Raw genomic sequence first — 57671 nt, 5'->3', positions numbered from 1 at the left:
TCTTTCTATTCCATGGCTTTTTATTTCCGTTTCATAATTCTTTTCTTCTATTTGTTTCATTCCTTTTTCTGCGCTACTTTTTAAATCTCCATCTTTTTTATAGTATTTTTTAAATTCAAATATTATCCCTGGATTGCTTCTCTTTTTTGGAATTAATATTAAATCCGCTCTTCCATATCCTGATTCTCTATTGCTTTTTATTATATATTCCTTTTGTAATCCCACACTCAGTCCCAATATAAGTCCATGATAAAACCTTTCTGGTTCTTTTCCACTTACATCAAAATAACTTATTGTATTTTCTACTAATTCTTTAAAATTTTCTTTGAATTCTTCATAATTTTCCTCTATTAAATCTTTTAACAGTGTTTTGTATTTAAAACCTGAATCCTCTAATATGTTAACCACTGTTTTTTTAAAGAAATCAAGAGCTTCTTTGTTTGTTATTTTTAGTCTGTATTCTGCACTGTTTCCTTCCCCTATTTTGTCTATCCAGGTTAAGTATCCTGTAAATAAAAAGAGTGTCCATACGCTTTCTTCTACATTGACATTTAAATCTCCATATACCAAATTTTCATTTATTGTTGTTGTTACTGTTTCACCTTCTATTAAATCATAAATCTTTGATTTTATTTCTGCACTTCCTTTGGCTATTAAATCTTTTATTAACTTATTCCCGCTGGTGTTTATCCAGTAATTCTTTATTTCCTTTTCAAAGATTAAATTCATTATTGAATATGGATTGTATATTTCAAATCCTCCAAAATTAAATCCATTATACCATTCTATTATCTTTTCTTCTTCGTATTCCATTCCATAATATTTCAAAGCTTCATGTAATTCTTCTTTTGTCATTCCGAATTTGTCATTAAATAATCTGCTTAATACAGTTGAAATTTGGAGGTTATTTACTCCTGTAAATATACTCTCTTTTGCCACTCTTGTTATTCCTGTTAATACAGCTTTTTCTAAATACTCATTATCTTTTAATGCATTTCCAAGTATATTTCCTATAAAATCTATTAGCTCATCATAATATCCATTTAGATATGATTGTTGTATCGGTGTATCGTATTCGTCTATTAATAATATTACCTTTTTACCATGATATATATATAAATATTCTGTTAGATTTTTTATTCCATCTTCGAAAACAGCGTCTTCTGCAGTTTTATCTAATATACCTATAATTCTTTTTTTATCCCATTGTGTTATTTTATCAGTATTAAGGAGATATACGTACTTTGTATATAATTTTGATATTAACTCTCTTATTCCGTTTTTCATATCTTCATATTTTTTCTTCTTTAAGCCTTTAAAACTAATAAATATAACAGGATAATTATTTAAATACTTTTCTATTATTTTCTTTTCATTCCAGATTTTTAAATCTTTAAATAAATTCTCACTGTTTTCTTTCATTGAAAAGAAATGTTCTAACATGCTCATATTTAATGTTTTTCCAAATCTCCTTGGTCGAGTGATTAATATTACTCTTCCAGCTGATAATATATCCTTTATGAGCATACTTTTATCTATGAAATACATATTGTTTTCCATTATGGTTTTAAAGTTGCTTTCTCCCAGAGGAAGACTTTTTAATTCCTTCATTTTTTCACCCCCATGGTGTTATTATACCATACACAAAAACTCCTGCATTGAAAAATGCAGGAGTTTTTTGTCTCTTTTAGAGAGTGGTGATATTCGGATAATAAAAAATTACAGAATACAATTAGAAAAGATTTATCGGAGTTTCTATCTCTTTCAGAGAGTAGTGATATTCGGATTGAACCTGGAATGATAAGAAAAGAGGTTATGATCGCTGAAAGTTTCTATCTCTTTCAGAGAGTAGTGATATTCGGATTGAGAGCTATAGATGAAGATGTGTGGGCTAATCAGGTCAAAGGTTTCTATCTCTTTCAGAGAGTAGTTATATTCGGATAATATTACAGCACAAGAAGCAGTGATGTTTATGAACCTTTGGTTTCTATCTCTTTCAGAGAGTAGTGATATTCGGATATTGATTTACCTTATATCTACAAAGAAGGAGACAAACAAAGGTTTCTATCTCTTTCAGAGAGTAGTTATATTCGGATAGAGAAGCCTTCGTTGAAGGCTTCGAAAAAGGTTCAACAAGTTTCTATCTCTTTCAGAGAGTAGTTATATTCGGATAGAGAAGCCTTCGTTGAAGGCTTCGAAAAAGGTTCAACAAGTTTCTATCTCTTTCAGAGAGTAGTTATATTCGGATAAGAATATCACAAAATGAGAGAATATATTGAAGATGATGAAGTTTCTATCTCTTTCAGAGAGTAGTTATATTCGGATTACGAGGGAAATTTGACAGTATGGTTCACCAAACCTGTCAAGTTTCTATCTCTTTCAGAGAGTAGTTATATTCGGATTGAAAAAGACATGACTGAATACACAAAACAATTGATGAAAAAATAGTTTCTATCTCTTTCAGAGAGTAGTTATATTCGGATTTGGAAAAGTGGCAAGCAAAGGCCACCTCCTAATAAGTAGGGTTTCTATCTCTTTCAGAGAGTAGTTATATTCGGATGAAATAATAGATGCAATTGAAAATGGAGAAGATGAATTTTAGTTTCTATCTCTTTCAGAGAGTAGTTATATTCGGATTTAAAATACGAAAGAGATTTTTTAGTATTCAATCAAATGGATGTTTCTATCTCTTTCAGAGAGTAGTTATATTCGGATAATATCCTTGAAAATTTTAGAAGCAGGTTAGAAATATCAGCAGTTTCTATCTCTTTCAGAGAGTAGTTATATTCGGATATGTTAAGCGAAGAATTAAAAGATGAAAGGGTTATGAAAGGGTTTCTATCTCTTTCAGAGAGTAGTTATATTCGGATTTATCATAAATATCGATTTTAAAGTAGTAGTAGATAGTTTCTATCTCTTTCAGAGAGTAGTTATATTCGGATAAAGCCGAAGGACGTTCCCAAACCTCAGCTTTCCTCAAGCTGTTTCTATCTCTTTCAGAGAGTAGTTATATTCGGATACAGGCATAGCGATATAAGCTCTTGTAGAGGTGAGAGAAAAGTTTCTATCTCTTTCAGAGAGTAGTTATATTCGGATATAAGGGAGCGCTTTGATTTTGTTACGTTCTATGCTTATGTGTTTCTATCTCTTTCAGAGAGTAGTTATATTCGGATGAATTAACAATCACAACATTTAGTGGGATAGAAAAAGGGACGTTTCTATCTCTTTCAGAGAGTAGTTATATTCGGATATGTTAGAAGATACATTTGAAAATCTGAGGACTACAGCAATAGTTTCTATCTCTTTCAGAGAGTAGTTATATTCGGATGGTGTAAATAATACATCTTTGATAAATAAATTAAAGTTTTAGTTTCTATCTCTTTCAGAGAGTAGTTATATTCGGATAAAAGAAGAAACTGGTCACGCACCAGAAAAATGAATAAGAGTTTCTATCTCTTTCAGAGAGTAGTTATATTCGGATCCTGTTGAAAGAGGCTTTAAATTTCGAGTATGGTATAAATAGTTTCTATCTCTTTCAGAGAGTAGTTATATTCGGATAGTATAGTTAATATCTTTTTTGTATTGACATCTTTTATATGTTTCTATCTCTTTCAGAGAGTAGTTATATTCGGATCTTGGATATTATATTTATAATGTTTATGAAAATTTCAAGTAGTTTCTATCTCTTTCAGAGAGTAGTTATATTCGGATAGCTGGTTTCTAGAGTGGTTATTATTAGCGTTTTTTAGAAGGTGATTTTTCGAACCTGTTTTTTAATTTTGAAATTTTCAGCATTTTTTCGAATAAAATCTCTATAATCGGCTTTTTATCTATATTCGTACCTGTTTTTCAGTTTTCCTTTGTTTAAGCTGCTTTCAGAGATTTTGTGTTTTTTGATTTAGGTCCGTATACGAACTATTTTTATTATAACATTCTAAAATCCTTTTGTCAAGTGGTTTTTGAAAAGTGTTACAAAATTATAAACCTCTGCGAACCTCATAGATATGTTTTAGTTTATTTATGCACATTTCATAATTTTGACTATTTTGCGGATATCTTTCTTTTGTTTTTCTTTTATATTTAGTTTATTTATAAATTTCTTATTTCCGAGTATTGCTGTTTTTTTTATCCATTCTTTATTATTGCTTATATTTCCTTGTGCATTGTAATAATCTCATATGCTTCCATTATTATTTTCATCCCCCATTCTCCTTTCGACGAGTTATATTTCTATTTTACTACTCATCATAAGCTTTTTCTTCCTTAGAGGGGTCAATTTGTTTTACCATATACACACTTTTTATTCTTTTCTACTTTAACCTTTACAATTAATTTCAGGGGTCTTATATTTTCTTGAAATTAATTTTGTGATGTGTTAAAATAGAAATGTATAATTTAATTCAAGATTAATTAGAATATATTTATATTATTAATATATCATTGATTGGTTGAAGATGTTAATTTTTAATAAATAGGAGGGAAAAAATGAACATTCTAGAATTTGAGTTACTTACAACATCGCCCATGTTTGCAAGTAGAGACGGAAAAACATTTTCTTTAACTCCGCAAAGCGTAAGAGGAGTAATGAGATTCTGGTTTAGAGCTGTTGTTCCAAGAGTAATAGATATTCATTATTATAACGGTGAAAGAAAACCATATATAGGATTAAAAAAAGCAGAAGAATTAATATTTGGTTCAACAGAAAGAAAATCAAGTTTTGATGTGATAGTTGATTTAATATCGCCTACTAATATTACAAACAATCACGATTATTTTACTTTTGCAAGAATAAATAAAAGAAACAGAAAAATAAATTACATTTATGGAATTTATGGTGTAGAAGAGAGAGAATTTTTAAAAGAAAAATCAAAATTAAATATAACTTTTATCATAAAAAAGCAACCAGATAAATTATTAAATATCATAATAAATTTAATGAACTTAATTTCTTTAGTAAGCGGGTTTGGTGCAAAAACAAGAAAAGGTTTTGGAAGCTTTAAAATAGAGTTAATAAAAACGAATAAAGAAAATTCATCAGAAATTAAAAACAGTGTAAAAAATATTTTAAATGAATTAGATGAAAATTTGAAACGATATTTTAGCTCTATATCCGATACTCATTTCAAGTATTCTCAAACAGAATTTTTAGATATACCTGAATTTCCTGTATTATTATCAGATCCCAAAACTTATAGAGTCGTTTCGACAAAAAAATCTCCAATCAAGAATTTTTCTGATATCTATAAAAAACTCTATGCAACTGAAATGCAAGAATCTAAAAAAGGAGTTTATATAAAAGTTAAAAAGAAACTAAGAACTTTGAATAACACTGAGTCTTTTACAAATGCTTTAAGAGAAGTTGAAGCATCTTCAAAAAATACAATTGAAAGTAATATTATTTTTTATCAGGCATTAATGGGATTACCTATAAATTATAAATATAATATTACCTCTAAAAAATTGCGTAATTATAAAGGTAATGAATACACTTTAACAAACGGTGAAAGAAAAGCTTCACCATTTTTCTTCTCGTTTCATTTAAATGAAAAAAATGAATATTATGTAAGAATATTAATGATAACAAGTAAAATTTCTTTAAATAACAAAATATATTTCGAAGGAAGAAGAAATAAATTAATAACTGAGAGTCCAGAAAGTTTTGAAATATATAATCAAGCAATGGATATATTTAAAAAGGAAGTTGAAAAAAAATTAACGAATAAGGGGGAGAAAAAGTGAATTGGGAGAAAAAAATTATAGCGCTTTTGCATGATCCGATAGAAAAAGCGTTAAATCTTGAAAAACATGAAAATATTGCAAATAGAAGATTAAATAAATTGGGAACATATTTAAAAGATGATTATAAAAATCCCGATTATCTTTCAAGCGCTGCAGATAGAATATTATTTCCAAAAGAAAAAGAACATTTCAGTAAAAGAATCAGCATAAATATATACCATTATCCAGAATATTTACATCCATTAAATGGTGAAAAATTAGAAGATTATTTTAAAAATGATTTTAAACAAAAAATTGATAAACTTAATTCGGAAAAAATAACTGATAAATTAGAAAAATTAGAAGATTTCAAAAAAACATATTATAAAACATGGTGGGAACTTCCAGAACAAACTGAATTATCATTTATGTTACCTGGAGATACAAGAATCCCAAGTCATTCGATAATTGATCATCTTGATAGTGCTTCTGCAATGAGTGTTAGCAATAAAATGTCTTTATTATTAGTATCTATAGGACCTGTTCAAGAGTTCATAGCGGCTGCAAGAAAAACTATAGATTTAAAAGTTGGAAGTTATATGTTATCCTATTTAACCTTCCAAGGAATAAAAGTAATAGGTGAAGAGTATGGATATGACAATGTAATATTCCCATACATGAGAGGCAATTATTTTGTGAAAAAAGAATTCGAAAAAATCGGTATATTCGTTGAAACATCTGCTGATCCTGGCGTTGCTTCACTTCCTAATATTTTCACTGCCATTGTTCCAACAAAAGATCTAGAAAAAATAAAGAGCAAAATCAAAAAAGCAATAAAAGATGAAATGTCAAATATAAGTCAATTTATAAAAATATATATTGAAGATTTAATTCAATCAGAAAAAAAATATAAAGAAACAATTTTTCAAAAACTTGAAGCATTCAAAAACTGGGATAAACAAATTTCTCAATTCCCAATAATAATTACAGTTGATCAAGAAATTAATAACATTGAAAAATATATTGAAAAACATTATATTTATACAGAAGATGAAAATATTAAAAAATTATATCAAAAAATGAAACAACTTGAATCAACATATCAAATGAAAGATATAGCTTTTTATGGAATGTATAGTGAATTATTGGGTATAAAAAGTTCTCTAAGAAAAACTACACGTGATTTTATTCAACTATTTGAAGATGATGTTGTAAATGGTGACGATTTAAGCGGAGCAAATAAAGCAGTAATCGAAATCATAGACAAAGATGAAAAAAAGGAAAGATTATCGGCACTTTCAGCAATAAAGAGATTATTTGTTGAATATCTAAATGAAATTGGATACAAAGAAGCTTATGAAAAATTAAAATATGTAAAATCAACTGAAGAAATAGCAGGAAAATATAAACTTGCAGTATTATTGATGGATGGAGATAATATGGGAAAATGGATATCGGGAACATTAGCTCCATCATTTAAAAAAAGACTACATTCAAAAGTTATAAAAGAATTAGAAAGAGAAGACAAAGAATACACAAAACTATTGGAAAATATAAATCTTGTAACTCCATCATATCAGAGGATGATTAGTAGAACTTTAAATAATTTTTCAAATTTTGTACCAAAAGTGGTGGAAGAATTTGATGGATTATTAATATATGCTGGCGGAGATGATGTGCTAGCTCTTTTCCCTTCTAATAAAGTTTTTGATGCTGCTAATAAATTGAGAAAAGTTTATTCTGGAATTGGTGAAGAAAAAGTTGGAGAATATGTATTCAAAAATGGCTGGTGCTATAAAAAAGAAAAAAATCTGGAATATCCTGTATTTAATATGATGGGAAAACAGGCAACAATGAGTGCTGGAATTGTTATATCGAAACATAATTTTAATTTAAAACTTGCACTTAACAAGGCTCGAGAAATGGAAAAACTTGCTAAATCTAATGAAGAAAAAAGTGGTAGAAAAAAAGATAGTTTTGCAATAGCTACAATAAGAAGAAGCGGACAAATAAATATATCAAAAAGTTTTTGGGAATTGAATAGATTTGATATTCTTTTAAAAGGTTTAGAATTTATAAAAGATTTTGAAAAAGAAAAATCCATTAAAAATATAATTTTACGTTTAAAATCTGAATATATAAATTATTGTTTTGATGAATTTGGAAACGAAATTTTAACCATTGAAGATTTTAAAAATAATATTATACCATTTCTTGAAAAAAGAATGGAAATAAAAAAAGATAAATTAAAAAATTCATTTGTAAAATTAATTACACTTAATGAAAGATTCCTTACTGGAAATAAATTAATGGAATATTTCAATACCCTTGAAAATATAGAATATGCAAGAAGGGAGAATATATATGAAAAAAATTAAAACATTGTTTATTAAACCAGTGGATTGGGTTGGTTTTAGAAAATCAAAAACTTTTTCTCACGCTGAGGAAACAATATTTCCTAATCCAAAAACATTTTATGGTGCAATAATGACAGCATATATGAGAAAGAAAAATTTAACCCAGGAAGAAATAGAACAAATAATAAAAGATAAAAAACTGAAAATTATAGGTCCATTTTTAACCGATAGTGAAAGTAACATATACTTTAGAATGCCTGCAATAATAAAACAAAATGATATCACAAAAGAATTTTATAAAGGCGAAATAGATGAAACATTTACTTTTAATTTAAACGGTAAAGAATTATATGGGATAAAATATAAGAGTATGAGAAATTTAAAAGAGCCTGAAAAAACGTATATTTCATTAAATGAATTAGAAGAACTAAAAAAAGGAAATTTAAAAATTTCCAATGATAATTCTGAGATATATTTTAAAGAAGAAAAAATAGGAATTGCTCTTGAAAATAGAAAAGCAATGGAGGGTATGCTATATTCATATTCATATTTTAGATTTATAGACGATGCAGGATTTGCTTTTTTTATAGAGCGAGATGAATTAAATATATTAAATGAAATTGAAATAATTACTCTTGGTACAAAAGGAAAAATGGCAAAAATTGAAATAAAAGAGATAGAAACTTCTATCTTTGACCCAATAATTGATACTCAAAAAGGTTTATTGTTACTAACTCCAGCATACTTTGAAGATGGAGTAAAACCTATATTTGATAGTAATATTATAGCTATTGCCAATTATAAACCTGAAACAATTGGATACTGGGATCTTAAAAATAATCATCCTGGTGAACAATTTAAAGTGGTTCCTTCGGGAAGTGTTTATGTAATAAAAGGTGATTTTGAAAAAGAAAATTATAAAATAAATTTTACTGATAAATATGATGAATATAATTTTGGAAAATATATTGAAATAAAAATTTAAGGGGGTTATTAACTTGAGTGGAAAAGTTGGATTTTTATATGCAGTAACACAAATTCATGCAGGTAAAGGAATGGATGTTGGAGTTGTAGATCAACCAATACAAAGGGAGGTACATACTGGATTCCCAATAATAGCAGGAATAAAAGGAGCAATAAGAAATGAATTATCTTTCAATAAAGAAGAAGAAATATTTGGGTCTAAACCAGGTAATAACAATAAAGAATCAAAACCAGGTAATATAACTTTCTCAGAAGCCAAAATATTATTTTTCCCATTAAGAAGTATAAATAGAGGTTTAGTATGGATAACATGTCCAATGGTATTATCCAGATTAAAAACCGCTTTTGAAATTTCAGGGAATACTGAAATGGCGTCAAAAATAAATAAATTTCTCAAAACAATAAAAAATAAAAAAGAATATTCAACATTTAAAAGTACTGTTGTTAATGTGGAAGAATATGCTATAGAAACCGAAGAATCTAACGAATTAAAAGAACTAATGAAAGAATTAAAAAAAGTATCTCCTGATGAATATTTACAAAAAGTATTAGAAGAAAATGTTATTGTATTAAAAGATGAAGATTTCTCTTTTTTTGTTAGAAACGCTACAGAAGTATTACCAAGAATTAGAATAAATCCTGATACTGGTACAGTAGCAGAAGGTGCATTATGGTATGAAGAATATTTACCCCAAGACACTGTAATGTTCTTTTTAATAAAATCGCTAAAAAATAGCGAAGAATTGCTTAACGAAGTAGAAAAGAATTTAGATAAAGAATACATAAATATTGGTGGAAAGGCCTCTGTTGGAAAAGGTTTTTCATATATAAAATTAATGTGAGGTGAAAATGTGAAAAGAGAAAACAGCACAAAATTATTAGCAAAAAAATTTGTTATTCAGAAAATAAATAAAAAATATAAAGATGATTATAGATCTTTGATAAAAGGGCTTGGTTCAATGATAATACAAAACGGGTTATATGGAACCCTTGTATTTTTAAAAGCAAAAAACAAAGATCATCATAAAGCTGTATTTAATGATATTGAACAATATCTTAAAGAAAAAGGGTTGTTTAAGGGAGAGGATTTGCTTACATTTCTTGAAAATACAGAAGAACTTTCTACTATACAGGAAAAAGTGTTAGAATTTACAAATTGGTATAGGAGATATGTTGATATATTTATTCAAACAGGTGGTGAATAAACTTGAAGTATTATACCAATTATAAACCAGAAAATTTAAAAAACGCGAGTTTGTATTATGATAAATTTGTATACCATGAAGCAAATCCAGAAGATCTAAAAAAAATAAAAGATGATTATAAAGATATATTAATAAATTTGGATAAAAATATAATAAAAAAGAATATAGAGATTATAAAAAATATAAGAATTCAAATGATAAATAAAATAAAAAAACATTATAACGTTAAAACTTATATAGTAAAAAATAAAACACCATTTTTAATAGGAGCAGGAATTCCTTCAATAGATGAAATAGGATTTTATTGGAGTAGAAATTATGGACTTCCAATAATTCCAGGTACGTCAATAAAGGGAGCTTTTAGAAAATATATCGAATCAAATAATGATTTAAAAAGTATTATAGATGTAGTTTTTGGAAATGCTGAGAAAAAAGGATATATTGATTTTTTAGATGCAATACCTATTAATACTATAAAATTAAATATTGACTATCAAACACCACATTTTCAGGAATATTATATGAATAATCAACCTCCAAATGATGTATATAATCCCATTCCATTGAATTATTTAAATGTTTCTAATGGAACTTTTAGAATAGATTTATTAATTTCTGCAGATTCCAATGAAGTTATAAATATTATAAACATTCATTTTAAATACTTTTTAGAATATTTTGGAATTGGTGCAAAAACTTCTATGGGATATGGAAGATTTAAAATTCAAGAATTAAGTAATTTTGATAGAAGGTGATACTATTTTTTATAGTATAGTCATAGAATTAAAAGCATTAGAAAGTGGGGTTATCCCCACTTTTCCTGGTAAAAAGATACATGGCCTTTTTTTTAATATATTAAAAGATGTTGATAAAGAAATTTCTTATAAACTCCATGAAGACAAAAATTATAAACCTTTTACAGTTTCCTCTTTTCTTGGGAAAAAAATTGATGAGCCAGTAACTATTTTAAAAGGAAAAAGATATTATATAAGAATGACATTTTTAGAAGAAAAAATTTTTATCTTATTTACAACAAAAATATTTAAAAATAAAATTTTCAAAGAAAAAATAAATATTGAAGATATTTCATTTTCAATAATCAGGATAATTTTTGATAAGGAACACAGTAAATGGGCTAATTTATTAACTATTGATGATTTGCTAAAAGAAAATTATGACAATAAAATTTCTCTTACTTTTATTACTCCGACACTGTTTAAAACTGGAGACAAACATTTAAGATATCCGGATCCGGAAAAAATATTTAATAGCTTATTAATAAAATTCAATAAATATAGTCCTTATAAACTCAATGAAAAAGTAAAAGAAAAATTTAATACTATTAAAATAATTCAAAGAAAAACTCATTTAAAATACATATATTTTCCAAATTTTTATTTACAGGGATTTACAGGTAATGTAGTTTTTGAAATTCCTGAAGATAATTATGAATTAAAAAAGACAGCAAATATTTTATCTGATTTTGCATTTTATGCCGGAGTGGGGTATAAAACCACCATGGGATTAGGTCAAACACGAAGGGAGGAACCAGTTAATGTATAGTAATATTGTTCTTACAGGGGGAAAATCAATTTTAGGCAAATTTAATTTATTAGGAAAATTTATTGAAGATAATAATATCGAACACGTTAAAAATTTAAAAAGTGAAGATGTTGAAAAATGGATAGAAAAAGTAAAAGTCGCCTTTCAAAACTCAAAAAGTGATCCTAAAAAAGTTAGTGTTGAATATTCTTTAGTACATACTTTAAAAGAAATGAATAAATTAGCAAATAATCCTGATATATCCATTATTCATACAAACACTAAAGAAGGTATTATCTCTGCAAAATTAAATGAATATATATTTAGAAAAGATTTTAATGCAAATGTGATTTTAAAAGGTGTAGATTTTGATATAAATGATAGAATAAAATTAAATAAACAATATGGTGAATTTATGGATATTCTTGTAACTGAATTACAAAAAGGAAATATTTATAACACCTTTTTCTCGCCAACACCTGGATATAAAGTTATGTCTTATTTAGGATATGTAGCTGGTTCATTTTATGGTTATAAAATGGGATATTTATATGAAGAAGGTTCTGTATTTCAGGAAGTTCCTCCAATCCCTATAAAGTTTGATATTGAAGAATCTATAGATTATTTATACTTAATAAAAGAAATTCAGGAATCAGAAATTAAATATAATTCTTTATCAAAAATGGAACAAGAGTTTATTGATAATCATACATACTTTTTTGATACCATTGATGGAGTAGTTGTTTTAAATGCCTTTGGATTATTTTTATTTAAAAATATTCTTACAACTGAAATATTTATTTCAGATGAATTAAAAGAAATGTGGGATAAACTTGATAATGATAAAAGAAAATTTGTAAAAACTCAAATTTTTGAGCTTATACGAAAAATAAAATTATTTAAAAGTAATAACAATTCTTATAAAGGAGAATTAATGCATAACAAATCCTGGGAAGGAAAAAGATTTAATAAACCTTATTTATATAAATCAATTACCGGAAATATTTTTAGAGCTGTTTGGGATACAGATGAAAATAAATTAAATTTATACTATATATGGTTAGATCATGATAAATATGAAAGAGAATATGAGAAAATAATGCAAAAATATCAAGACTATAAATGCAAAAATCTATTAGAACTTATATAGGAGGCAATTTATGGAAAAAATATTATTATTATCTTTTCTTGGAAAAGGAAGATATAATGAATCATTATATTATAGATTAGAAGCTGAAAACAAAAAAGCTAAAAGTTATTTAAGCCCTTTAGCTAATGCATATTTAGAAAAAGAAAGAGGAAATGATGTTGAAATAAAATTCTTTATAACAAAAGAAGTTAAAGAAAATTTTCTGGAAAATCCTAATAGCGAACATGGTCAAAATATAAATAATGAAATAAATAATCTGCATCAAAAAGGAATAAGTGTAACCTTTGAAAATATTCCAGAAGGAAGGAATTATAATGAACTCGAAGAAATAATTTCAATTATAAAAAAGTCAATAAGTGAATTTTCGGAAAAAGAAATTATTTTTGATTTAACTCATGGTCTTAGGCATATATCAACCTTTACCACTGGAGTAATTTTTTATTTAAAAAATTTACAGCAGGATTTTGAAGAAAAAAATATTATATTATATTATGGTGCTTATGATATAAGAAAGGAATTTAAAAACAAACCTCCAGAAGTACCGATTCTTAATATTTCATCGACATTAGAACTTTCAAACTTAACCCTTGCTTTGGAGGAATTTAAAGAATATGGAATTACAAAAAGAATAGAAAAAGCTTTAAGAAATATCCAGAAATTAGTTGCAACAAATAAATTATGTAATGTGAATAAATTGAAATTTTCTTCTCTTTCTACTGAGTTATCTAATTTTAATAATATTATAAAAATTCCAGCATCACCTGAAAAAATTATAAATTCTATACTAAAAATAAAGGAAATTTTGGATAATAGCATTATAGAATTTAGAAATTGTTCAAAAAGCACAGAAAAGTTATTTTTCATAGAACCTATTAATTATTTTTTGGCCACTCTTAGAAAAATTATCGTGGAAGATTTATTTTATAATATCGATTCAATAAAAAATGATAATACATTAACCAGGGAAAAAATTATATTTATGGCAAATTTCATAAAATTATTATTAAAATGGGAAATGTATTCAGAAGCAATGATTCAGATTAGAGAACTTTTAATTGATTTACATCTATTAGCAAAAGGGCAAATATTATACTATGATGATAAAGAAAAAAGAGAAAGAATATTTTGGGAAGATTCTTTAAAAAGAAATGAAATTGCAGAAAGATTGGATAAACTAACTAAAAATATTATAGACACAAGAAATAAAATTGCACATGCCGGAAGAGGCACTGATGACTTCAAAAAAGAGAACTTAAAAAAATTATTGTTGTCGTATGTAAGAGAAATTGAAGAATTATCAAATAATATAGAGTTATTTGAGAAAAAAGAAGCTACCTTAAAGAGAAAAGTTTACTTACTAAATTCCATAATAATTCCACTTTCAAAAGATAGTGAAACAGGAAACTTTGATATAGAAAAAATTACAAAAGAAAAGTTTTATAATTTTTTAAAAAACGCTCTGAATGAACAGACTTTGGACTCTGCAATAGGTCACGATTCAATAAAACATTTTATAAAAGAACAGTTTGATTTGGATATTCCTCTGGAAAGAAAAGAAATTTATTTTGCTCCTGGGGAAGAGGCTATTGTAATAAAATTAGAAAAAAGGCCTGAAGAAGGAAAAATCTATACAAAGGAAGAAATGGACTATATGGAAGAAAACAATTTAATTGGATACTATTATATAAAAAGAAAATTTTAAAAATTAGAGAATTGTGTATGAAAATTACGATACGAATGGTTGGAAAGAAATATAAAATAAACTACAAAATTTATCAATAAATTTTATTATTCAAAATCCCTATATGTTCTGTGATTTAGAATGTATAGGGATTTATTTGATTAAACGACAAATTATAAATTTACAAAAAAGTTGCTTGATATTAGTTATCATATATGATAGCATAAAGAGTATGATAAAATGAGTATATGGTCTTTAAAGAAATCTATTAAGACAATAAAATGAAAAGTTATAAAGATTTAATGCAAGAACTTTTAGAAGACGAAAAATTCAGAGAAATTCACTTTAAAAAAGAAGCTCTTCATCATTTTTTAGATGAAATTGTAAAAGATGAAAAGAAAAAAGGCAAATTTATAGAAGCCCTGAATCTATTATAAAAATAAAGATAGTATAGAAGAAATACAGCAAAAGTCGGAATAAAACCAATTACGTTACCCTTATTAAAATAACCCCTGAAAATCAGGGGTTATTTTAATAAGGTATATATAATTTCCACTCATAATCAGTTAAAGCTACTTTATTTGCTATATGCAAAGGATATGGAAGCTTATAATTTGTATATGGTGTGGAATGAGCAACTCTCGTTAGTAAATATATTTGTTCAATTATCTCTTCAATTGTATAATCCGTATTATTTTCAAGAATTTTTACTTCAACTCCTTTTTGATTTAAAAAGGTTTTAGGATAATAGATATATGTATTTTCGTCAAGCTTTATAATCCATTCTTTCAGATCATCATATGAATTAATATTTGTATTTTTGTTAACTTCAACCAGAGTATATTTCGTATCATTATAAGAAATAAAATTCTTGATTATTTCAATATCTTCTATAAATCTTCCGTCCCTTAAAATAAATACATTTTCAGGCGAAACATTAAATTTTTCAATATATTTTTCAAATGCCTTAATATATTCTTTTTCTAAAATATCCAGATTCATTTTTTCATTTAATTCCAGATTTTTATGTTTTCCTATATACAATATATCTCCAGTATTATCAACTGCCGCAATACAAAGATTTGTTTTTCTTGCATAGGTATCGTGACTTAAATCTATTCCTATATATAAATTTTTCTCCTTATCTTCCATTTTCTTCAATATAAATGGTTTACATTCTGGAATAAAATTTCCCATTTTATAAACATAACTTTTTATGATAAACGGTTTTATATCTTCTAATTTTTCTTTTAATATAGGTTGAAGAATTAGATTATCTGGAAAATTTCTTACAAGTGGATCTATATTTCCTATATATTTATCAAGCAAAACTATAGCCATTACATTATCTTCTATTTGATTTATAAACTCTGTATTTTTTACTGTAAATTCTTCAGGATTATATAAAAATGCTGAGCTTTTAGTTTTAGAATCTCTTAAAAACTCAACCTTTGAAAATCCAAGTTCTGCTGCTGCACGATAAAAAACTGAATGTTTGTTATGGAATAATTCTTTTAAAGATTTTTGAACTTCAAAAAACTGTTTTTTTGAAGAAAAGAAGAATATTGCCTTAAGAGGTTGTTCGTTTTTATAGAAAGAATATTTGAAAACATCTTTAGCATAACGAGATTCGCCATTTTTAAATTTATATATAACATTTATAAATATTTTATATCCATCTTTCAATTGATAATTTTCATTAAGATTAGTAATTTTATTTAAGAATCCTAATGTTTTTGGTATTTTTTTAAATCCTTCAAATACTTTATTTTTATATATTTCGTGTACTTCTTTTGAAAAACCGTATTTTTCTGCATCACGAGTTGTAAAATTAAAAAGGTAATTCTCTGGATAAGCAACTTCTACTATTTGGTTATTTCCAATATCTATTTTTAAAATTCCATCCAAGCCTGAAATATATGGAAAACTTTTTCCAGATTTTATATTATATAAATATCCGCTTTTTATGGCTGATTCTAATGCAGGTTCTTTTGAAAGGAAAGTAAACTTAGGTAGTATTGATAAATAATACTCATTGGAAATATTATGTATTTTTATTTTATAAGTTAAGTGTGCATTTACATTTTCATTTGAATCTAAAGAAAACACTTCTGTGGTTGAAATGAAATTATTTCCTTTTTTAAAATAAAAATCATTGTCAAGAAAAAGTTTTTTTATGAATTTGTATAGTGTCTTTATAAATAATTTTTTATCTTCTTCTTCCTTGATTATCTCTTCTTTTTCAACTTTATATTGGAAAACATTTTTGGGGGTAATTTGAAAATCAATATCAGGTATCTCAATCCAGACAAGATCGTTTGAATCCTGGAATTTAAAATTATTCACTCTTGAAAGATTTCTGGCAAATAATTTAGGTTCCATGTCAGGATTGTAGAAGTAAAGTCGTTTAATTTTTTTAGGAATGTCAATCTTATACAAATTTAAATACATGCCCCTTCCCCCTCTCTCATATTATTAAAAAATCCTTGTCGTAATACTTTCCTTTATCAATGCCTATTGTGACAATATATCTTCTACTTTCTTTAGATATGGGATAAATTCTTATGGTGTCCTCATCTTTTTTTATTTGCTTTTTTAAACCTTTTATAAGTTTTTTCAATTGGTCCTGGTTTAATTCCGTTTCAAAAACACTGTATTGAACTCTAACTCCATAACTTTCAAGATATTTTACAACCTTTCGTCTTCTTTTATCATTTGTAATATCATAACTTACAACATAAAACATTTAATTCCCCACCCTATAAAATGGAATATATTCCTCTTCATCTCCAATAACAACTCTGGCATAATGTCTTGCCTGCTTTTGAAATATTGTTCTAATATAATTTGTTTCTTCGTCTAAATGATATCGCATTTTTTGAGATATCATCTCTTCGTATTTGGATATAAATTTCTTCATTCCCTCATCTGTAAAATATATAATATTTTCATCTTTTTTATTGAAATCATCTTTGCTTATTTCATTTCTATTAATTAATTTAAGTATAAAGTTGTCTATTATGATATTTCTAAATTCTTCAACCAGATCAAATAAAAGTGATTTTTTTGATATTTCTATGGTATGAAGATTACCAAAATATGGATCTAATCCAACGATATTAATAGCTGCCATAACTTCGTTATACAAAAGATAGTATCCAAATGATAGCATGGCATTTACAGGATCTCTTGGTGGGTGCATAATGCGTTTTTTAAATTTGAAATTTTCGTTTTTTATTAATTTTTTAAATCCTTCAAAATAATATTTAGAACCAATTCCTTCAAATCCTCTTACTTCATCAATATCTTTTCCTTTATCAACTTTTTCTATAATCTTTCTAATCGAAGCAATTTCCTTGCTTAAAGTTCCTTTAGGTAAATATCTACTTCTATTAATCAAAAAATCATATGAATTTTTCAGTTTTCCTTTAACTATTGCTTTTGAAATTTTCAGTTTGAATTTTTCATCATAAGAGCGTTCGTATTGTTTTAATCTTAATAACACATTTCTGTATTCATCGGTATATAATTTTCCTCTGTATTTTCCAGTTTTCGTCATAAAAATAACTTCTATTTCATGATCAAGAAAATAGCTAATAATTGGAGTAGTAAGGGAAATATTCCCCATTAAATTAATCTTTTCAATTTTATTTAACGGAATCTCTGAAATAATAGAATTTTCTTTAGAAATAACAAGTCGTCCTTCTCTTTTAGAAAGCACAGCTCCTTGTTCTGTGATATACAAAATCATTTAAAAATCTCCTTATAATATAATTTCTATATCATCGCCAAATCTTTTTATTGTACCTATTTCGGTTCTTAACTCTTTTGAATCGCCCATCTTTTTAGCTATCATTCTTTTTAAATTTTTAATTTCTTTTTCTATTTCAAACTTTTCAGCATTTTTTTCAACAATCTTTTTAGCAATGTCATTTATGTCAATCTTATCAAGAAACATTTCTTCTATATTTTCTACAATTGCATATGGTGAATTATAATTACCCTGAAATTTACATGTGCAGTTTTCAAGACTCAACGATATATCTTTATTCAATATAATTTTCCGTATCTCTTCACAGGTTATTGGAACGCCTAAACTTTGTTTTATAATCATATCAATACGTTTTTTTGAAAAATTAATTGTTTGAGATAATTTCATTTCTATAAACTTTTTTGAATTTTCAAGATTAGCAAGTGATTTTATAAAAATCATTTCTTCCTCTTCTGTAATATATGCCTCTTTTTCTATCTTTTCGTTAATCTGTTTTAAAATATGGCATCCTTCAATCATTTGGGTAAAAATATTCTTATTACTTTTTGGCAGCGTTTTTCTAATTGAACTTTTAATTTTTTTAGATGCAGAATTTTTAGAACTGGTTGTTCTTTTTTTATATGTAACATTAAAATCATCATAATCATTTTCATTGAATATTTCTCTAAAAAGTTTATTAATTTCAGTTGCCTTATTTTCTTTTATATTATTCAGAAATTCAATTTGATTTTCAATGACATTAAAATCATTATCCACAAATAAACATTTTTTACCTGTCTTTTTATGAACTCCAAGAGGTACTTTTATTAAATTTCCTAATCCACCATTTAAAGATGTTTGTTTTGGAAATATCTCAACATCGATACCTTCTTCTAATTCAATTCTATCCAAAATTTTCTCCATAATATACTTTATTTTATAAGCAGAAACAGGAATATCAAAAAATATCCATATATGATATCCTCTATTGCCAGTAAATTCAAAATAATGAGTTATATTTTCCAAATTCAATTCTCTAGATAATCGTTTAGCAACTTTTTTACTATTTTCTTCATATACAAATTTATCTTCTCTATTTAAATAATGCTTTTTTATATCTATATCATATGCTGCAAATTTAACAGTATCATTCTTTTTTAAAAGATATATTCCTAAAGTCTTTTTACCAGAAAAATGATTTTTTATATCCTGAAAATTCAAAGGTCTTCTAATAGGTCTATATCCACCTTCATATTGAATAGAAAAAACATCTTCTCTTCCTGAAAAAAGCGTCATAAAACGTTTTATTGCATTTTGAGATGGTGCTTTTAATTCGATTTTATCTGAGAGCTCTTTCACTTTAGATTCTATTCCTAATTCTTTGTATATTTTCAATGCTTTTTCAAATTTATTATTTTCTTCATAAATAATAGCAAGTTTACTCATATACTCCGAATCATTAATTTCAGAAACTATTTTTTCAAAAATTGGTTCTGCTTCTTCAAATTTTTGAAAATCAAATAATAAATATGCATAACGTACTAAAGAATTATCTTTAATACTCAATTCATTAAAAGCTTTTTGATAATATTCAATTGCTTTTTCAAAATCAAAATCTTCTTCAGCCTTAAAAGCTAATTCTTTAAAATTCATATTATCACCAACTAAATAAATTTGAAGTATATATTATAATTTTAACATAATGAAATTATTATGTCAATATTTATAGGAGAAATTTAAAATAGTTTTTGGTGATTAAAAGATAAAAAAGCTCCTGCTTTTAATGCAGGAGCTTTCTATCTCTTTCAGAGAGTAGTGATATTCGGATAAGTATTTTTTATTTAATAAGTTGCTTCAAAAATGAATTGTTTCTATCTCTTTCAGAGAGTAGTGATATTCGGATTTGATATTAATTGGATAGACATAGATGATACAGGTTAGTTTCTATCTCTTTCAGAGAGTAGTGATATTCGGATATGAAAAAAGAAAGTGATGAATTTGTAGAAGATAAAATTATGTTTCTATCTCTTTCAGAGAGTAGTGATATTCGGATTTTTGAATTTTAGATATCATTTTCAAATGATGATTGTTTCTATCTCTTTCAGAGAGTAGTTATATTCGGATGAAGTTAGAAAAGCTTCTCGAAAAATATGAAAAGAAAAAAAGTTTCTATCTCTTTCAGAGAGTAGTTATATTCGGATATTCACCGAATAGTGCGTATGACTGGTATATACGCACTGACGTTTCTATCTCTTTCAGAGAGTAGTGATATTCGGATAATAGTAAGACACCTAATAACACACCTCCTAAGAACCTTAAGTTTCTATCTCTTTCAGAGAGTAGTGATATTCGGATTGAATAAAGATGATTTAATAGATGCACGAGAACTTTTGTTTCTATCTCTTTCAGAGAGTAGTGATATTCGGATATTTAAGTAAAAGTAATTTATATGGAGTTACAGTTGTTAGTTTCTATCTCTTTCAGAGAGTAGTGATATTCGGATAAAAGAAGTTGCAGAAAAAGCAGGGATTTCGCTGGATTATAGTTTCTATCTCTTTCAGAGAGTAGTGATATTCGGATCAAGGGAACGTTAAGCATGGAGTAGATGTAAATGTAACAGCAGTTTCTATCTCTTTCAGAGAGTAGTGATATTCGGATGTTGTAAAATAAAATTTAAAGAGGTGGTGAGGTATGAAAGGGTTTCTATCTCTTTCAGAGAGTAGTGATATTCGGATTGCAAGATGTTCTATTTCTTGATTTGTTAATACTTTTATCTGTTTCTATCTCTTTCAGAGAGTAGTGATATTCGGATAAATGAGTATTAAAGAATTCTTAGAAGAAGAATACGGAGACGTTTCTATCTCTTTCAGAGAGTAGTGATATTCGGATAATCCATTACCAACGTATATTTCGGCGTGTATATATTTGTGGTTTCTATCTCTTTCAGAGAGTAGTGATATTCGGATTGATAGTGTAGAGTATTTTGGTCTCGGAACAACCTACACCAGTTTCTATCTCTTTCAGAGAGTAGTGATATTCGGATTGGTGCTCTATTATTTCAGCACCTTGAAGAAATTCATCGACTTGTTTCTATCTCTTTCAGAGAGTAGTGATATTCGGATATTAGAGAAGGATTTTTTGTATTGGAATTGGTAGGTGAAGGGTTTCTATCTCTTTCAGAGAGTAGTTATATTCGGATCACAGTGGTTCTACATATTGGAACAAAGAAGGAAAAATAGTTTCTATCTCTTTCAGAGAGTAGTGATATTCGGATATGGCAAAAGTTAGGCATGTTGAAATTAAAAATTTTGATTTGGTTTCTATCTCTTTCAGAGAGTAGTGATATTCGGATTCAGAGTTTGGTTATGCAAAAGACCAAGCAAAAAAAATAAAGTTTCTATCTCTTTCAGAGAGTAGTGATATTCGGATAAAGAATTAAAAGAAAAATATGACTGGTGGGAAGATGAGAAGTTTCTATCTCTTTCAGAGAGTAGTGATATTCGGATACCGATTGGAGACAGTAAGCTTATAAAAGAATATGCAGAAAGTTTCTATCTCTTTCAGAGAGTAGTGATATTCGGATTAAATGAAAGATTATCAGGAGACGAAATTTTAGAAGCAGTTTCTATCTCTTTCAGAGAGTAGTGATATTCGGATAAATCCTGATGTGTTTATTTTTGATAGCGATTATAAGATTAGTTTCTATCTCTTTCAGAGAGTAGTGATATTCGGATTTTTTGAACATATCTTACAAGATAGCAAATAACTATCAACTGTTTCTATCTCTTTCAGAGAGTAGTGATATTCGGATAAGAGTTTCGAGAAGGAAAACAACGAAATTGTGAGTTTAAAAGTTTCTATCTCTTTCAGAGAGTAGTGATATTCGGATTAGAGTGGAGGAAAACAGAGCCTCAATTAAAAGTCGATAATGTTTCTATCTCTTTCAGAGAGTAGTGATATTCGGATACTCCAACATATACATTTACAAATAACAGTAGTGATGAATTGTTTCTATCTCTTTCAGAGAGTAGTGATATTCGGATATTAAATTCAGTAAAGAATTTGAAAAACATTTATTAGAAGAGTTTCTATCTCTTTCAGAGAGTAGTGATATTCGGATATGTTATTAATAGATTTAAATGATAATATAGAATTAAAAGAGTTTCTATCTCTTTCAGAGAGTAGTGATATTCGGATAAAAGAGAATCAATGTATATAGAGTTAAGTCAAGGTTAGTTTCTATCTCTTTCAGAGAGTAGTGATATTCGGATTATGATGGGAGTTTTGACGAAAAATTTGAAATTCGTGAGGTGTTTCTATCTCTTTCAGAGAGTAGTGATATTCGGATAGCTGGTTTCTAGAATGGTTATTATTAGCGTTTTTTAGAAGGTGATTTTTCGAACCTGTTTTTTAATTTTGAAATTTTCGGCATTTTTTCGAATAAAATCTCTGTAATCCACTTTTCATCTATATTCGTACCTGTTTTTCAGTTTTCTTTTGTTTAAGCTGCTTTCAGAGATTTTGTGTTTTTGGATTTAGGTCCGTATACGAACTATTTTTATTATAACATTCTAAAATCCTTTTGTCAAGTGGTTTTTGAAAAGTGTTACAAAATCATAAACCTCTGCGAACCTCGTAGATATGTTTTGGTTTATTTATGCGTATTTTATAATTTTGACTATTTTGCGAATATCTTTCTTTTGTTTTTCTTTTATATTTAGTTTTTTTATAAATCTTTTATTAAATGTAATTGCAACTTATATCAAAAAATCAGTTATTTTATATATAAAAAACCAGCCATCGTAAAGAGTAGATGGCTGGAATTTTTAGTTTATATGTATATTTTTATATCTTTCAGAGTTTATTACATTTTCCATTATTTCGAATGGATTTATGTCTTTTCCAGTCAATATGTATTTTAATATTACTGGATTATATCCTGATATTAATGCAGTTCCATTTTCGTCGAATTTAACAGGAACATCATTTCCATAACTACTTACATTCCAGAATATTAGTTGTGGCATTGGGTATCCTGCTTTTTCGTACATTTCTTTTATTGCTTCAAAGTTTGTTTTGCTATTGTCTGATACAGCCATATCAAACTGCATATCAGATATTATGTATATTTTTTCAGGTATATCTTCTATAGTATATCCGCCTTTTTTGGCAGTTTCTAATATTAATTCAAATACTTTTATTATATTTGTATTCGCATCCCAATATGCCTGAGATAATGTCTGGACTTTTTCGTATAATGTTTCTCCTTTTATTTCCTGTAATTCAGGTTTTTCGGAGAAGGTTATAAAGTAATTTTTAAATTTCCCTTTATTTCTTTCAGCAAAGTATATTCCCAATGAAACTGCTACTGTTATTGGGATCAAACTTTCGCCACATCCGTACATTGATCCCGATGTATCCACTACTGCTATGGCATCTTCTTCAATTCCATAGTCAGGTAGATTTTTCCATAGCATTTCTGCAGTTTCATTTTCTTCCTTTAATACCATTTTTACTATATCATGGGGATATAATGTCCCTGCGTTTATTTTCTTTTTGTTATTTTTTACTTCTTCAAGATATTTTTCATATCTTTCAGCATCATGTTTATAAAATGCTCTGTGATATTTTTTCATTGCTCGGGATGGGACTATTTCATATTCAATGTTATCCCATTTGTTTTCGCTCATATCTCTTTCTACTATTTTTATATATTTTCTTAATTCAGACAACATTTTTCTATATGTTTTTGAGTCCATTTTAAAATATTTTCTGGTTATTTTGGCAAGTTTTACAGAGTGTTTAGAACTTGTGTTTTCGGACTTTAACCATTTTGCCAATAGACTTATTGGCTTGTTATCCTTATAGTTTTTTACATCTTCTATTATTTGTTTATACATAAATTCAAATGCTTCTGTTTCTACCTTTGTTCCAACAAAGGCATATAAATCGTCCCATCTGCCATATTCTGGTACATATTTTATTATCTGCACTGCTATTTCAGGGTATAGATTTCCTAATTTTTTTAATATATGTCTGAATGTTCTTCTTACTCCCTGACCGCCTCTTACATCCCTTGAGTAAAATAATATTTTTATAGCTTTTTCTTTATCTTCTGCAAATGCATTAAGGAATAATTCTTCAAATCTTTTTGGCTGGTTCATTAAAATCCCACATCTGTAAAAGAAATCAACTAAACTATTTCCGCTATTTTTTAAACTCAATGCTCCATTTCCTGTGTAATATACGTTTCCTTCTTCTTTTAATGCTTCCATGAAATTTTTATTCATACTATTCCCTCCTCCACAATTTTTAGTATTAAGCTAATTTTCCGGATTTAAAAATACATTGTAGTTTTATTTGCTGTTGAAAGTCTCTTCTCAACGCTCGAGACTTGAAAATATTTGAGTTTTTTTGAAAACAAGACTTTTTTAAAATTCATTTGAAATGTTGAAAAAAATAAGCTCAAGAATATTTTGTTGCAGTATAAGTCTTTGGATTTTAATGATTTTTCTCTTTGAATTCCATTCCCTTTGTGGAGGAGGGAATATAACAAGGCTCGTTCATAAAATTGTAGATGAAAAAATAAAAAGCTATCTTTTGCTGTTAGAGCCTTTAAAATCCGGATTTAAATTTTTTATTTAATAATATTTTCTAAAATATCATCTCCTTTCGGTTTTGTTGTATATAATAAAAAAAAGAGTCTTGTCGCAACATAATACACTTATGCTACAACAAGACTCTCCTTTCTTCAGGATTTTGAGCCTTCCAAATTACATTGATATTATAATCAATGATTATTGCGTTTATATTATCAATACTTTTCTGTTTTGTAAAAATATATTTATTATAATAAATTGTCAGAAAAATTGTGACTATTTATGTAGAATGTTAGTTATAAATAAATATTTTATAGCAATCTCAAAATCCTATTTATAGCTTTTAAAATAAAAAATTAAAAATAGCCACCTATATACTTAAATAACAACTCTCCCGGAACATAATAAAATGTCCGGGAGAGTCTTTGTTATGGTTTAAATCAAAATAGATGATATATTTTGAATACTGAAACTGTAATTAAGGAAGTTACAGCCATGATTTTTATTAATATATCCAATGAAGGACCAACAGTGTCTTTCAATGGGTCACCTACTGTATCTCCAACAACTGAGGCTTTATGAGCTTCTGTTCCTTTTCCTTCACCTTCAAGATTATTGTTTTCAATGTATTTTTTTGCATTATCCCATGCACCACCTGCATTTGCTGTATAAATTGCAAGCATTACACCACTAAAGGTAGTTCCTGCAAGGAGTCCTCCTACAAATTCAGTACCAAAAATGAATCCTGAAATTATAGGAGTTAATACAGCAATTAAAGCAGGTGTTTTCATTTCTTTTAAAGCTCCTTCACTACTTATTTTTATACATTTATTATAATCAGGCTTGTTTTTTCCTTCCATTAGTCCAGGGATTTCTCTAAATTGTCTCCTTATTTCTTCCACCATTTTTTCGGCTGCATTTACAACAGCATCAATTAAATATGCACTAAAATAAAAAGGTAATGCTGCTCCAAATAATGCCCCTGCAATTGTTCTTGGACTTATTAAATTGATATTTAAAAGTGTTTTTAAATCAACTGCCATATCCGGATTAATTTGTGAATAGACATATGATGCAAATAAGGATAAGGCAGCAAATGCAGCAGAACCAATTGCAAATCCTTTTCCTATAGCTGCAGTTGTATTTCCAACGGAATCAAGCATATCAGTGATTTTTCTTACTTCTGGGTCCAGTTCTGCCATTTCACTAATACCTCCGGCATTGTCAGCAATTGGGCCATATGAATCAACGGAGACAGTTGCGGCTACAAATGAAAGCATTCCCATTGCAGCCATTGCAACACCGTATAATCCTGAAAAATAATTTGCAAGAAGAATTCCAAACATTAGCATAAAGACGGGATATAATACACTTTTCATTCCTAAAGCCATACCTTTTGAAATGATTATTGCAGGACCGCCTTTTGCAAATGTGGCTAATTCTTGTGTAGGTTTGTATTTGTCGCTTGTGTAATATTCAGCTAATAATCCTATTATAATACCAGAAATAATTCCTAACATAGCTGATAGCCATGGTGAAAATATGCCATATTTAAATCCAAGTAGCTTTAATTCATTTTGAGGAAGGTCTTTGAGGTAATAATATCCAGCTATTAAAGTAAATATTCCTGTAAAGGTTGCAGAGAATAGAAGTGAAGTGTTTAGTTCTTTGTGAGGGTTGTCTGTGCTTTTCTTTTTTATTACATAGAATATTCCCAACATTGCGCCTATTAATCCCATGATTGCAAAGATAACAGGATAAACTATTAATTTATATGTGGTTTCATAAGATATGATGGAATTGTTTTTTGATAGAATAAAGCTGGCATATAGTATTAATATTACTGAAGAGATAATTGCACCTATATAACTTTCAAGCAAATCTGCTCCTAATCCGGCAACGTCACCAACATTATCTCCGACATTGTCTGCTATTGTTGCAGGATTTCTTGGATCATCTTCTGGTAAGGCCAATTCTGTTTTTCCAACAAGATCAGCTCCCATATCAGCGGCTTTTGTATATATTCCACCACCGACTCTATCAAACATTGCAATTACAGAACAACCTAAAGCATAACCAGAGATGACCATTGCAAATGGAATATAGCTTATCCCCAGCCAATTTCTTATTACTTTTATATTTTCGATGTTGAGTAATCCCTGCCATTTTCCAAATATTATATATATTATAATTAGTCCCAATAATGCAAATCCTGCTACTGATAATCCCATTACGCTTCCGCCTTGAAAAGCAACTTTTAGTGTTTTTCCAATATTTTTGGTTGTTCTTGCGCTGTTGGATACACGAACATTTGCATATGTGGCCATTTTCATTCCGACATAACCAGCACTACCACTCATTATAGCTCCTATAACAAATGCAATGCCGGTATTTATATCTGTTACTATAGCCAGGATAATAGAAATAAATACAATGTATATTCCAACTGTTGTGTACTCGTGATTAATAAATGTTCTGGTGCCTTCTCGTATTGCTAAGGCTATTTCACTCATTCTTTCTGTACCTTCATCCAATTTTAATACAGAACGATAATTATACATTGCGAATAATAAGGCTAAAAGAGGTACTGTTATTAATAAATACAGCAACATTGTCCCACCCCACTTTATAGAATTTGTGATTACTTAATGAAATTTTGCACTAATTCTATTTAAATAAAATTTCTCTATTTTAATTATACCACTTTTTGATAGATAAAAGTAATATGTTATTTAGATTTTTCATCTTAACATTTCTTAATATAAGCAAAAAAATGCTAAAAAGATTTAATCTATACTACAGATGTAAAAATAAAAAATAGGAGGGAATGAAGATGAAAAAAAGTATAGGGTTATTTCTTGTTTTAGTATTAGCTATATTAGGTAAAGGTTTTGCTGAAAGATTGATTATTAAAGGATCAAATACGGTGTTTCCAATTGCTCAATTATGGATTGAGGAATTAAAAAAGAATAACCCGGAAATTGAAATTACACTTGAAGGTGCAGGATCATCAACAGGAATAGCAGCTTTGTTTAATGGGACTACGGATATTGCAAATGCAAGTAGATTTTTAAAGAAGAAAGAGATAGATAAGATGAATAGAGAAGGATTATATTTTGCGCCAATAGTTGTGGGATATGACGGAATTGCAATAATTGTAAATCCAAGATTGAAGATTAATAATATCACTTTAAAAACTTTAAAGGGGATTTATACTGGAAAACTTAGAACGTGGAATCAGGTTGATCCAAATTTACCTAAAAAAAGGATTGTTATTTATTCGAGAAATACTGCATCTGGAACATTTGAGACGTTTGAAAAGAAGGTTTTAGATGGAGAAAAGATGTTTCCTACTGTGAAGATGGTTGAATCAACTCAGTTTGAAATTGATCAGGTTGCGAGAAATCCATATGCAATTGCATATGTTGGAGTTGGATATGTTTCTGAAAAGGTTAAAGTGTTAACTGTTGAAGGCGTAAAACCAACAAAATTAAATATTTTAACTGCTAAATATCCGATTTCAAGACCTTTATATATGTTTATAGATGTAACCAATGGATGGCCTGAATCTGGACCTGTTAAGGAATATATCACGTTTGGATTGTCGAAAAAAGGACAGGAACTTGTTGAAAAGGCAGGATATGTAGCGGCATATGGTTTTTAATGAGGTGATTTTTTTGAGGGAGTTAAAAGATAAGTTGAATTTTATGCTTATTAATATAACTGCATTTCTGGGGATAGGGGCTTTGATATTGATATTTGTTTTTATTATTCATGAGTCTATACCGGCATTGAAAAGTGCCGGTATAGAAATATTCACGAGTTTTAACTGGTATCCAACTTATGATGAGCCTGAATACGGTATTTTAACTATGTTAATTAATTCTATTTTATTGACGATTTTTACATCTCTTATAGTTATCCCTTTAGGATATATTGTAGCTTTTTTTATGTATGAATATGCAAAGCCACTTGAAAAAAGATTAATAAAGTCTGCAATAGATCTTCTTTCTGGAGTTCCATCTGTGATTATTGGTATGTTTCTTGTAATTTATCTTTCTCCGTTGATGTTAGAAATAGGAGCATGGTCTCCGGAAAATATGTTGTTAGCTGTGTCAGGACTTGTTTTATTGTCTTTTCCATATACAGCATCATTAATGGAGGAAGCTTTGAGTTCTGTTGATAAGAGTTTGAAGGAAGGAGCGCTGGCATTGGGAAGTACACGATTTACAGCGGTATTTAAGATTGTTACTCTTGCAGCATTGCCTGGAATAGTTAATTCCATTATTTTAACAATCAATAGGGTAATTGGGGAGACAATGGTTGTATTAATGGCTGCGGGAGGAGCGAATATGCTTCCACAATCTATTTTTGATCCTGTGAGACCATTAACTGCTGCAATAGCAAGTGAGATGGGAGAGGTGGAAATTGGAAGTATTCATTATTCTGCTCTATTTGTTTCAGGGCTTGTGTTATTGGTAATTTCTGTTATTCTTACTATATCTTCAAAAAATTTTGTGAGGAGTTATGAAAATGGCAAGAGATAAGGTTGTATCTGTTGTGTTTAGAAGTATTAGTTATTTGCTTTTTGTTATAGTATTTATAATATTTGCGTTTGTTATTTTTGATGGTATAAGGTTTTTTTCTTTTGGATTTTTTATACAATTTCCAAAAGATATGATGACAGAAGGAGGTATTTTTCCTGCAATATTGGGAAGTTTTTATTTGTTATTTTTAACTCTTGCAATATCGATACCTGTTGGAGTTTTAACGGGAATATTTCTTTCAGAGTATGGCGATAATAGAATTGGAAGATTACTTGATATAGCTATAACATCGTTGTCTGGAGTTCCTTCTATTGTTTTCGGACTTTTTGGACTCGCGTTGTTTTCTATTACAATGGGATTAAAAACATCTTTAATTTCAGGAGCTTTAACGCTTTCTGTTATGGCATTGCCAATAATTTCATCTGCAACTAAAGAAGCTTTAAAGGCTATTCCAGATGTATTAAGAGAATCGGCTTATGCACTTGGTGCAAAGAAAACGGAGATGATATTTAAGGTAATATTGCCTGCAGCTAAATCGAGAATTTTAACAGCTGTGTTAATTGGATCTGGAAGGGTTATGGGAGAAACTGCCCCGGTTTTGCTTACAGCTGCTGTTTTTTATTCAACGCAATTGCCAGGAAGTATAAAAGATCCTGTAATGACTTTGCCTACACATATATATAATATTGTTATGGCATATGGAGCTGATGCACAATGGATGGCAAAGGGAACAGCTTCTGTATTGATGATAGTAGTATTAATAATATATTCTTTTGCGTTTAGATTGAGGAGGAAGATAAATGGCAACTGAAACAATAATTAAAAGTTGTAATGATATAATTACTGTAAGAAATTTTAATGCATGGTATGGTGTTAAACAGGCTCTTAAAGATGTTAATATAACTATTAAGGAGAATAAGATAAGTGCTATTATAGGGCCATCTGGATGCGGAAAGTCTACGTTATTAAGAAGCATTAATAGAATGAATGATACTATACCGGAATATAGAATTAGTGGGGAGATTTGTTTTGAAGGAAAGAATATATATGATAGTAAAATTGATCTTACAATATATAGGAAAAAGGTTGGTATGGTATTCCAGAAACCTGTGCCATTTCCCATGTCTATATATGAGAATGTGGCTTTTGGTTTGAAGATTCATGGAGTGAAAGATAAGCAAAAGATTGATGAGATAGTTGAAATTTCATTAAGGAAAGCAGCATTATGGAAAGAGGTAAAGGATGAATTACATAAGTCTGCTCTTGCACTTTCTGGCGGGCAACAACAAAGGCTTGTTATTGCAAGAGCGCTTGCTGTCGATCCAGAGGTTATATTGCTTGATGAACCTACTTCTGCTTTAGATCCAATTGCGACTCAGAGAATAGAGTTGCTTTTAGAGGAACTTTCAGAAAAATATACTATTGTTATTGTAACGCATAATCTTTCTCAGGCTATTAGAATTTCAGATTATCTTTATTTTATGTATCAGGGTGAATTAATAGAAAGCGGAAAAACTTCTGAGATAATAGAAAATCCACAAAATCAACTTACTGAAGATTATTTAAATGGAAGAATAGGATAATGGGGGTTATATAATGAAAAATATACATCATTTTGAGAATGAAATTTTGATTTTAAAGGCTGATATATCAAAGATGTTATCGTTGATTCTTGAGTCTTTTAATATGTCAATTAAAGCACTTGAAGGAAATGATAAAATGCTGGCTAAAAGAGTATTAGATCTTGATGATAAAATTGATAATTTAAATAGAAAGATAGAAGAAGAGGTTTATCAATTAATTGCAAGGTATAATCCCCTTGCAAAAGAGTTAAGATATATAATTACAATGATAAAGTTTTCCAATAATCTCGAAAGAATAGGAGATTTATCCTGTAATATAGCGCAAAAAACATTTGAATTTGAAGAGTTAAACGAGCATGCAAAATTAAATGAAAATATGTTGAAAATGATAGGTTTATCTTTAGAGATGCTTAAGGAGGTATTCAGAGCTTTTAATGAAAGGAATATAGAACTTGCAATAGAAATATGGAAAAAGGATAACATTATAGACGAACTTGAAATAGAAAATAGAAAAAATATATTAGAAGATTTTAAAAATGGGAAATACGATGAACGTTCTATTATTCCATATGTTTTAATAGCAAGAGATATTGAAAGAATTTCTGATCAGGTTACTAATCTTTGTGAGGAGATTGTGTATATTGAAAAAGGAGAGGAAATATTGAAATATATTTAGGAGGGGAATAATGGCATCTATTTTAATTGTTGAGGATGATAGTGATATTCGCGAAATTTTGAGGACATATCTGGAAATTGAAAAATATGATGTTTTTGAGGTTGAAGATATTCAGGAAATGAAAGCATTTCTTTCTAAAAATCGTGTGGATATTATTCTTCTTGATATTATGCTTCCTGATGGAGATTCTGTGGAAATTCTCCCTTATATTCGTTCAGCAAATAGAAATACCGGGATTATAATTGTTTCTGCAAAGAATACAGATAGGGATAAGATATATGGAATAGAAAGTGGAGCTGATGATTATGTAACAAAGCCGTTTAATCCGCGAGAGGTTGTTGCAAGAGTGCGTGCTCTTCTAAAAAGACTTAAAAACGAAGATGAGAAATTGGAATTTGGACCACTTGAAATTTTTTCTGGAAATTATGTGGTTAAACATAAAAATAATGTAATAGATTTAACTGCAAAAGAATTTGAAATTTTGCTGTTATTAGCTAAAAATAATAAGAAGATTTTTTCAAGAGAAGAAATTATTGATAGAATCTGGTTTGACAGTGATTATATAACAGATAGAGTTGTAGATGTTCATATTAGTATGATTAGATCTAAAATAGGAAAAGGATGGATTAAAACTGTAAGGAATTTTGGATATAAGTTTAATCCTCAGGCATGGGAAGTGGAGGAATAATATGGATACGAAAATCCTGGATTTTATAGAAGAAGCGTATATTGAACTCGATAAGATAAAAGTGAAGGAAATTAATAAATCGGCAATGGATTTTGGATTTAAGAAAGGAATTGAGTTAATAAACATAATTACGTTTAATGAAATAGATGAGTTTATTAAAGCTATTATTAATAATGAAGATTTTGAAATAGAAACCACTGTCTATTTTTTTCAGGGAGAAAGTAAATATTGTTTTTTAAAATATCTATCAAATTATAATGTGTTGATTATAAAGGATCAAACAGAAAAGGAATTGGTAAAAAAGGTGAAATCTGATTTTATAACTTCATTATCCCATGAAATAAGAACACCATTGTCTGTTGCAAAAGGTAATATATATCTTGCTATGGATATTTTAAACGATAATGAAGCGATTAAACCATTAAAGAAGGTTAGAGATTCTATTAATAAAATAGAGAGGATTCTTGATCAATTGACTTTGTTATCGTTGGCTGAATTTGAGAATTATGTTTTAAAATTCGAAATTTTTGATCCTCAAAAGATTTTTGAAGATGTAAAAAATGATCTCGAGGAAAAAATTAAAAGAAAGAATGTTAGTATTGATCTGGATTTAAATGTAGAAATGCTTAAAGGAGATCCTTTTGTAATTTATACAATATTGAGAAATCTTATTTCAAATGCAGTAAAATATTCATATGAAAACTCCAGGGTATATGTATCTATTTTTGAAGATAAAATAATAGTAAAAGATGAAGGAATAGGAATACGTGATGAAGAAAAGGAAAGAGTGTTTGAGAGATTTTATCGTGGAGTTGATGCGAAAAAATATGCTCGTGGTTCCGGTCTTGGGCTTGCTATAGTAAAATATCTGTGTAATCTTGCAGGTTATAAAATAGAATATAATTCTCAATGGATGGTTGGTTCTACGTTTATTATCCATTTGAATACAGATATGTAAAAAAGTATATGATATAATATATATGCAAATTACATAGTGGATGGTGATTGCAATAGATAGAGTAAAAAAGTATATAATGGAAGAAAAACTGATAGTATTTTTATTTGTTTTTTTAATAATAATTTCATTTATGTATAAAATTTCACCAGTTCAATATCCAGAATTAATAAACTGGAAAACAATATTTTTTCTTTCGGGATTATTATTAATTACTAAATCAATTGAACTATCAAATTATTTTCACCATATAGCGATATTTATGGTTAAAAAGGCGCATTATGAAAGGAATCTTGTATATTTTTTAATAATAATTTCAACTTTTCTGGCGATGATTTTGACCAATGATATAACGCTTTTTATTGTAATTCCTTTAACAATAAAACTAAAAAAACTGGTAAATTTTGATTTTTCTCGAATAATAATTCTTGAAATAATAGCTGTAAATATTGGTTCTTCATTAACTCCTATTGGAAATCCTCAAAATATATTTATATGGCATAATTATGGCACAGGTGTGTTTAATTTTATTTTAAAAATGATGCCTTTTTTTCTTTTGGAATTTTTCCTTTTGATTGTATATGCAACATTTCTTGTGAAAAATAAGAAAATGGAAATAGTTATTAGTGATGAAAAATACGATAATAACGCTTTTTTTAATTCGTTAATAATCCTTTTAATGTACATAATTTCTTCGAATTACGAAGATTTTTTTTATTTGTTTTTAGGAGTAATTTTTGTTTATTATTTAATTACTAAAAAATCAGTAATATCTAAATGTGATTGGAATATAATTCTTCTTTTTATTCTGTTTTTTATTAATTTTAATATATTATCCATGATACCTGAAATAAAATATTTTATTGAACATTTTGGTTTGAATAATGGAAAAAATTTGTTTTTGTTTAGTACAGGATTGTCGCAGATAATAAGTAATGTTCCTGCAACTATATTTTTATCTAACTACACAGATAACTGGTATTATTTAAGTTATGGAGTTAATTTGGCTGGAACAGGATTTATAATAGGTTCTCTTGCAAATATTATAGGATTGAGAATTTCTAAGATTGAAAATGGAATGAAAACATATCATAAATATGCAATACCATATTTTTTAATTTCATTGTTATTAATATCATTAATAATAAAATAAACAGGCGCGAATTTACGCGCCTGTTTATTTTATATAATTATTTATTGTGTTTTGCTGCTATATTTAATGACCAGGCTAATCCTCCAAATAATACAACACCTGCAAAAATCATGAATGCTATTGCGCTTCCTGACATATTTTCGCCCCCTTAATCCTCTACTGTAATTTCAGTAACCTTTTCATTATACTTTTCGTCTTTTGAAGGCATTTTAGCAAGTATATATCCAATTACTGGAACAGCTAAGAAAATAACAAAACCAACTGTTAATGCCCATGCTGGATATCCGCCGTATGGATTTTTCATTTCATCATAGATATTTAATCCTAAAATGGAGATTAAAACAATAGGAATAATGTATTTTAAGGAAATGTCAAACCAAGCACCGATTTTTACTTCAGAAACTGAATTGATGTATTCTCTTAATTTTTCTGCACCAAAAACCCAGCCAATAACAATTGATTCTAATATACCAACAACCAATAATGCATATGTACCCATGTAGTGATCAATGATGTCTAACCAGTATAATCCTCCCTGTGTTGCAAATAAAAGTCCAAAGATAAATCCTAATACTGAGAAACCAACTAAGAATGTTTTCTTATTTACTTTAAATTTATCTCCAGCTGCAGCTTCTGTTGCTTCAACAAGTGAGAATGCTGAGTCAATACCAAGTGTTAATAACATAATAAAGAATGCTAAACCAATTATTGATTGAACTACAGCACCACCAGGGATTAAAGAAATAGCCTGTGGATAAACAACGAATGCTAATCCAATTCCACCGCTAACTACTTCATCAACTGGGACCTGCATTTGTGTAGCCATATATCCTAAAACGGAAAATACAGCGATACCAGCAAGGAATGAAGTTGCTGAGTTACCAAGAGCAGTAATAATAGCATTATTAGCAACATCATTTTTCTTATCATTATAACTACCATATGCAATCATAATACCAAATGCAACACTTAATGAGAAGAATATCTGTCCAAATGCATTAGCCCATACTCTTGGTTCAGCTAATTTTGCAAAGTTTGGTTCAAATAAGAAATTTAAACCTGTGGCTGCACCTTCAAGTGTTACACCTCTGATTCCTAATAATACTAATAAAATAATTGGTAATGGAACAGTCCACATAACAGTTTTTCCAACTGATTCTGTACCTTTTCTTAATATTAAATATACCCATAACCGTGCAATTAATAATCCAATAACTATAGGCCATCTTAATCCGCCTAATTGTCCAGGGCCATCTGTTAATTTTAAGAAGTCACCAAAGAAGAAACCTTTTGGATCACCTTTCCATGCAGGACCAAATGAGAAGTATAAATAGTTAAAAATCCAGGCCATAATAACGTTATAGTAGAATACGATTATAGAACCAGTTAATACAGCCCACCAACCGATAAATTCAGCACCTTTCGAAATTTTTCCCAGAGCTTTTGGAGCACTACTTTGTAAACCCTGACCTATTCCAAATTCTGCCATTAAAATTGGTATACCAGCAAGAAATAGAGCAATGAAATATGGAATATAAAATGCTCCACCTCCATTGGAATATGCCATATATGGGAATCTCCAGGCATTCCCAAGACCTGCGGCAGAACCTACGGCTGCTAAAACAAACGCCCATCTTGAACCCCACTTTTGTCTAGCCAAAGTTAACACCCCTTTCTATGTAAAGATAATATATGTTAATATTTACATCTTAAGTTTTCGATTTTAATTACTTTATTAAAATTAGTACAAAAATATAACAAATTTCCATGAAAAATATTTCATACATGTAAATCATATCCTATAATACCATAAAAATTTTTTGTTGTCAATACCCTGTAATATAAGTGACAATAATAACAAACAAAACATTAAAGTCTTTTAATAAACCATCTGCTTGACAAAAAGTGATTTTTGTGATATAATATATATGGCAACTGAAATTCCAGTTGCCAATTTTTTTATATATAGGGGTGATAGGATGTTGTATTTAATCCTGGCAGCATTTATTTTAGGGTTTGTTCTTGGTATTAAGAATAAATTTCAATTTTTGAGAAAATGGAATGTTGTTACTATTGTCACTGTATTATTGCTTTTTTTTATGGGGTTTGAACTTGGTTCTGATAAGGATTTAATACAACAACTTTCTGAAATAGGATATCTTTCATTTATAATTGCTGTTTTTGCAATTTTAGGAAGTGCGTTACTGGCCACAATATATGAAAAGTTCTTTTTTAAAAGGAATGATGTGAAATGATATTATTGCTTTCTGCTGTTGTATTAGGAATAATAAGTGGATTTTTTATAGATATTAATCTTCCATCGAATTTAATTACTGTTTTGCTTATGCTATTGGTTTTTTCAGTTGGAGTTGATATTGGATCTGAAGAACGTATATTATCAAAGTTAAAGAGTAGTTTAAAGGTAATATTAATCCAGACATCTTTAACAATTTTTGGAAGTCTTGTTTTTGGTGGTTTTGTTTCGTTTTTTACACAGTTAACCTTTAAAGAAGCAATGGGTGCTGCTGCTGGAATGGGATGGTATTCTTTATCTGGAGTTATGATTAGCTCATTATATTCGCCGTTTTTAGGTGCTGTGGCATTTTTGTCCAATGTATTTAGAGAAGTTCTTGGAATTTTATTAATACCATTATATGCAAGAGTTTCTCAATTAGGAGCTATTGGTATAGCAGGTGCTCCGTCTATGGATACGCTTCTGGGAGTTGTTTCAAAAAGTGTTGATAAGGATAAGATTTTAATAAGTTTTGGTCATGGAGTTTTGCTTTCAATATCAATTCCTATAATAATCACTTTGATTTTTTAAAAAATAACCCCGAGAACCCGAATTTAAGAGGTAGTATAATAAAAAGTGTGTAAATAAAAAAATAGAAAAATAAAAAGAATGAATATGTGAAAAAAGGAAGCCTAGGAGTGTGGTGAAAGAGAAAGGGGATTTTGAAAAAAAGGTTACATGGGGGGATAGTAATGCCGAGAAAAAGAAAAGAGGAAAATGAACAGATTCTTGGCAATGTGGATAGGAATTTCATAAAACAATATATAAAAGAAAATGGAATTAAGGATTGGAATGATGTTGAGGATATAAGCAAAAAGCTTGTAAAAATAATGCTTGAAGAAATGTTGAAAGCAGAAATGGATTATGAACTTGGATATGAAAAGTATTCCAGAAAACCTGAGGATAACGATAATTATCGAAATGGTTATTCTAAAAAAACTGTAATAACTAAAAATGGTGAGATGGAATTAACAGTTCCAAGGGATAGGAATGGAGAATTTGAACCACAAATTGTTAAAAAGAGACAAAGACATATTTCTGTTATTGAGGATTTGGTATTATCGCTATATTCAAAAGGATTAAGTGTCAGGGATATTAGAGACCATATTAAAGAAATATATGATGTGGAAGTTTCTCCAGAGAAAATCAGTATGATTACTAATTCTGTAATGCCTTTAATAAATGATTGGAGAAATAGACCTTTGGAAGAGATATATGCTATTGTATATCTGGACGCTTCATTTTATTCAGTAAAAGAAGATGGTGTTGTTAAAAGAAAGGCTATATATAACGTCATAGGTATTAATCTTGATGGATATAAGGATATCCTTGGTATATACATAGAAAAAACTGAATCCTCAAGATTCTGGATGAATGTCTTGAATGATTTAAAAGCCAGAGGTGTTAAAGATATTTTAATCGCTTCTGTTGATGGGTTAAATGGTTTTGTTGATGCAATCCATACCGCTTTCCCTAATACTGAAGTTCAAATGTGTATTGTCCATCAATTGAGAAATACATTTAAATATGTCCCTCATAAGCATAGAAAAGCTGTTGTTAAGGATTTAAAACCTATATATCAAGCTCCAAGTCTTGAAGCTGCTGAAGCTGCACTTGAAGATTTCGAAAAAAAATGGGGCGAAACTCACCCCTTGGCAGTACAAATATGGAAAAATAATTGGGATAAATTATCAGCCTATTTTAAATATTCAGAACCAATAAGAAGGCTGATATACACAACCAATCCAATAGAAAATGTTCATAGACAATTTAGAAAAATAACCAAAAACAAAAGCGTATTTCCAACAGATGACTCATTGATAAAAGCAATATATTTTGCAGCAATGAGAATAACGGAAAAATGGACTACAAGAATTAGGGATTGGGGACAAATATTAAATGAGTTAAGAATATATTTTGGAGATGATAGAGTGCCTATTTACAGAACAAACGATTAAAAAGAAAATTCAAAATTCTGTATATATTAAACTTTGAAAAGTGAATATTTCTTAAAAGATTGCACTAAATTGTGCAAAAGGAGTGAAAACTCAAAAATTAGCTTCTTAAAAAACAAAAAGATTATTAAAAAAATTATTCAAACAATTTTTAATATCTCATTAAAAATTATAACTCTAATATTTTGATTTCACAAAGTATTGAATTTTCTTGAATTATTAAGAATAAACATCATATTTATTCCTAAACACAAATAATCTCTTATAACCAACTATAATTAATTTACACAGTATTTTGGATAGTCCCATTTAAGAGTTCCCGGGGTTTTAGTTATATTGTAGCTATAACTTTCCTATATCTTTTCTATAATATATTCCTTTAAAAGAAATCTTTGAGATTTCCTCATACGCTTTTTCTTGTGCTTTTTCAAGTGTATCTTCCATAGTTACTAATGATAAAACTCTTCCACCGTTTGTAATAAGTTTATTGTTCTTTATTGTAGTTCCTGCATGAAAAACAATTTCTTCTGTATTGATATTTATTTCATAGCCTTTTTCATATTTTCCCGGATATCCATTTGAGGCTGCGACAACACAGCATGAAACTTTGTTTTTCCATTTTAATTCTACTTCATTTAATTTTCCTTCTACTGTTTTTAAAAAGATTTCTGCAATATCATTTTCCAATAATGGGAGCATAGCTTGTGTTTCTGGATCGCCAAATCTTACATTATATTCAAGGAGATATGGCTCATTATTTTTTATCATTAATCCAATAAATAAAATACCTTTGTAATTTAATTTTTCTTCTTTTATACCTTTTATTGTTGGTTTTATTATTTTTTGTTTAATGTTTTCAAATAATGTTTCGTTTAATAAGGGATGTGGAGAAATTGCTCCCATACCACCTGTATTAGGTCCTTTTTCACCTTCAAATATTTTTTTATGGTCTTTTGCTGTCTGGAATATCTTATAATTTTCTCCATCAACAAGCACAAACACAGACATTTCATAACCTTCAATATATTCTTCTATAACAACTGTTTTTCCAGCCTCTTCAAATATTTTGTTTTCCATAAAATCATAAAGAGTTTTTTCTGCTTCTTCGTAATTTTTGGCGATTATTACCCCTTTTCCAGCAGCTAAGCCATCGGCTTTTATTACCACTGGATATTTTACTTCCTTTATCTTTTCTATTGCATCGCCTAATTTATTAAATACTGAATATTCTGGAGTTTGAACGTTATATTTTTTAGCGAAGTTTTTTGCATATGATTTACTTCCTTCAAGCATTGAAGCGCGTTTGTCTGGACCAAAAATTTTTAAGCTGTCTTTTTCAAATTCATTGACTATTCCTTCAACAAGATATTTTTCCGGTCCAACTATTGTAAAGGCTATATTATTATTTTTAGCGAATTCTTTTATGTCATGAATATTGTCTATATAGACATTTTCGCATTTGTTTTCATTAAATGTGCCACCATTTCCGGGGATACAGTATATTTTTTCGACTAATGGACTTTGAGATATTTTCCAGGCTAATGCATGTTCTCTCCCGCCGTTGCCAATAATCATTACTTTCATCTTATCACCTCAATGCTTAAAGTGTCTCATTTTTGTAAATATCATGGCTATTCCCAGTTCATTTGCAGCTTTTATTGAATCTTCATCGCGTATTGAACCGCCTGGCTGTATAATAGCTTTTATATTGTATTTTCCAGCCTCTCTAACAACATCATCAAATGGGAAGAATGCATCAGAAGCTAATACTATTGGGTGTTTTGCCCTTTTTAATGCATCTATTGCTGCCCATATTCTATTTGGTTGCCCTGAACCTATTGTTGCCATTTGATTACCTGCAACGACAATTGCATTTGATTTAGCATGTTTTACTACTTTAAAGGCAAAAATTAATTCTTTTTTTAGCTCTTCATCTATATCTTTTTCAGTTACCACTTCAAATTTATTAAATAGTTCTGTATCTCTATCCTGAACAAGAACTCCACCATCAATTGTAGAAAATTCCCTTTTTTCTGATGGTTTTTTATGAGCTTTTATAATTCTTAGATTTTTTTTCTTTTTTAAGGTTTCTAATGCTTCTTCTTCAAATTCTGGTGCAATTATTACTTCTAAGAAGAGTTTTTTCATTTCAAGTGCCGTTTCTTTAGTTACTGTATGATTAAAGGCAACAATTCCACCGAATATGGAGATTGGATCACATTCATACGCTTTTTTATATGCTTCTAAATTATCTTTTCCTATTGCAACACCACATGGGGTTTGATGTTTTACAGCGCAACATGCATTTTCATTATCAAATTCATTAACCACTTTCCAGGCAACGTCTATATCTTTTAAATTATTGTAGGATAATTCTTTACCATTTAATTGTTCGAAGGTGTTGAAAAATCCTTCTTCAAATGTGTTTTCATAGAATACTGCATCCTGATGAGGGTTTTCTCCGTATCTTAATTTGTTTTTTAGTTTTAATGAAGGGGTATAATATTTTGGGAATTTTTTATTGATTAATTTGTTGAAATAATTTGATATTAATGAATCATAATATGCTGTAAGATTAAAAGCTTTTGAGGCAAGGTATAATCTTGTTTCAAAGTCAATATTATTTTCTTTGATTTTTTCTATAACCATTGGAATATCCTCAGGATCAACTATAACTATTGTGTGTTCGAAGTTTTTAGCTGCAGCCCTTATTAATGTTGGACCACCTATGTCGATAAATTCTATCCTTTCCTGTATTGTAAGTTCTTCTTTCAATTTTTCTTCAAATGGATAGAGGTTTACATATACGAGATCTATTTTTTCTATGTTATGTTTTTTTAAAACTTCTAAATCTTCTTCAATATTTCTTGCAAGAACGCCTCCATGAATTTTGGGATGTAATGTTTTTACTCTTCCATTAAGTATTTCCGGGAATTCTGTAATGTTTTCTACGGGAATTACATTTATTCCATTTTTTTCAAGATATTTTGCAGTATTTCCTGTTGATATTATTTCATAGCCATTTTCAACAAGGTTCTTTGCCAATATTTCTATATCTTTTTTATCATAAGCACTAATTAAGGCTCTTTTCATATGCAACCTCCTGAAGTCTTAATATTTTATCTATTACCTTTGGATATAATTTATGTTCGAGTTTATGTATTTTCTCTTCAAGTGTTTCCAATGTATCTTCTCTTTCTATTTTGACAACTTCCTGTGTTATTATTTTTCCTCCGTCGAGTTCATTATTAACATAATGTATGGTTATACCGGTGTATTTTACGCCATATTCAAAGGCCTGTTTTATAGCATTCAGGCCTTTGAATGCAGGCAATAACGAGGGGTGAATATTGATAATTTGATTTTCAAAATGTTCAACTATATATTCAGGGAGTATTTTCATATATCCGGCAAGAACTATTAAATCAGGTTCTTCGCGTTTTAGATATTCGAATAATTTTTGATTGTATTCTTCTCTTGATTTATATAGTTTGTAGTTTATTAATTCATAATCAATATCAAGTTTTATGGCTCTTTGTAAAACATAAGCGTTTTTATTTTCGCTTATTAGTTTGATTTTATATTTGTTTCTTAGCTTTTTTACTATAGCTTCAAAATTGGAACCATTTCCTGATGCAAGTACAATTATTCTTTTTTTCATTGAATTCACCTCTTTTAAAGGTTTATGCGAACTTTTTCATCTTCATCTGTTTTTATTATTTTTCCAATTTCATATATAGAAATATCCATTTCTTCGAGTATTTCTTTTACTTTTTGCAAATTTTCTTGAGGTAATATATAAATCATTCCTATTCCCATATTAAATACTCTAAAAGCCTCTTCTATTTTCACACCTGCGTTTAGAGCTCTTTCGAATACTTCAGGTATTTTCCAGTTAATATGAATATTTGCCAGATATCCTTCAGGAATAACCCTTGAAAGATTTTCTCCAATTCCGCCACCGGTTATGTGTGCAGCAGCATGTATATAATCTTTTATTTTAAGTGTTTCATTTACATATAATTTTGTAGGAGCTATGATTTTTTCATCAAATTTCATTCTATTTTCGTCCAATAATTTTCTAACAAGTGAATATCCATTTGAATGAAACCCGGAAGAAGGAAGCCCTATAACGATATCTCCTTCTTTTACCTTTTCTTTTCCTGGAATTTTATCTTTATCTACTATTCCAACAGCAAATCCAGCAACATCCACTCTGTCTTTTACAAGCATTCCTGGTAATTCTGCAGTTTCGCCGCCCAATAATTCGCAGTTTACTTTTTCAAGCACTTTTATTAATTCGTTTAAAAATGCAGCACCTTTTTCTCCATCGAGTTTTCCTGTAGCATAATAATCTAAAAAGAATAAAGGTTTTGCACCCATACATACAAGATCATTTAATACCATTCCAACAAGATCATTAGCTACTATATCCCATCTGTTTCTTTCTTCAAGGAGTATCATTTTTGTTCCAACACCATCTGTACTTGAAACGAGTACAGGATTTTCATATTCGTTAATTATATTTTTTAATGGAAAAAGTCCAGCATATAGCCCGGCATTTTCTTTTAATTTATCTTTAACTTTTGAAATCATGCTATTTGCTTCATCTATATTTACACCGCTTGATTTATAATCCATAATTTCACCTCTCGCTTTTATTTCATGAAACAATGAAAACAATAGTTATTATATTCATCTTTTAGTATTTTTTTAATTCCTTCAAGAGAGACATATCCAAGAGAGTCGGCATTAAAAGCTTTTTTCATTTCTTCTATGCTTTTATTTGCAGCAATTAATTCATCTTTTTCAGGAATATCCACTCCCCATTTACATATATTTACTACTTTGGGACTGGCTATTCTAACATGAACCTCTTTTGCTCCGGCTTTTTTTAGCATATCCACTATTTTTCTCATTGTTGTCCCTCTTACTATGGAATCATCAACAAGTATTATTCTTTTGCCTTTTATAACTCCTTCTATTGGAGGTAATTTTCTTCTTACACCTATTTCTCTATCGCTTTGATTTGGTGAAATAAAGGTTCTTCCAACATATCTATTTCTCATTAAACCAAGGTCTATGGGAATGCAACTCTCTTTTGAATATCCTAATGCAGCGGAAAGACCACTATCAAGTACCGGGACAACAATATCGGCTTCTACGGGATTTTCCTTTGCACACATTTTTCCAAGCTCTTCACGCATCATATGAACGTTTTTCCCAAAGAGATTGGAATCTGGTCTTGCAAAATATATATGTTCAAAGAAACAATATCTTTTTTCCTGTGAATTTACAGAAAATTTTTTAATTCCATTTAATGAAAACTCATATGCTTCACCAGGCTTTATTTCCTGGATATTTTTTTTATCTGGTCCCAGAAAATAAAATCCGCTATCTTCAGAAGATATGTATATTCCATTTTCGTCTGTATAGTAATATAAAGGCCTATATCCATATTTATCTCTTAATGCTATTATCTTATCTTTAAATAACAATAATAATGAATATGAAGGTGAGATGTTTTCAAATATTGTTTTTGCTATTTCTTCGAATGTCCATTCTGATATTTTTTTATTTAGTTTTTTTATTAGTATATGTAATATTAATTCAGTGTCCGTTTCTGTCAAAAATATTGTTCCCTGTTCTTCAAGTTCTTTTCTTAACTGTTCAGCGTTCTCAATTTGTCCATTATGTGCTATAGCAAAATGTTCATTTTTGAATCTAACGTGGAATGGTTGTGAATTTTGAATTTCAGAACGTCCTTTTGTGGAATATCTTACATGGCCTATAACCATATGGCTATTTAGTTTTTTCATTGTTCCATTATGGAATACATCCATTACCATTCCCATTTTTTTAAATACTTTTAATTCATCTTCTGTGACATATGCTATTCCTGCTGATTCCTGACCGCGATGTTGAAGGGCTATTAACCCTTCAACAACATATGGCACAGCGTTATTATTGTTTTTTAATAATGTTCCAAAAATTCCGCATTCTTCCATTAACATATTTAGTCCTCCATATATTCCTTGATGGAATTGAAATATGCATCGTATAAATTTTTATAATATATCTGTCCAAATCCAAAGTCTATACCGTAATTCATAGGCATTACTTCACCAATAGCTTTATATGGTATTCCTGTTTTCTTCATAAATGTTTCAAAGAGTTCTGTTTTTTCCGGAGAAACGGAAATAATAAATCTTGATTGATTTTCACCAAAGAGTTCTTCAAGTGAATTGCCAATATTACCTTTAAATCCTTTTTTGCCATTTAACGCAGATTCTATTATTGCAATTGCAAGACCGCCTTTTGAAACATCATGAACAGAATTTACAAGATGATTTTTGATTAATTCAAGCACTGTGTTTTGTAAATTTAATTCAAATTCTGAGTTTATTGTATCCAATTCTCCTCCTATAAAATCAAAAAGGATTTTTAAGTAAAGACTTCCACCAAGCTTATTTTTATCTAATTCAGTTTTTCCAATTAAATATACTTTATCTGAGGCCATTTTAAATTGCATATCCATAATATGATTTAAGTCAGCTTCACCAACCATGCCAATTACAGGTGTTGGTAATATGGCTTTTTCACCTGATTCATTATAAAAGCTAACATTTCCTCCGGTAACAGGAACAGATAATTCCTTACATGCCTGTGTAATACCTTCTATACTCTGTTCAAATTGCCACATTACCATGTCATCTTCAGGATTTCCAAAATTCATATTATCTGTTACACCGAGAGGTTTTACACCCGTAGCAACAAGATTTCTTGCTGCTTCATATACAACATTTCTGCTTCCTTCGAATGGATTAATATATGTGTATAATCCGTTGCCATCTATGGTTACACCAATACCTTTATTTGTTTCTTTAATCCAGAGTATAGAAGCATCGGCTTTGCCAGGAATTATTACAGTGTTTGTTCCTACTTTATAATCATATTGTTCGAAAATCCAGGATTTATTGGCAATATTAGGATCTTTTAATATTTTAAATAAGGCGTTTTTTAAAGGTATATCGCTTTTTGGAATTTCTTTCTTTAGTTCTTGGATATATGAAGGTGTTGATGTTTTTCTGTAAAAGGAGGGGGCATCGACAAGAGCATTTATAGGCATATCTGACATTAATTTGCCATTCATGTATATTTTCATATTTTTACCTTCAATTGTTTTGCCTATAACTGCATAATCAAGGAAGTATTTTTTTGCAATTTCGGCTAATTTTTCTTCAACTCCTGGTTCTACAAGAAATAACATTCTTTCCTGAGACTCAGATAATAATATTTCCCATGCTGACATTCCTTCTTCTCTTAAAGGTACTTTATCAAGGTGTAATTCGCAGCCGAATCCGCCTTTAAAAGACATTTCTGATGAAGAGCTCAATATTCCAGCAGCTCCCATATCCTGACATGCAAGAACACCAGGAATATCAAGTATTTCAAGTGTTGCTTCAATGAGATTTTTTTCTGAGAATGGGTCTCCAACCTGTACTGAAGGCCTTTCGTCCTTTCCAGATAATTCTTTTGAAGCAAATGAAGCACCATGTATTCCATCTCTTCCTGTTTTAGAACCAATATACACATATAATTTTTCTGCAGCAGGAGCTTTGGAAGAGGCTATTTTATCCTTTTCCACAAGCCCCACGCACATTACGTTTACAAGTGGATTTGTCTGGTAATTATCGTCGAAATAGGTTTCACCAGCAACTGTTGGAACGCCTATGGAATTTCCATACCCGCTAATTCCTGATACAACACCTTCGAATATATTTTTTGCTTTTGGATCTTTAATGTCTCCAAATCTTAAAGAGTCAAGTAAAGCAATAGGACGTGCTCCCATTGCGAGTACATCCCTGACAATTCCACCAATACCAGTTGCAGCACCCTGATATGGTTCAACTGCACTTGGATGGTTATGGCTTTCAACTTTAAACACAACAGCATAATCGTCTATTAATACATAACCTGCATTCTCATTTTCTATATTTTTTGGAAGTTTTTTTAATAATTCTTTTGAATGTTTGTATCCACAATGTTCAGACCATTGAGCGGAGAACATGTATGTTTCAACTTCATTTGGCTCTCTATTAAGCAATTCTTTTATTCTGTCATATTCAAAATCCTTTAATCCCAATTCAAGATATAATTTATTTTTTTCCATCTTCTATAGACCTCCTGATAGATAACAATATTTCAAGTCCATCACCATTTCCAAGTGTTCTTACAGAATTTCTTTCAGGGTGTGGCATCATTCCAAGCACAGCAAAATTTTCATTATAAACTCCTGCAATATTTCCAACAGAACCATTTGGATTTTCCACATATTCAAAGGCTATTCTGTGTTCTTGTTTTAACTTTATGTATTCTGATTCGCTTATATAATAATTTCCTTCAGCATGAGCAATTGGTATTCTTAAAACTTCTTTTGAAACGAATTTTGTAAATGAACATGTTTTGTTAATTACCTTTACATCTACATCTTTACATATAAACTTTAATGATGTGTTTTTAGTTAAAGCACCTGGTAATATTCCAGATTCAGTTAATATCTGAAATCCATTGCATATTCCAAGAACAAATCCCTGTTTTTTTGAAACGTATTTTTCTATTTCATTCATTACAGGAGAAAACTTTGCTAAAGCTCCTGCTCTTAAATAATCTCCATATGAAAATCCACCTGGAATAAATATTAAATCGTATTTTCCAATTTCTTTAAAATCATGCCATACATATTCTGTATTAAATCCAGCTTTTCTTAATGCAAACTCCGCATCTCTATCACAATTAGATCCTGGAAATACTATTATTCCTGCATTTATCATTTTTCTAACTCCCTTGTTTCAAGTAATTTTAATTCATAATTTTCCAAAACTGGATTGATTAAAGAGTTATATGTTATTTCTTCGGCGATTTTTTTAGCATCTTCTTCATTCTCGGCTTCAAGATCAAAAGTAATTAATTTACCAAATCTTACATTATCGATTTTATAATTCAATCTTTTCAATACTTTTTGAGTAGCTGCACCTTGAGGGTCTAAAATTCCGTTTTTTAATGTAATTAAAGCTTCAAATCTATATATTTTCATATGTCAATCCTCCTTAAAAATTCTGTGTATTTGTCAATTAAATCACCTTTTTCTTCTCTATATACATCTTTATCAAGTGAATCCATTGTATCTTTATCCCAGAATCTACAAGTATCAGGAGAAATTTCATCGGCTAATAATATTTTATCATTGTATTTTCCAAATTCCAGCTTATAGTCAACAAGTATTATATTTTTTTCTGTAAGGAATTTTGAAAGTATTTCGTTTATTTTTAAAGCATATTCTTTAAGTTTTTCAAGAACGTCTTTTTCCACAAGGTTTAAGGATAAAATGACATTTTCACATATCATGGGATCACCTAAAGAGTCGTCTTTTAATGAAAATTCAACTATAGGATTTTCCAGTTTTATTCCTTTTTCTACTCCATACCTTTTGCAAAAACTACCCGCGGTATAATTTCTTACAATAACTTCAAGAGGAATAATTTCAACCTTTTTAGCGATAAAAGAATTTTCATCTAAATCTTTTACGAATTGTGTTGGAATTCCCTCTTTTTCTACCAGTTCAAAGAAAAATGTTGTTATCTTTTTGTTGATTTTTCCCTTCCCGGAAATAGAATCTTTTTTTATGCCATTAAAAGCAGTTACATCATCTTTGAAATATATAATAACTTCTTCATCGTTATATTTGAATATTTTTTTTGCTTTTCCTTCATATAACATTTCAAATTTTTCTATATTCATTTTTTCCCCTCCAGATCCAGAATTCTTTTTGCAAAATATGCAGCGTTTTTCATTCCGTGATTTCCAATTCCCATTGTTCCTACTGGAACACCTTTGGGCATTTGAACTATGGAAAGTAAAGCATCAACACCATTAAGAGGTCCAACAGCATTTGGTACACCTATTACGGGAAGAGTAGTTAATGAAGCAACAACGCCTGGGAGAGCAGCGGCAAGACCGGCAACGGCTATGATAACTTTAAACTCGGAGGAGAGAGTAGAGAGGAATTCTGTTAATTCTTTGAGGTTTCTATGGGCACTGTAAATTTTAAATTCGTACTCTATGCCCCATTCATCAAATAAATCAAGAGCCTGTTTTACAAAAGTTTCATCGGATTTACTACCAGCAATAATTAAAACTTTTGACATAATAGACCTCCTTTTAAAAATCTTAATAAAAACAAAAAACGCCTCTCAGGAAGAGAGGCGTGATTCTATACAATAATCCCACACCCCTCTTCCTGTAGTCAGACAGTTTACGGCTGCCTGGTAGAGACTCCCGAGCCATATTCCCGGGATTATACAGGAAGAGGAAAAACATTTTTTATTAACTTATATAAATTTAAATATCCTTACACCGGCATTCTATCAAAAAAAATATGAAAATGGAATAACCAAATAATTAAAATAACGTGAATTCAACAATAACAAATTTTTACATAAATTCAATATTTGCTTCCTTGAATTTTAAAGAAAAATCTGGTAATATATAACTCGGTTGTGAAAGAGATTGCCCCCATCGTCTAGCGGTCTAGGACATTGGCCTTTCACGCCAAAGACACGGGTTCAAATCCCGTTGGGGGCGCCAGATAAAAACATGAGTGGGTGCTTAGCTCAGCTGGGAGAGCGTCTGCCTTACAAGCAGAAGGTCGTAGGTTCGATCCCTGCAGCACCCACCATTTTTAAATAGTGGCCAGGTAGCTCAGTTGGTAGAGCACTGGACTGAAAATCCAGGTGTCGACAGTTCGATTCTGTCCCTGGCCACCAAAAAATCCCCGAACTTAGTTCGGGGATTTTTTTATTTTAAAGTTATTAAACTCATTATTTAGTAGTGTTTGAAATAATTTTTGATACTAATATATTATTTTTTAACATTAAAGTTACTTTGTTTTAATTGATTTTTTCTGAAAAATTCTGTATGATTTTCAGGAAAAAATTTTTTCCTGGAGGTGGATGTATGGAAAACGTGAAACACGATTTTCTTGGAAGAACACTTGCGGTTATTAACGATCTTTCTATTCAGGAACAACTTTTCCTTTATGAAAAAACAAAACAATTAAAGAAAAAATGGCTTGAGAAACAGGATTTATCCGAATTTATGATTAATAAGAATGTTGGTATTTATATTGTTTTTATAGAACCAAGTACCCGCACTAAAGAATCCTTCATTAATGCTGCAAAATTCCACAAAAAAGCTAAAGTTACTATCTTTGATTCCAATCATTCCTCGTTTAATAAGAAAGAAAGCTATTTAGATACATTTAATATGCTAACCGGTTACAGTGATTATTCCATTTTTGTGATACGTTCTAAACTTGAAGGAACATGTAGATATTTAGAACAATCTGTTTCAAAATTTGCACTTAGAAATGGCCTTCCTATTCCTTCTTTTATTAATGCCGGTGATGGAAAACACGAACACCCCACTCAAGAACTCCTCGACGAATTTACCTTCCTTGAACAAAATAACTTCGATAACTCCTTTATTCATATTGCGCTTGTTGGCGATCTTCTCCATGGTAGAACAGTACACTCCAAGGTCAATGGATTAAAAATCTTCAAAAATGTTAAGGTTGACCTTATTGCTCCGCAGGAAATTTCTATGCCTTCACATTATATTTCCCAGATGAAAGAAAATGGTTTTGAAGTAAGAATATTTGAGTCTATAGATTCGTATTTAAAACATGGTGACGTTGCAAATATATGGTATTTTACACGTTTGCAATTAGAAAGAATGGGTGAAGATATTTTAGAAAAAGAGCATATTTTAAGAAAAGCAGTTACTTTCCAGAAATCCTACCTTGAAAAAATTCCTGATAATATTAAGTTTTATCATCCTCTTCCAAGACATAAACTTTATCCTACTATTCCAACATTTTTAGATGATTTGCCATTAAATGGTTGGGAAAGACAGGCAATTAACGGATACTGGACACGAATAATTTTATTGTCAATGTTTGGTGGAGCATTGAAAGCAGATTTTGATACTTCGAAAAGCGTAAAAGAAATAAAGGAGGATTTTGTTGTGAAAGCTCCTATTGTTGATGGAACGCATGGAGTGCAAAAGGAAGGGAAAAGAGGAATTAAACCTATAGAAAATGGAACTGTAATAGATCATATTGCTAAGGGTAAAACGGAAGAAGAAATTTATCATATGATTATGAAGATTAGAAAAATATTGAAGTTATATGATGTAGATAGTGCAGATGGAATTTTTAAGTCAAAGGATGGTGTGTTTAAGGGATATATTAGTTTGCCGGATAGATATTTAACTAAAAAGGAAATTAAAAAGTTATCAGCTATCTCACCAAATGTGACAGTTAATATTATAAAAAATGCTCGAGTAACTGAAAAATATAGAATTACACTTCCGCCAAGAGTATATGGTTTTGAAGAATTGAGATGTAAAAATGAAAATTGTATTTCACATCCAAATAATGGTGAAGGAATAAAAGGATCGTTTATAAAAAATAAAGAAGGTAAATTGGTATGTGAATTCTGTGAAACACCTCATACATTTGAAGAAATCTGGAATGTTTAGGTGGTTGATGTGAGAGTTTTAATTAAAAATGGGGATATTATTTCACATTCAACATCAGGGAAAAAGGATATTTTAATTGAAGATAATATTATTGTTGATATAGCGAAAAATATTAAAGATGATGTTGATAAAATAATTGATGCAGAAGGATTAACTATTATTCCGGGGATTATAGATATGCATGTTCATTTAAGAGAACCTGGATTTGAATATAAAGAGACAATAGAAAGCGGCCTTAAGGCCGCTGTTCATGGAGGAGTAACTACTGTTGGAGTAATGCCAAATACTTCTCCGGCAATGGATTCATTAACAACGCTTCAATTTGTTGTAGAAAAAAGCAAAAGAGTAAATCTTGCAAAGGTTATGCCTATAAGCGCAATTACTAAGGAAAGAAAAGGAAAAGATCTTGTTAATATTGAAGAACATATAAAAAATGGATTTAAATTCTTTTCAGATGATGGCTCCCCGGTTTATGATTCAGAAATAATGTTTAAAGCATTAAAAGAAACAAAAAAATATGATGGAATAGTTATTGACCATTGTGAAGATAGTAGATTTGGAAATACACCCTTATTTGAATCGTTAAATATAGCAAGAAATATAGAGATAGCAAAGTATTTAGATGCACATATACATATAGCCCATATTTCAACTAAGAATTCAATAGATTTATTAAAATACGCAAAAAGCAATAAAATAAAGGCAACATGCGAAATTACATTTCATCATTTATTACTCGAAAATCACGGGAAAAGTAATCCAATATACAAAATAAATCCGCCATTGCCGGATAAAAATACACAAAAATACTTAATAGATAATTTTGAATATATAGATATTATAATTAGCGATCATGCACCACATTCTATGGAAGAAAAATCAAGGGATTATAATCAGGCGCCACCAGGAATATCCGGGCTTGATATATTTTTTCCGGCAATTTATACAGTATCCAGAAAATACAATATTCCATTGTCAGATATTGTAGAAAAGGTTACATATAATCCTGCGAAGATTTTTAATTTAGAGAAGGTAGGAGATATAAAAACTGGATATTTTGCAGATATAACTATTGTAGATTTGAATTCAAAATGGGATGGAAAAATATATTCAAAAGGAAAAAATATGCCGTATAAGGAATTGGAAGGTAAAGTAGTAATGACTATTGTAAATGGTGAAATAAAATACGATGAAAGGATGAATGAAAATGAAATGTAAGGTTATAGGAAAAGAGAATACAGAGAATTATTTGTTTCTTTCAGTAGAAACATCTGAAATAATAAATGTTTTACCAGGTCAGTTTTTTATGGTAAAAACAGAGGATTATGATTTTCCAAAACCATTTTCAGTTATTTTTCAAAAAGGAAAGGTAATAGAATTTTTAATTGCTGTAGTTGGAGATTTAACAGGAAGATTAAAAAAATTGAAGATAGGAGATTTTATTGATATTAGAGGGCCTTATGGAAAGTCATTTATAGAAACTATAGATAAAAATAAAAAATATATTCTCATAGGCGGAGATTGTGGTTCAGCACCTCTTATGCATTTTAAAAATGAATATCCTGAGCTTGTGGAAAATGAATATTATGGTTTTAGAACAAATGAGATAAAAAGTATTTTGGATACGGATAAATTACATATTGACGAGGAAGAAGGAATTTCAGTTATTGAAAGAATAAAAAGAGAAAATCCATCAAAGAATACAGGATTTCTTGTGTGTGGAAGTTTAAATATGATAAAAGCAGTAAAAAATGAATTTAAAGGATATAAGGTTTATGCATCATTAGAAGCAAGAATGGGATGTGGCGTCGGAATGTGTAAAGGATGTCCTATAAAGACTAAAGATGGAATTAAGATGATTTGTAAAGATGGTCCCGTTTTTGATTTAAGTGAGGTGGATTTAGAATGGTAAATATATGTGGGATAGAATTTAAAAATCCTATAATAATAGCTTCCGGTCCCGGGGGAAATGGTCAGGAATTGGCAAAATATATAGATTTAAATAAATTAGGAGGTTTTACAGCAAAAACGGTTACACCAGATGAAAAAGAAGGAAATCCACCACCACGTATTGTAAATGTAAAGGCTGGTATATTAAATTCTATAGGTTTGCAAAATCCTGGAATAGATAAATTTATAGAAGATGATTTGAATTTTCTTGATTCACTGGATACAAATGTGATTTTAAGTATAGGTGGTGACAAAAAAGAAGATTATTTGAATCTAATAGAAAGATTAAACGATAGTAAAGCAGTTATATTTGAATTAAACCTTTCATGTCCAAATGTAGGTAAAAATGGAATTCCACTTGGAATTGATAAAGAAGGTATTTATTCGCTTGTAAAAGAAGCAAAGAAGATATCCAAAAAACCTATATTTATAAAACTTGGTGTGGAAACATTTCTTGAAGATCTTGTTGAAAGTGCTGTAAAAGGTGGAGTTGATGGAGTAACGCTTATTAATTCACCCAAAGGTCTTAAAATAGATATAAATACCGGAAAACCAATATTAAAAAGAGCAGTTGGTGGCTTTAGCGGACCGGCTATAAAACCTATAGCACTTGCAACTGTGTATAGAATAAGAAAAGTCTTTAGAGATTTGCCAATTATAGGAATGGGTGGTGTATTTACTTTTGAAGATGCAATAGAGTTTATAATGGCCGGGGCAAATCTTGTTGGAATTGGAGCAGGAGTTATGTCTGATCCAGAACGACCAATAAATATTATAAAAGAATTAGAAGAATATTTTAAAGTACATGACTATCAAAAAATATTTAACTGCGCATTGGAGGGATAATAGATGCTTGAAAAATATTTGAAAAGAAGAGAAAGTAAAAAATCCGTTTTGTTTGCGGGATTGGATAGTGATTTTGAAAAAATAGATGGAGATGTTCTGGATTTTAATAAAAAGATTATTGATGAAACTTCTGATATTGTATGTGGTTATAAATTAAATATAGCTTTTTATGAGAAGATGGGACATAAAGGTATTGAAATACTGGAAAAAACAATTGAATATATAAAACAGGATGAGAGTATTCCAATAATTCTCGATGCTAAAAGAAGTGATATAGGAAATACAGCAGCAGCTTATGCATATTATTACTTTAATGTATTAAAAGTTGATTCATTGACGGTAAATCCTTTAATGGGATTTGATACAATGCTTCCATATCTCGAATATCAAAATGCACATCTATTTGCATTGGCATTAACAACAAACAAAGGGGCTTATGATTTTGAAATTCCGGAAAAATTATATTTGAAAATAACAAAGATGATGAATGAAAAGAATAAGGAATATAAAAATAAAATTGGAATTGTAGTGGGAGCTACAAATAGTGAATTTATTGATGAAATAGTTGAAAATTCAGAAGACATGCTTTTTTTAATACCGGGAATCGGAGCACAGCAGGGAAATGTAGAGAAATTATTCAGAAATCTTAAAGGATATAAGAATATTGTAATAAATGTTTCAAGGGGTATTATATTCAATGAAAATCCACGTGAAAAGGCTAAGGAATACAATGAATTAATTTCAAAATACTATAATTTCTAAGGGGGTTAAAAAATGGAAATAATGGAGATATTGAAAAAGACAAATGCAATATTAAATGGACATTTTTTATTATCCTCAGGGTTGCATTCAGATACATATATTCAATGTGCTCAGGCTTTAAAATATCCAGAATATGCAGAGATGCTTGGAAAAGCTTTGTCAGAAAAATTTAATGAGAAACCTGATTATGTTGTTTCTCCTGCGCTTGGAGGATTGATTATTGGATATGAAGTTGCAAGAGGACTTAAAACACCGTTTTTATTTACCGAAAGAAATAAGGAAGGAGTTATGGAGCTTAGAAGAAACTTTTTTATTGAAGAGAATGCAAAGGTTATTATTATAGAGGATGTAATTACAACAGGGAAATCCACATTGGAGGTTGTAAAGGCTCTTGAAAAGTATAAGCCGCAGATTATTGGCATTGGTTGTATTGTAAATAGAAGCAAGAAAAAAGATCTTAATAATATTAAAATTCAATCATTGGTAGAAATTGATGCAAAAACATATGAACCAGACAATTGCCCCTTATGTAAAGAGAATATTCCAGCAGTAAAACCTGGAAGTAGAAAATAAAAAACAGAGGCGATATGCCTCTGTTTTTTATAACATTTCAATTTTTATTTGTGGAAGTAGCTTTAAGACATCTTCTTTTTTGCATAATTCTGTTCCTGGAGTTAATACAGCAGCGTTTCCTGCAGCATTTGCCCATCTAAATCCTTCTTCAATTCCTTCGTTTTTTTTCAATATATATCCAGCTAAGAATGAATCACCGGCTCCAACTGCACTTTTTACTTCTAAATCAACAGGATAAGCATACATAGCCATATCCCAATTAGCATAAACACTTCCATATTTTCCCATTGATACAAGTATTTCATCTAAATGATATTTTTCAAGAACATATCGTGCTTCTCTGGCAATTTCATATTTATCATCTTCAGGGACATCTTTTCCCAATAAACGGGATAATTCATGAGTATTCGGCTTAATACAATCTGGTTCAGCATCAAGACCAGCAATTAAATTTTTTCCATCAGCATCAAAGAAAACTTCTGCTCCCCATTGTTTTAATGAAAAGATAAGACCAGTATAATAATCAGGATCAACACCTTTTGGTAAACTTCCAGATATAGCAACAGTATCTCCTTCTCTTACCAGCGATTGTAATATGTCAAAAACTTTTTGAAGTTTTTCTCTTTTAACATGTTCTCCAGGCATACTCATTCTGTATTGAGTTTCTTCTTCAAGGATTATATTCATACGTGTTTCATGGGATATTCTAACTGAAGAATATATTACACCTTCCTGGTCAAGCATTTCTTCTATTTTTCGACCGTTATCCCCACCTAATAATGCAACAGCTACTGAAACACCGCCTAATTCTTTTATTACTCTTGAAACGTCTATCCCCTTTCCTGCTGGATAATCTTTTATTTTTTTTGCTCTTATTGTATCATCGGGTATAAGCTTGTCAATATAAATATACCTGTCTAAACTTGGATTCATTGTTAATGTAAAAATCATTGTTCTCCCCCCCAATATATTAAGGAACTTTATATCCTAATGAAGCTTCATAAATCATAAACCATTGTTCGCGGGTTAAGGTTATTTCCAGAGCTTCTACAGCATTTTTGATTCTTTCAATTTTTCCACTTCCAACAATTGGTAAAATACCAACAGGATGGTTTAATAACCATGCATATACTATTTTTTCAATTTCTGAAATTCCAAAATCTTTTGCCACTTCTTTTAAAGCTTTTTTGATTCTTTCTCCCCTATCATCATCAGGGTCAAATAATTTACCGCCAGATAATGGAGACCATGCCATTGGATTAATTCTTTTTTCAAGTAAAAAATATATATTTTCATTGAAAAAGTGTTCTAGATTATAAGGTGAAATTTCTATTTGATTTGTTATTAAAGGAAAACTTAAACGCGATTGCAAAGTTTTAAACTGTTGTATTGTAAAATTAGAAACACCGAAATATAATACTTTTCCTGATTTTTTTAGTTCATAAAAGGCTTCAGCGATTTCATCTGGATTCATAAACGGATCGGGTCTATGAATTAAAAGTAAATCAAGATAATCGGTATGAAGATTTTTTAAAGATTTTTCTACAGATTCTATTATATGTTCTTTACTCGTGTTATAGTGTTTTACACGCCTATCTGGAAATTTATCTGATTTTCTTATTATTCCACATTTTGAAATAAGTTGCATTTTTTTTCGAATTTCGGGATTTCTTTCTAATAACCTTCCAAATATTTCTTCGCATTCTCCATTTCCATATATATCAGCATGGTCAAATGTGGTAATACCAAGATCCATGACTTTTTCTATAAAATATTCAAATTCATCTATTGTGTATCCCCAGGTGTTTAATCTCATCATTCCATGTATTATTCTTGAAAGATGTAATCCGCTGTTAGATAAGTTTACAACCATAATCCCCCTCCATATTGATTTTATAATAATATAGGTTATTATTATTATACCATATTAGAGAGTTACTTTACCTCATCTCTATTAACTTTGTACCATATTCTTTCTTTTTTAAATAATGAAATAAATGAATTGAATACAATAATATATTCAAAAATAATCATAAAAGGTATTGTGATTAATGAATTAAAAATAATTCCAGGAAGTTTAATTTTTTTGTTTAAGAAAACAGA

Annotated in this window: 49 protein-coding genes, 3 tRNA genes, 2 CRISPR repeat arrays and 1 riboswitch (2 of these 55 only partly in view); of the genes, 30 read left to right on the top strand and 22 right to left on the bottom strand. The window is 29.1% G+C overall.

Annotation, left to right across the window (positions count from 1 at the left end; all coding sequences use genetic code 11):
• Positions 1–1611 carry the 5' portion of an AAA family ATPase gene (locus LN42_RS02340; protein ID WP_075780268.1) on the bottom strand. The gene continues 57 nt to the left of window position 1, outside the view, so only the first 1611 of its 1668 coding nucleotides appear in the window; it begins with the start codon at positions 1609–1611; its stop codon lies off the left edge, out of view.
• A 63-nt stretch (positions 1612–1674) separates the two neighbouring features.
• A CRISPR array of direct repeats spans positions 1675–3711; the repeat unit is 36 nt; unit sequence GTTTCTATCTCTTTCAGAGAGTAGTTATATTCGGAT.
• A gap of 774 nt (positions 3712–4485) precedes the next feature.
• Between LN42_RS02340 and cmr1 the strand changes: the two genes are divergently transcribed.
• From cmr1 to LN42_RS10920, 10 genes are all read left to right on the top strand, one after another.
• Entirely contained in the window at positions 4486–5739 is a 1254-nt protein-coding gene (gene cmr1, locus LN42_RS02335) for a type III-B CRISPR module RAMP protein Cmr1 (protein ID WP_075780267.1), read from the top strand.
• Positions 5736–8096 (top strand): type III-B CRISPR-associated protein Cas10/Cmr2, encoded by a 2361-nt coding sequence (gene cas10 / locus LN42_RS02330; RefSeq protein WP_014295929.1) that lies wholly within the window; start codon positions 5736–5738, stop codon positions 8094–8096. The genes cmr1 and cas10 overlap by 4 nt, the downstream gene beginning before the upstream one ends.
• The gene (cmr3, locus tag LN42_RS02325) at positions 8083–9060 is read left to right on the top strand and encodes a type III-B CRISPR module-associated protein Cmr3 (protein WP_014295928.1); all 978 of its coding nucleotides are present in this window, start codon (positions 8083–8085) and stop codon (positions 9058–9060) included. The genes cas10 and cmr3 overlap by 14 nt, the downstream gene beginning before the upstream one ends.
• Positions 9061–9073: 13 nt before the next feature.
• Entirely contained in the window at positions 9074–9901 is an 828-nt protein-coding gene (gene cmr4 / locus LN42_RS02320; RefSeq protein ID WP_014295927.1) for a type III-B CRISPR module RAMP protein Cmr4, read from the top strand.
• Between the two features lie 9 nt (positions 9902–9910).
• Entirely contained in the window at positions 9911–10264 is a 354-nt protein-coding gene (gene cmr5 / locus LN42_RS02315) for a type III-B CRISPR module-associated protein Cmr5 (protein ID WP_014295926.1), read from the top strand.
• A gap of 2 nt (positions 10265–10266) precedes the next feature.
• Positions 10267–11019: a type III-B CRISPR module RAMP protein Cmr6 gene (cmr6, locus tag LN42_RS02310; protein ID WP_014295925.1), complete on the top strand. Its 753-nt coding sequence runs from the start codon at positions 10267–10269 to the stop codon at positions 11017–11019.
• On the top strand, positions 11006–11827 hold the full coding sequence (gene cas6 / locus LN42_RS02305; protein WP_075780266.1) for a CRISPR-associated endoribonuclease Cas6: 822 nt from the start codon (positions 11006–11008) through the stop codon (positions 11825–11827). The genes cmr6 and cas6 overlap by 14 nt, the downstream gene beginning before the upstream one ends.
• The gene (locus tag LN42_RS02300) at positions 11820–12956 is read left to right on the top strand and encodes a CRISPR-associated protein (protein ID WP_014295923.1); all 1137 of its coding nucleotides are present in this window, start codon (positions 11820–11822) and stop codon (positions 12954–12956) included. Before cas6 ends, LN42_RS02300 begins: the two co-directional genes overlap by 8 nt.
• A 10-nt stretch (positions 12957–12966) precedes the next feature.
• Entirely contained in the window at positions 12967–14658 is a 1692-nt protein-coding gene (locus LN42_RS02295; protein WP_014295922.1) for a TM1812 family CRISPR-associated protein, read from the top strand.
• A 260-nt stretch (positions 14659–14918) separates the two neighbouring features.
• On the top strand, positions 14919–15074 hold the full coding sequence (locus LN42_RS10920) for a hypothetical protein (RefSeq protein WP_156865381.1): 156 nt from the start codon (positions 14919–14921) through the stop codon (positions 15072–15074).
• A gap of 94 nt (positions 15075–15168) precedes the next feature.
• Here the strand turns inward: LN42_RS10920 and LN42_RS02290 are convergent, their stop codons facing one another.
• From LN42_RS02290 to LN42_RS02265, 6 genes are all read right to left on the bottom strand, one after another.
• Positions 15169–17088 (bottom strand): hypothetical protein, encoded by a 1920-nt coding sequence (locus tag LN42_RS02290; protein ID WP_075780265.1) that lies wholly within the window; start codon positions 17086–17088, stop codon positions 15169–15171.
• A 16-nt stretch (positions 17089–17104) separates the two neighbouring features.
• Complete coding sequence (gene cas2 / locus LN42_RS02285; protein ID WP_014295920.1) at positions 17105–17383, bottom strand: CRISPR-associated endonuclease Cas2; 279 nt, start codon at positions 17381–17383, stop codon at positions 17105–17107.
• Entirely contained in the window at positions 17384–18388 is a 1005-nt protein-coding gene (cas1, locus tag LN42_RS02280) for a CRISPR-associated endonuclease Cas1 (protein WP_075780264.1), read from the bottom strand.
• A gap of 12 nt (positions 18389–18400) precedes the next feature.
• Positions 18401–20041, bottom strand: a complete 1641-nt coding sequence (locus LN42_RS02275; RefSeq protein ID WP_075780263.1) for a CRISPR-associated primase-polymerase type A1 — start codon at positions 20039–20041, stop codon at positions 18401–18403.
• Positions 20042–20180: 139 nt separating this feature from the next.
• Positions 20181–22736: direct repeats of the CRISPR family, unit length 35 nt; unit sequence TTTCTATCTCTTTCAGAGAGTAGTGATATTCGGAT.
• A gap of 478 nt (positions 22737–23214) precedes the next feature.
• On the bottom strand, positions 23215–24678 hold the full coding sequence (locus tag LN42_RS02270) for a DUF2828 family protein (protein WP_075780262.1): 1464 nt from the start codon (positions 24676–24678) through the stop codon (positions 23215–23217).
• 749 nt (positions 24679–25427) lie between these two features.
• Positions 25428–27599 (bottom strand): sodium-translocating pyrophosphatase, encoded by a 2172-nt coding sequence (locus LN42_RS02265; protein ID WP_014295916.1) that lies wholly within the window; start codon positions 27597–27599, stop codon positions 25428–25430.
• Between the two features lie 221 nt (positions 27600–27820).
• On the opposite strand from LN42_RS02265, the gene LN42_RS02260 reads away from it, so the two are divergent.
• The 8 genes from LN42_RS02260 to LN42_RS02225 all read left to right on the top strand — a co-directional run bounded on the left by LN42_RS02260 (position 27821) and on the right by LN42_RS02225 (position 34589).
• Positions 27821–28651, top strand: a complete 831-nt coding sequence (locus LN42_RS02260; RefSeq protein ID WP_075780261.1) for a phosphate ABC transporter substrate-binding protein PstS family protein — start codon at positions 27821–27823, stop codon at positions 28649–28651.
• A gap of 13 nt (positions 28652–28664) precedes the next feature.
• Positions 28665–29534, top strand: coding sequence for a phosphate ABC transporter permease subunit PstC (gene pstC, locus LN42_RS02255; protein ID WP_156865379.1), 870 nt, complete (start codon positions 28665–28667; stop codon positions 29532–29534).
• Positions 29521–30345 (top strand): phosphate ABC transporter permease PstA, encoded by an 825-nt coding sequence (gene pstA / locus LN42_RS02250; protein WP_014295913.1) that lies wholly within the window; start codon positions 29521–29523, stop codon positions 30343–30345. The genes pstC and pstA overlap by 14 nt, the downstream gene beginning before the upstream one ends.
• Positions 30335–31117 carry a phosphate ABC transporter ATP-binding protein PstB gene (gene pstB / locus LN42_RS02245; RefSeq protein WP_075780260.1) on the top strand — a complete coding sequence of 261 codons (783 nt, stop codon included), beginning with the start codon at positions 30335–30337 and terminating at the stop codon, positions 31115–31117. Before pstA ends, pstB begins: the two co-directional genes overlap by 11 nt.
• Before the next feature lie 13 nt (positions 31118–31130).
• Positions 31131–31793: a phosphate signaling complex protein PhoU gene (gene phoU, locus LN42_RS02240; protein WP_075780259.1), complete on the top strand. Its 663-nt coding sequence runs from the start codon at positions 31131–31133 to the stop codon at positions 31791–31793.
• 10 nt (positions 31794–31803) lie between these two features.
• Positions 31804–32481: a response regulator transcription factor gene (locus LN42_RS02235; protein WP_075780258.1), complete on the top strand. Its 678-nt coding sequence runs from the start codon at positions 31804–31806 to the stop codon at positions 32479–32481.
• A 1-nt stretch (position 32482) separates the two neighbouring features.
• A complete protein-coding gene (locus LN42_RS02230) occupies positions 32483–33439 on the top strand; it encodes a HAMP domain-containing sensor histidine kinase (RefSeq protein ID WP_014295909.1) in 957 nt (318 codons plus the stop codon).
• Positions 33440–33515: 76 nt separating this feature from the next.
• Complete coding sequence (locus LN42_RS02225) at positions 33516–34589, top strand: SLC13 family permease (protein ID WP_198029625.1); 1074 nt, start codon at positions 33516–33518, stop codon at positions 34587–34589.
• A gap of 37 nt (positions 34590–34626) precedes the next feature.
• Here LN42_RS02225 and LN42_RS10915 read toward each other — a convergent pair whose 3' ends face one another.
• Both LN42_RS10915 and LN42_RS02220 read right to left on the bottom strand, forming a co-directional pair.
• The gene (locus LN42_RS10915) at positions 34627–34725 is read right to left on the bottom strand and encodes a MetS family NSS transporter small subunit (protein ID WP_014295907.1); all 99 of its coding nucleotides are present in this window, start codon (positions 34723–34725) and stop codon (positions 34627–34629) included.
• 12 nt (positions 34726–34737) lie between these two features.
• On the bottom strand, positions 34738–36258 hold the full coding sequence (locus tag LN42_RS02220; protein ID WP_075780257.1) for a sodium-dependent transporter: 1521 nt from the start codon (positions 36256–36258) through the stop codon (positions 34738–34740).
• A 310-nt stretch (positions 36259–36568) separates the two neighbouring features.
• On the opposite strand from LN42_RS02220, the gene LN42_RS02215 reads away from it, so the two are divergent.
• From LN42_RS02215 to LN42_RS02205, 3 genes are all read left to right on the top strand, one after another.
• Positions 36569–36844, top strand: coding sequence for a LysO family transporter (locus LN42_RS02215; RefSeq protein WP_041638440.1), 276 nt, complete (start codon positions 36569–36571; stop codon positions 36842–36844).
• Positions 36841–37413 carry a lysine exporter LysO family protein gene (locus tag LN42_RS02210; RefSeq protein ID WP_014295904.1) on the top strand — a complete coding sequence of 191 codons (573 nt, stop codon included), beginning with the start codon at positions 36841–36843 and terminating at the stop codon, positions 37411–37413. The genes LN42_RS02215 and LN42_RS02210 overlap by 4 nt, the downstream gene beginning before the upstream one ends.
• A 161-nt stretch (positions 37414–37574) precedes the next feature.
• A complete protein-coding gene (locus LN42_RS02205) occupies positions 37575–38840 on the top strand; it encodes an IS256 family transposase (protein ID WP_075780256.1) in 1266 nt (421 codons plus the stop codon).
• Positions 38841–39179: 339 nt separating this feature from the next.
• On the opposite strand, the gene purD is transcribed toward LN42_RS02205, so the two are convergent.
• The 10 genes from purD to purE are packed head-to-tail and all read right to left on the bottom strand — an operon-like array spanning position 39180 to position 49045.
• On the bottom strand, positions 39180–40421 hold the full coding sequence (gene purD / locus LN42_RS02200) for a phosphoribosylamine--glycine ligase (RefSeq protein ID WP_075780255.1): 1242 nt from the start codon (positions 40419–40421) through the stop codon (positions 39180–39182).
• Positions 40422–40430: 9 nt separating this feature from the next.
• The gene (gene purH, locus LN42_RS02195) at positions 40431–41930 is read right to left on the bottom strand and encodes a bifunctional phosphoribosylaminoimidazolecarboxamide formyltransferase/IMP cyclohydrolase (RefSeq protein ID WP_075780254.1); all 1500 of its coding nucleotides are present in this window, start codon (positions 41928–41930) and stop codon (positions 40431–40433) included.
• Complete coding sequence (gene purN, locus LN42_RS02190) at positions 41911–42498, bottom strand: phosphoribosylglycinamide formyltransferase (RefSeq protein WP_014295901.1); 588 nt, start codon at positions 42496–42498, stop codon at positions 41911–41913. Before purN ends, purH begins: the two co-directional genes overlap by 20 nt.
• 14 nt (positions 42499–42512) lie before the next feature.
• Complete coding sequence (purM, locus tag LN42_RS02185; RefSeq protein ID WP_014295900.1) at positions 42513–43478, bottom strand: phosphoribosylformylglycinamidine cyclo-ligase; 966 nt, start codon at positions 43476–43478, stop codon at positions 42513–42515.
• A 17-nt stretch (positions 43479–43495) separates the two neighbouring features.
• Positions 43496–44851, bottom strand: coding sequence for an amidophosphoribosyltransferase (purF, locus tag LN42_RS02180; protein ID WP_014295899.1), 1356 nt, complete (start codon positions 44849–44851; stop codon positions 43496–43498).
• A gap of 2 nt (positions 44852–44853) precedes the next feature.
• Positions 44854–47010 carry a phosphoribosylformylglycinamidine synthase subunit PurL gene (purL, locus tag LN42_RS02175; RefSeq protein ID WP_075780253.1) on the bottom strand — a complete coding sequence of 719 codons (2157 nt, stop codon included), beginning with the start codon at positions 47008–47010 and terminating at the stop codon, positions 44854–44856.
• On the bottom strand, positions 46997–47668 hold the full coding sequence (purQ, locus tag LN42_RS02170; RefSeq protein ID WP_148265185.1) for a phosphoribosylformylglycinamidine synthase subunit PurQ: 672 nt from the start codon (positions 47666–47668) through the stop codon (positions 46997–46999). The genes purL and purQ overlap by 14 nt, the downstream gene beginning before the upstream one ends.
• Complete coding sequence (gene purS / locus LN42_RS02165) at positions 47668–47934, bottom strand: phosphoribosylformylglycinamidine synthase subunit PurS (RefSeq protein ID WP_014295896.1); 267 nt, start codon at positions 47932–47934, stop codon at positions 47668–47670. Before purS ends, purQ begins: the two co-directional genes overlap by 1 nt.
• Positions 47931–48632 carry a phosphoribosylaminoimidazolesuccinocarboxamide synthase gene (purC, locus tag LN42_RS02160; protein ID WP_041638732.1) on the bottom strand — a complete coding sequence of 234 codons (702 nt, stop codon included), beginning with the start codon at positions 48630–48632 and terminating at the stop codon, positions 47931–47933. Before purC ends, purS begins: the two co-directional genes overlap by 4 nt.
• A 2-nt stretch (positions 48633–48634) precedes the next feature.
• On the bottom strand, positions 48635–49045 hold the full coding sequence (purE, locus tag LN42_RS02155; RefSeq protein ID WP_075780252.1) for a 5-(carboxyamino)imidazole ribonucleotide mutase: 411 nt from the start codon (positions 49043–49045) through the stop codon (positions 48635–48637).
• Positions 49046–49120: 75 nt separating this feature from the next.
• Positions 49121–49222: riboswitch (purine riboswitch) on the bottom strand.
• A gap of 186 nt (positions 49223–49408) precedes the next feature.
• On the opposite strand from purE, the gene LN42_RS02150 reads away from it, so the two are divergent.
• The 9 genes from LN42_RS02150 to pyrE all read left to right on the top strand — a co-directional run bounded on the left by LN42_RS02150 (position 49409) and on the right by pyrE (position 55568).
• Positions 49409–49484: transfer RNA gene (locus tag LN42_RS02150), tRNA-Glu, on the top strand.
• A 15-nt stretch (positions 49485–49499) separates the two neighbouring features.
• Positions 49500–49575 (top strand) — tRNA-Val (locus tag LN42_RS02145).
• A 12-nt stretch (positions 49576–49587) separates the two neighbouring features.
• A tRNA-Phe gene (locus LN42_RS02140) sits at positions 49588–49663 on the top strand.
• 199 nt (positions 49664–49862) lie between these two features.
• The gene (locus LN42_RS02135; RefSeq protein WP_075780789.1) at positions 49863–51437 is read left to right on the top strand and encodes a bifunctional aspartate carbamoyltransferase catalytic subunit/aspartate carbamoyltransferase regulatory subunit; all 1575 of its coding nucleotides are present in this window, start codon (positions 49863–49865) and stop codon (positions 51435–51437) included.
• A gap of 9 nt (positions 51438–51446) precedes the next feature.
• Positions 51447–52655 carry a dihydroorotase family protein gene (locus LN42_RS02130; RefSeq protein WP_014295892.1) on the top strand — a complete coding sequence of 403 codons (1209 nt, stop codon included), beginning with the start codon at positions 51447–51449 and terminating at the stop codon, positions 52653–52655.
• Positions 52645–53349, top strand: a complete 705-nt coding sequence (locus LN42_RS02125; RefSeq protein ID WP_014295891.1) for an FAD-binding oxidoreductase — start codon at positions 52645–52647, stop codon at positions 53347–53349. The genes LN42_RS02130 and LN42_RS02125 overlap by 11 nt, the downstream gene beginning before the upstream one ends.
• A complete protein-coding gene (locus LN42_RS02120; RefSeq protein WP_014295890.1) occupies positions 53343–54233 on the top strand; it encodes a dihydroorotate dehydrogenase in 891 nt (296 codons plus the stop codon). The genes LN42_RS02125 and LN42_RS02120 overlap by 7 nt, the downstream gene beginning before the upstream one ends.
• A gap of 3 nt (positions 54234–54236) precedes the next feature.
• Positions 54237–54995 carry an orotidine-5'-phosphate decarboxylase gene (pyrF, locus tag LN42_RS02115; RefSeq protein ID WP_014295889.1) on the top strand — a complete coding sequence of 253 codons (759 nt, stop codon included), beginning with the start codon at positions 54237–54239 and terminating at the stop codon, positions 54993–54995.
• Between the two features lie 12 nt (positions 54996–55007).
• Entirely contained in the window at positions 55008–55568 is a 561-nt protein-coding gene (pyrE, locus tag LN42_RS02110; RefSeq protein ID WP_014295888.1) for an orotate phosphoribosyltransferase, read from the top strand.
• A 27-nt stretch (positions 55569–55595) separates the two neighbouring features.
• Here pyrE and LN42_RS02105 read toward each other — a convergent pair whose 3' ends face one another.
• The 3 genes from LN42_RS02105 to LN42_RS02095 form a co-directional block, all read right to left on the bottom strand.
• Positions 55596–56519: a 1-phosphofructokinase family hexose kinase gene (locus LN42_RS02105; RefSeq protein ID WP_075780251.1), complete on the bottom strand. Its 924-nt coding sequence runs from the start codon at positions 56517–56519 to the stop codon at positions 55596–55598.
• A 19-nt stretch (positions 56520–56538) separates the two neighbouring features.
• The gene (locus tag LN42_RS02100) at positions 56539–57441 is read right to left on the bottom strand and encodes an aldo/keto reductase family oxidoreductase (RefSeq protein WP_014295886.1); all 903 of its coding nucleotides are present in this window, start codon (positions 57439–57441) and stop codon (positions 56539–56541) included.
• 62 nt (positions 57442–57503) lie between these two features.
• A protein-coding gene (locus LN42_RS02095) for a glycosyltransferase family 2 protein (RefSeq protein ID WP_014295885.1) crosses the window boundary here: on the bottom strand, positions 57504–57671 show its final stretch. 966 nt of this gene lie beyond the right edge of the window; the window shows 168 of its 1134 coding nt (coding positions 967–1134); its start codon lies off the right edge, out of view — the gene reads right to left on this strand; its stop codon occupies positions 57504–57506.

The sequence above is a fragment of the Marinitoga sp. 1137 genome (genome assembly GCF_001941525.1).
Lineage (GTDB): Bacteria > Thermotogota > Thermotogae > Petrotogales > Petrotogaceae > Marinitoga > Marinitoga piezophila.
The sequence above is the reverse complement of the archived record's forward strand: the minus strand, read 5'-3'. Positions and strand labels throughout refer to the sequence as shown.

Bases quoted from the DNA above. Each gene is read 5' to 3' on its own strand.
- cmr1 (WP_075780267.1), top strand. From the start codon at position 4,486: ATGAACATTCTAGAATTTGAGTTACTTACAACATCGCCCATGTTTGCA.
- cmr3 (WP_014295928.1), top strand. From the start codon at position 8,083: ATGAAAAAAATTAAAACATTGTTTATTAAACCAGTGGATTGGGTTGGT.
- LN42_RS02300 (WP_014295923.1), top strand. From the start codon at position 11,820: ATGTATAGTAATATTGTTCTTACAGGGGGAAAATCAATTTTAGGCAAA.
- LN42_RS02295 (WP_014295922.1), top strand. From the start codon at position 12,967: ATGGAAAAAATATTATTATTATCTTTTCTTGGAAAAGGAAGATATAAT.
- LN42_RS10920 (WP_156865381.1), top strand. From the start codon at position 14,919: ATGAAAAGTTATAAAGATTTAATGCAAGAACTTTTAGAAGACGAAAAA.
- LN42_RS02290 (WP_075780265.1), bottom strand. From the start codon at position 17,088: ATGTATTTAAATTTGTATAAGATTGACATTCCTAAAAAAATTAAACGA.
- cas2 (WP_014295920.1), bottom strand. From the start codon at position 17,383: ATGTTTTATGTTGTAAGTTATGATATTACAAATGATAAAAGAAGACGA.
- cas1 (WP_075780264.1), bottom strand. From the start codon at position 18,388: ATGATTTTGTATATCACAGAACAAGGAGCTGTGCTTTCTAAAAGAGAA.
- LN42_RS02275 (WP_075780263.1), bottom strand. From the start codon at position 20,041: ATGAATTTTAAAGAATTAGCTTTTAAGGCTGAAGAAGATTTTGATTTT.
- LN42_RS02270 (WP_075780262.1), bottom strand. From the start codon at position 24,678: ATGAATAAAAATTTCATGGAAGCATTAAAAGAAGAAGGAAACGTATAT.
- LN42_RS02265 (WP_014295916.1), bottom strand. From the start codon at position 27,599: ATGTTGCTGTATTTATTAATAACAGTACCTCTTTTAGCCTTATTATTC.
- LN42_RS02260 (WP_075780261.1), top strand. From the start codon at position 27,821: ATGAAAAAAAGTATAGGGTTATTTCTTGTTTTAGTATTAGCTATATTA.
- pstA (WP_014295913.1), top strand. From the start codon at position 29,521: ATGGCAAGAGATAAGGTTGTATCTGTTGTGTTTAGAAGTATTAGTTAT.
- pstB (WP_075780260.1), top strand. From the start codon at position 30,335: ATGGCAACTGAAACAATAATTAAAAGTTGTAATGATATAATTACTGTA.
- phoU (WP_075780259.1), top strand. From the start codon at position 31,131: ATGAAAAATATACATCATTTTGAGAATGAAATTTTGATTTTAAAGGCT.
- LN42_RS02235 (WP_075780258.1), top strand. From the start codon at position 31,804: ATGGCATCTATTTTAATTGTTGAGGATGATAGTGATATTCGCGAAATT.
- LN42_RS02230 (WP_014295909.1), top strand. From the start codon at position 32,483: ATGGATACGAAAATCCTGGATTTTATAGAAGAAGCGTATATTGAACTC.
- LN42_RS02225 (WP_198029625.1), top strand. From the start codon at position 33,516: ATGGAAGAAAAACTGATAGTATTTTTATTTGTTTTTTTAATAATAATT.
- LN42_RS10915 (WP_014295907.1), bottom strand. From the start codon at position 34,725: ATGTCAGGAAGCGCAATAGCATTCATGATTTTTGCAGGTGTTGTATTA.
- LN42_RS02215 (WP_041638440.1), top strand. From the start codon at position 36,569: ATGTTGTATTTAATCCTGGCAGCATTTATTTTAGGGTTTGTTCTTGGT.
- LN42_RS02210 (WP_014295904.1), top strand. From the start codon at position 36,841: ATGATATTATTGCTTTCTGCTGTTGTATTAGGAATAATAAGTGGATTT.
- LN42_RS02205 (WP_075780256.1), top strand. From the start codon at position 37,575: ATGCCGAGAAAAAGAAAAGAGGAAAATGAACAGATTCTTGGCAATGTG.
- purD (WP_075780255.1), bottom strand. From the start codon at position 40,421: ATGAAAGTAATGATTATTGGCAACGGCGGGAGAGAACATGCATTAGCC.
- purH (WP_075780254.1), bottom strand. From the start codon at position 41,930: ATGAAAAGAGCCTTAATTAGTGCTTATGATAAAAAAGATATAGAAATA.
- purN (WP_014295901.1), bottom strand. From the start codon at position 42,498: ATGAAAAAAAGAATAATTGTACTTGCATCAGGAAATGGTTCCAATTTT.
- purM (WP_014295900.1), bottom strand. From the start codon at position 43,478: ATGGATTATAAATCAAGCGGTGTAAATATAGATGAAGCAAATAGCATG.
- purF (WP_014295899.1), bottom strand. From the start codon at position 44,851: ATGTTAATGGAAGAATGCGGAATTTTTGGAACATTATTAAAAAACAAT.
- purL (WP_075780253.1), bottom strand. From the start codon at position 47,010: ATGGAAAAAAATAAATTATATCTTGAATTGGGATTAAAGGATTTTGAA.
- purS (WP_014295896.1), bottom strand. From the start codon at position 47,934: ATGAAAATATATAGATTTGAAGCTTTAATTACATTAAAAAACGGAATT.
- purE (WP_075780252.1), bottom strand. From the start codon at position 49,045: ATGTCAAAAGTTTTAATTATTGCTGGTAGTAAATCCGATGAAACTTTT.
- LN42_RS02125 (WP_014295891.1), top strand. From the start codon at position 52,645: ATGAAATGTAAGGTTATAGGAAAAGAGAATACAGAGAATTATTTGTTT.
- LN42_RS02120 (WP_014295890.1), top strand. From the start codon at position 53,343: ATGGTAAATATATGTGGGATAGAATTTAAAAATCCTATAATAATAGCT.
- pyrF (WP_014295889.1), top strand. From the start codon at position 54,237: ATGCTTGAAAAATATTTGAAAAGAAGAGAAAGTAAAAAATCCGTTTTG.
- pyrE (WP_014295888.1), top strand. From the start codon at position 55,008: ATGGAAATAATGGAGATATTGAAAAAGACAAATGCAATATTAAATGGA.
- LN42_RS02105 (WP_075780251.1), bottom strand. From the start codon at position 56,519: ATGATTTTTACATTAACAATGAATCCAAGTTTAGACAGGTATATTTAT.
- LN42_RS02100 (WP_014295886.1), bottom strand. From the start codon at position 57,441: ATGGTTGTAAACTTATCTAACAGCGGATTACATCTTTCAAGAATAATA.